This window comes from Microbaculum marinisediminis (genome assembly GCF_025397915.1).
In the GTDB taxonomy this organism is placed as follows: Bacteria; Pseudomonadota; Alphaproteobacteria; order Rhizobiales; family Tepidamorphaceae; genus Microbaculum; species Microbaculum marinisediminis.
The window spans coordinates 1-55,026 of sequence record NZ_JALIDZ010000007.1 but is presented as its reverse complement, the minus strand read 5'-3'; the positions used below and the strand labels follow the sequence as shown (position 1 = coordinate 55,026).

The following is a 55,026-nucleotide window of genomic DNA, read 5'->3' as shown; positions in this document are numbered from 1 at the left end:
CCCCTCGGCCGCCAGCGCCTTCAGGATCAGACGCGCCGTCTCGCGGTCACCGGAGATGACGGGATCGTCCGGCGGCTTCATCGGCGCGTAGAAGGCGATGTTCATGCCGCCTTCCTGGCAAGCTCGGCCTTCAGCATCGCGGTGATCCGATCCAGGCCCGGCTCGCTGGCGAACGTGCTTCGGACACGCTCCTCTCCGGCCCTGGCGAGGCGCGCCCGCTTTTCGGGGTCTTGCGCGAGATCCAGAATCGCCTGCGCCAGCGCCTTCGGATCGCGCGGCGGCACCAGCAGGCCGGTACGGCCATCCTCGATCAGCTCCGGGATCGCCGAGACGGGCGTCGCGATGCACGCGGTACCAAGCGCCTGAGCCTCCATCAGCACATTGGGTAGGCCATCGCGGTCGCCTGACTTGGCGATGCGGCTCGGCAGAACGAACAGGTCGGCATCGAGCATCGCCTGTATCACATCGTCATGGGCGCGGGCGCCGCGAAAGCGGATCCGGTCGGCGATGCCAAGCCTTTCCGCCTGCGCCTTGAGCTTGTCCAGATCGGCACCGCCGCCGATGTGCTCGAAGCGCCAGTCGACGGTGCCGCCGATGCGGCCGAGCGCACGGATCAGGTCGTCGAAGCCCTTCTTCTCGACCGCGCGGCCGACACTCAGGATCGATACGGGCCCGGCGTCGCCGCCATCGTGAACGGCCGGCGCGGCGGCATCGGGAAACCGCGAGAAGTCGAGGCCGTGATAGACGAGACCGACCTTGTCGTCACGGTCGGCCAGACCGCCGAGGTAGTCGCGATTGAAGCCGGTGCAGGTGACGCCCCAGGCGGCATCGGCGAGCTTCTCGCGCAACTCCCATTCCGGCGTCGTCCAGATGTCCTTGGCGTGCGCCGAGAACGACCAGCCGCGACCGGTCAGCAGCGCGGCATAACGGGCGACCGAGGCCGGCGTGTGCAGGTAGTGGACATAGAGCCAACCGACATCGGCCGGCAGTTCGCGGGCGAGCACCTGGGCCTGGCCCCAGCGCCGCCAGCGGTTGACGGTGTTGTCGCGGGCAAGATCGCGCCGAAAGGCCTCTTCGGCCGCCGCATAGTCCGCCAGCCCTTCCGCGTAGCGCCGGCCGGCGCGGACCCGCGCGGGATCGTCCTTGAGGTATTCCGGCAGATAGAGCACCTCGGCGCGAATCTTTCGGTGCATGTCGTGGATCGCCGGATCGGTCGGCCGGCGCAACGAGACGATGAGCACCTCGATACCGCGTTCCTCGAGCCCGAGGATCTCCTGGGCGATGAACGTCTCCGAGAGGCGCGGATAGCCTTTGACGATGACGGCGACGCGGGACATCGATGGCCGGATCAGCGCGCCGCGGCGGTGCGGAGAGTCTTCGTCGCCGCCCGGGATTCGAGTATTTCGGCGACGCGGGCGTTGATCCTGTCGAGGCCGTCCAGCAGCCCGGGAGCGCCGGTTTCCAGCGGCGCCTTCTGGCGCGGCAGCCGCGCCAGAGCACCGATCATCAGGTCGACATCGGGATATTTGTCGATCGGCAGGACGCTCAGGAGACCGGCTTCCTCCGCCTTCAGCGCGCGGATCATCTGCTCCTGGCGCGGCACGATCCGAGGCACCAGCAGCGCCGGGCGGTTGAAAGACAGGATCTCGCAAAAGGTGTTGTAGCCGCCCATGCCGACAACGCCGACGGCCGCCTCCAGGAGCGGCTCCATATGGGCGGTGAAACGCTTGACCTTGACGTCGCGCACCTGATCGGCGCGCTCCATGAACATGGACTGCGAGTTCGAATCCATGAACGGGCCGAGCACGATTAGTGCCGGGAACAGCGGCCGCGTTCGCGCCTCATAGGCGCGGATTACCCAGTCGACCAGCTCCACACCGTCGCCACCGCCGCCGGGGGTGACGAGAATGTAGGGATCCTCGCCGAAAGGCAGCGTATCCGGCGAGCGTGCAAGCTTCGGCTGCTGACTGCGCAGATAGCCGGTGTAGATCGTCTTGTCGTAGACCGAGGGCGACACGCCGACGCCTTCGAGCGGATCGAAGATTTCCCGCAGCCCGAAGATCCAGATGTCGTCGTAGAGATCCTCGAGCGCGGGTTGGGCGCGCTTGCGCTCCCATTCCTCGCGCAGGACGTCGGGATCGTCCATCACGTCGCGCAGGCCCAGGACCAGATGGACGCCACGGCGCTTCAACGTCTCCAGCGTCTGCCGGACCTCGCCGCGCAGGCCCAGGGGCTCCTTGTCGACGATGAAGATGTCGGGATCGAAGACTTCCGCCGTGTGCTCGATGATCGAGGCGCGGATGGCCATGGTGTGCTCGATGTCGATCGGCAGGCTCAGCGAGGTATAGGCGCCGTTGCGCAGCTTGGTGACGCCGGGGACGCGAACGAAATCGACGCGTGTCTTGAATTCGAACGAGCCGATGATCGGCGACCCCGACAGGATCAGGACCGAGGCGTCCGGCATCGAATCGACCAGCGAATGGGCGATCGCCCGGCAGCGGCGCAGATGTCCGAGGCCGAAGGAATCGTGGCTATATATCAGGATCTTCGGCTTCGAGCTGTACATGGTGGCCGAGAGATGACTTGTTTCGTCGGGGAAGCTTATCCAAACATCGTCGCAGACCCTACGCCTCACGCCGCTTCGGGGCAATGCGCTTGTCGTCAATCCACCATTCCCGTATGACACCCGCATTCAGTGTCCGGACCAGGTAAAGCGATGAGCCGACTCGACAGCATGATCAACCGGCTGGTCGCCCAGCGGATGATCCTGAACCATGCCGCCGACCTCGTGGCGCCTCTTCCCGGCCCCGTCCTGGAGCTCGGGCTGGGCAACGGACGCACCTTCGACCACCTGCGCGAAATCATGCCCGACCGCGAGATTTTCGTGTTCGAACGCAAGATTACGGCCTCGCCGCGATCGATACCCGACGCGGAGCATGTTATCCTTGGCGAAATCCGCGACACTCTGCCATTCTGCGCGCCGCGCATCGGCGGGCCGGCGGCGCTGATCCATTCCGATCTGTCCAACGGCGACCCGACCGACGACCTCGCCCGCAAGGCCTGGCTTTCGCCGATGATCGCGGAGCACGCCGGCTCCGGAACCGTCGTCATCAGCGGCCATGAACTGGACCTTGCGGACTTCGAGCGGCTGCCCTTGCCCGAAGGCATCCGCGAGGGACGGTACTACCTCTACCGGAAGCGCTAGGACGCGCCGCGTCCAACCCTGGCGCCGGTCTACTTCCTGACGACGAGTTTCCGCGACGCCCTGGAGCCCACCCAGTTCTTGTCGCCCTTGTACAGGACCGTGATCTTGCGCTTTCCGGCCTTCAGGCCGCGCGTGCGCAGGCCCGCCCTCCCCTTCTTCACCGTGACCGTGCCGAGCTTCTTCCTGCCATCCTTGACGATCGCGGTACCGACGGGCTTCGCCGTTGCCGACGGGACCGCCTTCACCTGTATCGGGAAGCGAACCAGGTCGCCGACCCTGGGCTTCCGCGGCTTCGCGTTCACCGACGTCTTCGTCTTCGCCTTGCTGACGACATGCACCACTGTCGCGGAGGTGCTGGGCGCGTTGCCGCCATCGCCGCTGTAGCGCGCGCTGATCGGATAATTGCCGGCGTCGAGTGTCGATGTGGTGAAAGACGCGCCGCTGGCGATCATCACGGTACCGGATCCGAACCCGGTCACCGGGACCGGCGTCAGGCTCTCGTCTATCGTGCCGTCGCCGAACTGGCCGTAGTCGTTGTTGCCCCAGCACAGGAGACCCGCGGCAGCGGTCAGCGCGCAGGTGCTTTCATATCCGCCCTCGATCTGGATGAGGCCGGCGGCGATGACGGTCTGCGGCACGGGCACCGCGAAATTTGCGTTGGTGGTGCCGTTGCCGAGCTGGCCGCTGCCGTTGATGCCCCAGCACTGCGCCGCGCCGGAAGCGGCGATCGCGCAGGAATTGTAGCGGAACGCCGCGATCTCCACCGGGACGGCAGACAGGCCGACGACCGGCGCGGGGGTTTCCTCGCCGCTAGAGCCTGAGCCCGCCCCCCGGCCGAGCTGCCCGGCCGAATTGTGACCCCAGCACTTCATGATACCGGCCTTCGACAGCGCGCACGCATGGGCTTCGCCGGTCGAGATCGCGGTGACGCCCGTGGAAAGACCGACGACCTGGGTCGGCGTATATCGGGTGACCCGCGTGCCATCGCCGACCTGACCGGCGTTGTTGTGTCCCCAGCACAGGACGCCATCGTCCGCGGTCAGCGCGCAGGTATGGGCGCCGCCCGCGGCGATCGCGGCGATGCCCGACGTCAGCCCGACGACCTGGGCCGGTGTCGTGCGCGTGGCCCATGTCCCGTCGCCGAGGGTGCCGGCGCCGTTGTAGCCCCAGCACTTGACGCCGCCGGTCGCGGTCAACGCACAGGTATGGATCGCACCCGCGCTGATCGCCACCACGCCTGACGACAGGCCTGCGACCGGCACCGGCGCGGTTCGATAGGTCATGGAGCCGTCGCCCAGCTGGCCCCAACTGTTGTCGCCCCAGCATTTGACGGCGCCGGTGGCCGTGAGGGCGCAAGCGTGCCCGTCGCCCGCAGCGACCGCCACGACACCGGAGGCGAGCCCCGTCACGGCGCCCGCGGCCCGACGATCGTCCGTGGTGCCGTCGCCGAGCTGTCCGAGACTGTTCAGGCCCCAGCATTGGACACCGCCGGCGACCGTCACCGCGCAGGTATGGCCGTCGCCGGTGGCGAGGGAGTCCTGCGAGCGGAGCCGGCTGACGGTACGCGTCGCCAGCGGCGTGTCGCCGTCGCGAAACGTCACCGTGCCGGACGGCGTCGCGCCGGTGACCCGCGCCGAGAAAGTCACCGGCTCGCTGTAAACCGTGCGCGCCTTCGGATCGGACAGCACGGTGGCTGTCGGCCCGGCCAGCGCGGCGCCGGCCAGCGGCAGCGCCAGGCAGGCGGTCGAAACGCAGGCGCCGAGCGTCCGGATCGCACCGGACCAACTACGAACATGCATTGATCCAATTCCTTGAAGTATCGAACGTCTGACGGGGTGATCGCGAGGGGATTATCGGTGGGGGGAAACGTCTATCCGATTACTAGCCAGTTTCCGGAGGGGAAACAACGCGGTTCTGCGCGCTGCAGAACGCCGGGCCGAGGTGACCAAAGTCAAGGCGCATCGCACGGCGCGGTTCCTACACTTCCGTATCAACCTCGACGGAGGCCGCGGGATGACGCGCGCGCGCAACGCTGTGAGTTCAAGACCCTGGTGGGCGTGGCTCGCCGGCGGGATCGCGGTGGCCTTCGGTATCGCGACGATCCTGTCCGGCGGTCGCGTACTGTTCGGCGGCGAGGCTGCGCGCGCGTCGGCCGGCGCCTATGTGTCCTTCGTTCTTTGGTTCAATTTCGCGGCGGGCTTCGCTTATGTCGTTGCCGGCGCCGGCCTCTTGCTGTGGCGCCCCTGGGCGGCACGCCTGTCTATGGCGATCGCGGTGGCGACGGTCGCCGTCGCCATCGCGTTCGCGATTCATGTGCTGGGCGGCGGCGCTTTCGAGATGCGCACCGTGGGGGCGATGGCGCTTCGCGGCGCCGTCTGGATCATAATCGCCGGACTCGCCTGCTGGACGCTCGGCTGCCTGCGGCCCAGCGGTCGGCCATCCGTCTGATCGGTCCGCGCGCGCCAGACCGCGCCGGCATCGTTGCATTGCCCCTCCGGTCGGATAAGGCTTTCTTGCGATTCTCGTGGCATAGCCGTTTGCCGGTTCGCACGAACCGGCTAAGATTCGGGCGTTGTTGCGCGATCCGGCTCGTCGACCGGGCCGGCGCGCAGCTGGGGGAGGCACATGGAATCGTCGCTCTTCCGGTATATCTGGAAGCACAGCAAGCGCCAGCAGATCGTCATCCTGCTGGTGACGTTCTGCTCGTTCCCGCTGATCTACTATTCGCTCGACCTGCCGAAGCAGATCATCAATCAGGCGCTGCAGGGCACCGATTGGCCGCAACCGGTGCCGATCGTCGGCGTCGAGCTCGACCAGATCCCCTACCTTCTGACGCTGTGCTTCCTGTTCCTGGCGCTGGTCATCATCAACAACGGCATCAAGTTCTGGCTCAACACGGCCAAGAACCTGCTCGGCGAGCGCATGTTGAGGCGCCTGCGCTACGATCTCTATCTGCGCATCCTGCGTTTCCGGTTGCCGCGCTTCCGGCAGGTGAGCCAGGGCGAGATCATTCCGATGATCACCTCGGAGGTGGATCCGCTCGGCAACTATATCGGCGACGCCATCGCGCTGCCCGTGTTCCAGGGCGGCACGCTGATCGTCTATCTCTATTTCATCTTCGCCCAGGACGTCTTGCTGGGGGCGGCGGCGATCGCGCTCTATCCCCTGCAGATGTGGATCATCCCGTGGCTGCAGGCGAAGGTGAACAAGCTCGCCCGCGATCGCGTCCTCAATATCCGCCGGATGGCCGACCGGATCGGCGAGACCATCTCGGGCGTCCGCGAAATCCACGCCAACGACACCAGCGCCTGGCATCTGGCCGACATCTCGGACCGGCTTCACACGAATTTCGAGATCCGCTACGTCGGCTTCCAGCTGCGGTTCCTGATCAAGTTCATCAACAACTTCATCAACCAGCTCACGCCGTTCTTCTTCTATTCGATCGGCGGCTATCTGGTGATCAAGGGCCAGCTCTCCTTCGGCGCCCTGGTAGCCGTTCTCGCCGCCTACAAGGATCTCGCCGGCCCTTGGAAGGAACTGCTCGACTTCTACCAGGCGCGCGCCGACGTCGAGATCAAGTATCAGACGGTCATCGAGAACTTCGACATCCCGGACCTGAGACCGGCCGAGGTGCTCACCGACGACGCCGAAGGAACCGAGGAGCTGAAGGGCGACATCGCGCTCGACAAGGTGAGCTATACCGGTGCCGGCCATCCGATCGCGGACATCAATGCACAGATCCCGGAGGGCACGACCGTCGCGGTCGTCGGCGAGGATACGGACGGTCGCGGCGACCTGCTCGAGCTGGTCGCCGGACTGGTGGTGCCGGCGAGCGGAAAGGTGACGATCGGCGGGCGAAATCTAGACAAGCTCCCGGAATCCGTTCTCGGCCGTTCGATCGCCTATGTCGGCCCGAATCCCTACGTTTTCAGCGAGACGATCCGCGGCAACCTCACCTACGGGCTGCGCCACCGTCCCGCCCTTCCGGACGGCTGGCCGGCTTCGGCGGACGCCAAACGCAGGTACGACGAGGCGATGAATACCGCGAACACGTACTTCCCGTTGACGGCGCCGTGGGACGACCTGGCCGAGGCGCAGGTCTCCTCCCCCGAGGAACTCGACGAGCGCAGCCTGGCGCTGCTCGACAAGGTGGGGTTGGGCGACGACGCGTTCCGGCTCGGCCTCAGTGCCCGCATCGATCCGAAGGCGCCGGGCGCGCCGGTCAAGGACCTGATCACCGCGCGCAAGAAGGCCACCGAACGGATCCTGGCCGAACCACAGGCCGCCGATCTCGTTGAGCTGTGGGACGCGGCCGCGCTCAATCGAAGCGCGACGCTGGCAGAGAACGTCCTGTTCGCACTGCCGTCCGATCCGACGATCGCGATGGGAGATCTGGCGTCCGACCCGCTTGTCATAAAATTTTTGGACAGCGCTGGTATCGCCGACGAGTTCCTGCAGATGGGCGTCGAGATCGCCCGCACCATGGTGGAACTGTTCGCGCAACTATCCGGCGAAGGATCCTTGCTGGCGGAATTCAGCTTCATCACGCCCGACGAGCTGCCCAACTACGATCGCCTGATCAAGCGCATCGACAAGCAGGGCGTCGGCAAGCTGTCGAAATCGGAGCGCAGCGACCTTATTGGCCTCGCGTTCGAACTGGTGCCGGCGAGGCATCGTCTCGACGTGCTGACCGACGAGCGGACGAAGATGATCGTCGAGGCGCGCCCCGCGTTCCGCGCCATGATCGATGAGGAAAGCGACGGGCGGTTTGTCCCCTTCGACCCGGAGCTGCTGATCGCGCCGCTGTCCATCGAAGACAACGTGCTGTTCGGCAAGCCGCGGGTCGACCGGCGCGGTAGCCGCGAACGCGTCGACCGGATCATCCGCGACGTGATCGTCGAACTGGGCCTGCAGGGCCAGATCCAGCGGGCCGGTCTCGACTACAATGTCGGCGTGGCCGGATCGCGCCTGTCGCCCGGCCAGCGCCAGCGGATCGCCGTCGTGCGGGCCCTGCTGAAACGGCCGAACGTGGCGATCTTCGACGGTGTGTTCACCTCCGCCAACGATCCCCTTCTGAAAATCGTGCGCGAGGAACTGGGAGAGGCTACGCTGGTCGTCGGGATCGAAACGCTGGAAGGCGCGCGCGGGATCGAGACAATACTGTCGATGCGGAACGGACGGCTGGCATCCGTTGGCAACTACGATGAGGTGAGTACGGCGGCCGGCAGCTGACCGGTTGGGGGTCCTGGAACACGGAAATGGTCAGATGAGCATCAACTCCGAAGTCGAAACACTGCGTACTATCCCGATTTTCCGCACGATAGAGCCGGGCAAGCTGAGACTTCTCGCGTTCATCAGCGAGCGCATCACCTTCCGGCCGGGCGAGACGATCTGCACGCAGGGAGAGCCGGGCGATTCCGCCTTCATCATCCTGTCGGGGAACGGCGAGGTCCTGGTCGACATCGGCGGCGAGATGCGCAGGGTCGCCGAGATCAAGCAGAACGACGTCGTCGGCGAGATGGCGCTTCTGACCGACATGCCGCGTACGGCGACCGTCGTTGCCGACAGCGAGATTGCCGCCTTGCGCATCTCCAAGGAGAACTTCTTCCGCATCCTCCAGGAATTCCCGGAAGTCTCCATGGAGATGATGCGCGTGCTGGCGCGGCGTCTCGAACGGACCACCCACGATCTCGCCGTCGTGCGCGGCCAGCTCGCGGAGGCCGGAGCGGGCTGATGCATGCTGCCTCGGATCCGGGATTGGTGCTCAGGCTGTGGGGCACCCGCGGCTCGACTCCGGCGCCGGGCTGCGAGACCGTGCGATACGGTGGCGAAACCACCGCGATGGAAGTCGTCATCGGTGGCCGATCGGTCCTGATCGACTGCGGATCGGGAGCGCGGGCGCTGGGGGACCGGATGTGCGCCGACGGCATCGACGACATCGACATGCTGTTCACGCACTTCCACCTCGACCACATCTGCGGCCTGCCGTTCTTCAGGCCGGCCTACAATCCGGAAACGAAAATCCGCATTCACGCCGGCCACCTCCAGCCCGACGAGGATCCTCGCGCGGTGCTGTGCCGGATCATGTCGCCACCGATCTTTCCCGTCGCCTTCGATCATCTGGCCGCCTGCGAATGCATACGGTTCACGGCGTCGGACCACCTCGTGCTGGCGGGCGGCATCGGGGTCGACACGATCGCGCTCAACCATCCCAACGGCTCCGTCGGCTACCGCTTCCGCTCAGGCGGCAAGACCCTCGTGACGGTCACCGATCACGAGCACGGCGATGCCGAATACGACGCGGCCGTGGCCGACTTCGTGCGCGGCGCCGACGTGATGATCTACGACGGCATGTTCGACGATTCCGAATACGGCGCCCATGTCGGCTGGGGACACTCGACCTGGCAGGAAGGCCTGCGGCTCGCCGCGAAGACGGATGTCCGGATGCCGGTGATCTTCCATCACCATCCTGACCGCACCGACGCTCAGCTTGACGCCTATGCCGAGGCGGCCAAGCAGCTGCACCCCAACGCCGTCTTCGCCCGTCAGGGCCTCGAAATCGCGCTTTGAGCCAGTTCCAGGGGCCGCGCGGCCAACGCCGACGCGGGCGCCGGGTGATACACGCGCTGCGGCCGGCGAACGCCCTTGAGGCTGTAGGTTCCCACTTCGGTGAACCCGTGGTCGGCGTATTCGATGAAATCCTCGCTCGCCAGGATCGGATGCCCGAGATCGCGGGTCAGCCCGTTGAGGCGGCTGCCGACATTCACGGCCTCGCCGATCACGGTAAAGTCGAGCCGGTCACGGCCGCCGACATTGCCGTAGAAGACCGCACCCACGTGCAGCGAAATCCCGACGGACAGGTCGCCGGCGCAGCAGGACATCTCGGTCTCGTTGATCTGCTCCAGCGCCTCGAGCGCGCCAAGGGCGGCCTCCACCGCGCTGTTGGCGGCCTCGCGCGCCTCGTGCTCGTTGGCGTAGGTGAAGATCGCCAGCACCGCGTCGCCGATGAACTTGAGGATCTCACCGCCGCGCGCCTCGACCGCCTCGGTCATGGCCTCGAAGTAGAAGTCGAGCACGTCGACCAGTTCGCGGGGGCCGAAACGGCCAGACAGGTCGGTGAAGCCGCGCAGGTCGGAAAACCAGATCACCGCTTCGATCTGCTGACCGTCGCCGCGCCTGATCTCGCCGGCGAGCACCCGCGGCGCGGTTCTCCGGCCGATATAGGTGCTCAGGAGCGTCGTCGCGGACCGGCGGTGGGCGTGGATCTCGAACACCATGGCCACCGGGCTCAGGATCGAGTCGAATTGCGCGATATGGCCGTCCGAGAAGCCGTCCGGGTGCCGGGTCGCAAGCGTCATCGACTTGTAGGAACCGTCCGAAAAGATGAGCGGAAAGGCGATGTAGTCCGTCGCGCCCTCTGCCCGCAGGTCGGCCAAGATGCCGTACTCGCCCGGCTCCGGCGTCGGGCTCACGGCCATGCGCACGGTCTCGCCCCGCGTATAGACGTTGTACAGGGGGCTGTTGGTGAACATCGAGTCCTCGGCCAACGCCTGCGGAAACTGGCGCATCGACACGCCCTCGCCTTCGACCCACAGCGTGCTTTCGGCGCGGATCAGGGGGTGCAGGATCGGAATGCCGCTGGAAATGCGGTAGACCGGAATCCCGGTTGCGTTGAGCTTCTCGCCAAGCGCGGCGATGAAGTCGCCGAGATCGGTGTTCCTGTGGCCATGGTCGAGAATCCAGTCGCGCAGGCCGTGATCAACGATTTGAGCAGTCATTGGTGCATTCCTTCCTCGACCGACCGTTTGACCGGTAAGGGCCGATCAGGCTAGCACCGCACCATCAGAAACAACGGCGCGGGTCACTCCAATCTATGCCCAATCTCGTCCTCGTCCACTGGCCGGAGCGGCAGGCTCTCGAAGATTTCAACGAGATCGCGCGGCGGATCGAAGAGCGTGCCCCGGAGATAGGTGTGCTCATCGCCGAGAGCAAGAACGACGACCCCGAGCTGGCCGAAAAAGCGGCACAGAAGCCCACTGTCGTCGTCTCGATGATGGAGATCCGGCGTTTTCGCGTGCAGCACGGGACGATCTTCGAGGGCAAAGACCTGCCGAAAAGCGTTCAGTACACGCGGTATCGCGCCGCCGGCATCCCGGTTCCCGACTGGGAAGTGATCACACCCGACACAAGGCTCGACCCGAAGGACTGGGGCCCGTACGTCATCGTCAAGCCGGATCTCGCGCGAAAGGCGGCCGGCATCGTCATCAAGAAGACCGGTCGGGTGCGGTTCGCGACTCCGGAAACCTATCCGGAGGAGCATCCGGGCCGGACTTCGCCGATGATCGCGCAGAAATTCGTCTACACCGGCCGTTGGGCGAATCACTATCGCGTCACCACGCTGTTCGGCCGCACGCTGTTCGCGGTGCGCTGCGAGGCCGACCACGGCTTCCGGCCGCTGGAATCGCGCGACGGGTTCGCAGGTGCTGCCGGGGTCGGCGGCGCGCCGGTCGTCTCCAACAAGAAGACGTCGCACTACACGCTCGCCTATGACGAGGACATCATCGCGCTCGGCGAAAGGGCGCATTCGGCTTTTCCCGAACTCCCGCTGCTCGGCCACGATATCGTCCGCGACGCAGACACCGGCGAGCTGTTCGTCCTCGAAAGCAACACGCGCGGCGATGTCTGGCTTCTGTCGTCGGGCACCGGTCGCAGCCTGCAGCGGGCCAACGGTTTCGACCTCTACAGCCAGTTCGACGCACTGGAGGTCGCCACCGAAGCGCTGATCGACAAGGTGCGCGCGGTCTGCGGCGCCGAATCCTGAAGCCGAACCGGGACGGGGCCTCCCGCGAGACCGCCCGCGCCCCGCCCCGCGTCCTCTATTTCGCCTTTTGCATTCTCCATTCTAACCTCGACCGTGCGATCCGCCGCGATTCGGTTTCCGGCGGAGGGAGATGACTGATGAAATACCTGACGACGGCCGCGATCCTCGCCGGCCTTATGACAGCCGGGCTGACAGCCGGGGCGGCCCGCGCCCAGGACGATCCGCAGGCCGGTCATGCGCTGGTCGAGGAGAACTGCGCGCGGTGCCATGCCGTCGAGAAAACGGGAGATAGCCCGAACCCGGACGCACCGCCGTTCCGCACCTTCGCGGAAAAATGGCCGCTGGAGAACCTCGAGGAAGCCCTCGCAGAAGGCATCGTCGTCGGCCATGAGGGCGTCGAAATGCCCGAGTTCGTGTTCGAGCCCGACCAGATTTCCGATATCATCGCCTATCTCGGCACGCTGAACGAAACCTAGAGCTGCGATGATCGGACCGAGCGCAGAGGACCTGCTGAGCGACGGCCGCCAGTCGGAAACCGCGCTTTCTGTGCAGCGCGGCACCGGGCGGCTGTTGCGCACGCTCGGCTTCTCGATCGTCACCGAAATGCCGCTCGCCTCGGGCCGCCGGGCCGATATCGTCGCGCTGTCGCAGGCCGGCGACGTCTGGATCGTCGAAATCAAGTCGAGCCTCGCCGACCTGCGGGCCGACGGCAAATGGCCCGACTACCGCTGGCATTGCGACCGACTCTATTTCGCGGCGCCGCCCGAACTCGGTCGCGACATCTTCCCGCGGGACGCGGGCTTCATCGCGGCGGATTCCTACGGCGCGGAGATCCTCGACGAAGCGCCCGAGCACCGGCTGGCCGGCCCCACACGCAAGGCGATGACCCTTCGCTTCGCCCGGCTGGCGGCCCTCAGGCTGCACAGCCTCGCCGACCCGGCCGCCCGCTTCGACGAGGGCAGCCTTTAGAAGAAACGAGTGGAGAGGATCCCATGCCCAAGACCATCCTGATCACCGGCGGCAGCCGAGGAATCGGCGCTGCGTGCGCGCGGCTCGCCGGCGCGCGCGGTTGGTCGGTCGCCATCAACTATGCCGGCAATGACGCGGCGGCCGCCGAGACGGTGCGCGCGGTGGAGACGGCCGGCGGCAGGGCGATCGCCATCAAGGGCAACGTCGCGGCGGAGACCGATGTCGTCCGGATGTTCGACGAAACCGAGACGGCGTTCGGCCGGCCTGATGGCGTGGTCAACAATGCCGGCATCGTCCGCACCAGCGCGAAGATCGTCGACATGGATACGGAGAGCACCAGAAAGCTGTTCGATATCAACGTGTTCGGCGCGTTCCTCGTGGCCCGAGAGGCGGCGCGGCGGATGGCGACATCGCGCGGCGGCAGGGGCGGATCGCTGGTCAACATGTCGTCGGCGGCGGCGCGGCTGGGCGGTGCCGGCGAGATGACCGACTACGCCGCCTCGAAGGGCGCGATCGACACGCTGACGCTCGGCCTGTCGAAGGAGCTCGGCCCCGACGGCATCCGCGTCAACGCCGTCCGCCCAGGCCTGATCGAGACCGAAATCCATAACGATTCCGGGGATATGGACCGGCTGAACCGGCTCGCCCCCGGCGTGCCGATGGGCCGCGCCGGCTCGGCGGAGGAGGTTGCCGAGACCGTGATCTGGCTCCTCGACGACGCCTCGTCCTATGTGAACGGGGCGCTCATCGACGTCACCGGCGGGCGCTAGGGCGCGGCCGGCCGAAGGGGATAAGCACGATGCCCAATCTCGTCCGGAGGATCGTCCGACGCGCCAGCCCGAAGGTCGTCACGGCCGTCGTCCTGGCCGTCGCCTTGACCGTCATCTCGGTCGCCGCGGGGTCGGGTCCGGCGTTGGCTCAGTCGGATGCCGGATTTCGCGACTGGCTGACGGCGCGGGTGTGGCCCGACGCGCGCGCCCAGGGTGTCTCGCAGGCGACCTTCGCGGCGGCGACCGCCGGACTTTCGCCCGACTGGAAGCTGCCCGATCTCGGCAAGCCCGGCCAGCCGCCGAAGATCAACTGGCAGTCCGAGTTCTCCGCGCCGGGCCGCTACCTGTCGGAGGACAAGATCGCGCCGCTGGTCTCGATCGGGCGGGCGCAGATGAAACAATGGGCCTCCGTGCTCGCCGCGATCGAAAAGCGCTACGGCGTACCGAAGGAGATCGTGGTGGCGATCTGGGGCCGGGAATCCGCCTTCGGCCGCGCCGCGATCCCGAAATCGGCGATCCGCACGCTGGCCACCCAGGCCTATGCCGGCACGCGCCGCGACCTGTTCTATCCCGAGCTGATCGCCGCGCTGAAGATCCTCGAGGGCGACCACATCCCGCTTGCCGAGATGAAGAGCTCGATCGCCGGCGCGCTCGGCCAGCCGCAGTTCCTGCCGTCGAAATACCTCGCCTACGCCGTGGACTTCGACGGCGACGGCCGGCGCGACATCTGGCAGTCGGTGCCGGACACACTCGCCTCCATCGCCAACTACCTGAAGCAGCACGGCTGGCAGAGCGGCAGGCACTGGGGCCACGAGGCGCGGGTGCCGGACACGGTCAACTGCGCCGTCGAGGGCCCCGAGCAGCCGTATCCGCTGACCGACTGGACCAAGGCCGGCGTCACCCGCGCCGACGGCGCGGCGCTGCCCGGCAGCGGCGGCGACAAGCGCCACCTGATGATGCCGGCGGGGCGGCTCGGCCCGGCCTTCATCGTGTCGTGGAACTTCTACGTCCTGAAGGAATACAACGAGTCCGACCTCTACGCCCTGTTCGTCGGCCACGTCTCCGACCGGCTCAGCGGCGCCCCGCCGATCGCCGGCAAGTGGAACACCGTGGCCGGCTTCCGGCGCGGCGACGTGCGCGCGATGCAGGAGCGGCTCGTCGCCAAGGGCTACGACGTCGGCGGCGCCGACGGCCTGGTGGGCTTCAAGACCCGCACCGCGATCGGCCTGTGGCAACGCCAGAACGGCCTCGCCCCCACCTGCTTTCCCGATGCCGGGCTGATCGGCGCGATCCGATAGGGCGCGCCAGGCGGGCGGGTATCAGGCCAGCGCCGCCGCGATCGCCTCCAGGACGGCGAGGGCGTCGCGGGCGCCACCGGCATAGCCCTTCTCGAAATCGTCGCCGGCCTGCCCCATGGTGTTGGTGACATGGGCGAGGCAGAGGACGCGCGCGCCCTTCGCCCGCGCGAAGGCATAGAGCGCGGCGGCTTCCATCTCGACGGCGAGAATGCCCCGGTCGCGGGCCGCCTCGACGGCCTCGGCGGTCTCGCGGAACGGCGCGTCCGTCGTCCAGCTCGCCCCGGTCACGGCGGGCAGGCCGGCCCCGCCCAGCGCCCGCGCGGCGGCCTCGACAAGGTCCCGGTCAGCGTCGGCGAACTCGGCCGGCGCGGCATAGTGATAGCTCGTTCCCTCGTCGCGCAGCGCCCGGTCGATGATCACGAAATAGGGCGGCGGCCCGACCGATACGATCTGGCCGGCCGACGTCACGCTGAGCAATAGCCGGCAGCCGCTGGCGAAAAGCTGCTCGGCCACCAGCACCGCGTAGGAGGCGCCGACCGCCCGCCCGACGATGCCGGCCGTGCGCCCGGCGAGCGGAAACAGCGCGAGCCGCGAGTGATAGCAGGGCCAGTCGTCGAACGCCGCAGCCTGCCCGGTCGCGGCGAGCCGGTCGAGGATATCGCCGTCGGGGTCGAGGATGCAGACCGGGGGCACGTCCACCGACGCCAGCCGTTTCTGCCGCCGCGCCTCCCGCAAAAGCGCGTCCGGCGCGAATACCGACGGGGCGGCGGGATGCTTGTTGCGCAGGATCGGCGGCAGGGCCATGGTCTTCCGCTCCCGGTTCGGCGTGGGCCGGATCGTCAAGACTAGCGCGAAGCGGGAAAAGTCTTAAGGCATTCCGCGGCGCTTACCGTTTCGTTGGTAGGCTCTACTATCGACACTAGCGGCGATGCCGCTGGGATGGGCCGCATGGGTCCCGGATCACGTCCGGGACACGCAGCTTGTGTTTGTCGCTTCGGCCGTGCCCCTCGAACAGCGGCGTGCCCTGGACTTGATCCAGGGCCCATTGGGCGGTTGCCAATTGTTCCCTTCTGTCATGCCCGGACGTGTTCCGGGCATCCATGGCCATCGGCGTTGGTATCAGAACACGGGCGTCGGTGGTCATGGATTGCCGGGTCAGGCCCGGCAATGACGTAATGAGGACAGGTGGAGGGCGCCGGCCATCCCCGCTTTCGCGGCGACCGCCGCTGATCTTGTGTCGGCTCCGGTTATGCGTGCCCTGTCATGGGGCTATGATCGGAGCGCGCCTGCCCGACCGGCCGGCCCAGACGCGGACCCGATCGCATGACCGACATACCCGATCCGACCTTCGGCTCACTCATCCGGCACTTCCGGCAGACCGAGGACGCGAGCCGCAGTCCGGAGGCTGACCGCTACGTGCGCGAGGCGCTGGAGCGCAACAAGCGCGAGGGCCTCGTCCTCGCGGTCAAGACACGCTGGATCGCGCTCGCCGCTGTCGGCGCCCTGACCGCCGTGCTCAACTGGGGCTGGGACCAGATCTACTACGAAGCGCTGCTCTTGGGCTTCGCGCTTATCGGCTGGGCGCAGCTGCGGCTCGGTCGCGCCGGCCGCTCGCCCGCCGAACTGTTCCTGATGTTCTGCGACCTGTCGCTGTTGACCTTCATGCTGCTGGTTCCCAACCCGTTCAGCGACGAGACGCGCCCACTGGCGATGCAGTACCGCTTCGACGGCTTCATCTATTTCTTCGTGCTGCTCGCCGGCGGCACGATCAGCTATTCCTGGCGCACCATCGTCGCCATGGGCACCTGGACCACCGGCGTGTGGATGACGGCCCTGGTCATCATGCTGCTGCAGCCGGTCCGGTTTCCGGAGCTCAGTACCGCGGCGGCCCAGGCCTTCGCCGGATTTCCGGAACTGATCCGTCGTCTCGACCCCAACGCAATGGAGATTTCCAACCGCATTCAGGAGGTGGTCGTCTTCCTGATCGTCGCCTCGGTCCTGGCGCTCGGCGTGCGCCGGGCCAACCACCTGGTGCTGCATCACGTTGCCGTCGAGCGCGAACGCGCGAACCTCGCCCGCTATTTCTCGCCGAACGTGGTCGAGGACCTGGCCCGCAACGACCAGTCGCTGAAGCAGGTGCGTTCCCAGAAGATCGCCGTGCTGTTCGTCGATATCGTCGGCTTCACCAGCTTCGCCGAGGGGCGCGATCCGGTCGACATCATCCGAACCCTGCGCGATTTCCACGGGTTCATGGAAACCGAGGTCTTCCGCCACGAGGGAACGCTCGACAAGTATCTGGGCGACGGGCTGATGGCGACCTTCGGCACGCCCATCGCCGGCGGGAGCGACGCCAGCAACGCCCTGCGCTGCGCCCGCGCCATGCTGCGCGCCGGGGCCGAGTGGAACCGCGCCCGCGCCGGGCGCGGCGAGCCGCAGATCGCCATCGGCGTCGGCCTGCACTACGGCGACGCGGTCCTCGGCGACATCGGCACCACCCGGCTCGAGTTCGCGGTGATCGGCTCTACCGTCAACGTGGCGAGCCGGCTCGAAGGCATGACCCGCTCCTTCGGCGTTCCGCTCGTCGTCAGCGACGACCTGCTGGCCCGCGTCCATGACGAGGCTCGCTGTGGCGGAGACGACATCGCAGGCTTCGAGAAGCGCCCGGCACAGATGGTGCGCGGGCTCGCCCACCCGCTAGACCTGTGGACGCTGGACGCGGGCGTGGCTGCGGGGGCCGCCTGACGCGGAACGGCGCTAGTCGTCGCCGCGCATGCGGCCTCGAAGCGTGTCGGCGTCGTGGTTCTCGCCGATCGACATGGCGCAGATGCGCGAGATCTGGAGGAGCGGGCGGCCGCTTTCCTTGGCCCAGGCATTGAACTGGTCCTGGATCTTGCGCAGGTCCTTCTTCGAGGTCGCGGCCTCGGCGACGTCGAGGCCGGCGTCGCGCAGGCAGGCGACGACGTCCCTGGAGGTGACGAAACCGTCCTTGCCGAGGAAGCGGATCAGGTACTGGCCGGTGTGGCCGCCGAGGCGCTTGCCGCGCTTGGCCAGCAGGTCCAGCAGGCCGATCTCATCGTCCGCGGGCCACTGGCTGAGGAACCGGCCGAAGCTGCCGTGCGCGGCGGCGATATCTGCAACAAACTGTGCGTTGTCGCGCACCGCCATGATCTTCTGGCCGTTGCGCACGATGCGGGTGTCGCCGGTGAGGTCGTGCCAGTATTCGTCGGGCTGGAACAGCAGGCGCTTGGGCTCGAAGCCGAGGAAGGCCTCCTCGAAGCCGTCCCATTTGCTCTCGATCACGCTCCAGACGAAGCCCGCCGAAAAGATGCGCCTGGTCATCTCGGCGAGCACGCGGTCATCGGGAATGGCGGCGAGCTGCTTGTTCGACAACGGCGCGGAAAGGAGACTTTCGAGCGCCTCGGGCCCGCCCTTGCGCCGTGCGGCGCGGGCCTCGATCTTGGCGAAGGACAACATGCGCGCCCCCTGTTCTGACGCGGAACCGGAATGGCGCCAGCTTAGTGCAAGTCGCGGTCCGGCGAAATCGACCGCGCGGACCGCCGAGACGTGGCAGCCGCGTGTCCCCTCCATTTCCGCGTCCCACGCGGTTTGACCGGGGCATCTCGTGCCACTCGTGCCACACGCCCGAGATTGCGGGCTCAGGCCCGGCAATGATGTAGAGAGGATACGCGGAAGGCGTCGGCGGGGCTCGCTTTCGACAACGGTCGCAATGCCGCGCGGATGGGCGGCATGGGTCCCGGATCACGTCCGGGACACGCGGCTGATCGGATGGCACGTCCGTGCCCCATACACGTGTGCTCTCTATTCACGACGTCATGCCCGGGCGTGACCCGGGCATCTCGTGCCACACGCCCGAGATTGCCGGGTCAGGCCCGGCAATGACGTGGAGGGGGCAGCTTGAAAGGCGCCGGCCGTGTGCTCGCCATTTCCCGTGCGGAGGCGCGGACACGCGTCGGCGATGACGGCAATGACTTGGAGGAGCGGCGGCGCGGCCGCCTTATTGCGGCACGGTTTCCTGGATCTTCAGGACATGGCCGGCGAGGTAGAGCGAGCCGCAGATCAGGATGCGGGCGGCCTCGCCGCGCGGCAGGCTTTGAAGCGCGTCCTCGACGCTTGACGCGATCCGTGCCGTCAGGCCGGCGCGGGCGGCGTCCGCGGCGAGATCGGAGGGATCGAACGACGCCTCCACGTCGGGGATCGGCACGGTGATCACTTCGCGCGCCAGCCCCTCGAAGGGATGGAAGAAGCCGGACGCGTCCTTCGACGTCAGCATGCCGGCGATCAGGTAGAGCGGTCGCGGATTGCGGTCTTCCAGCTCGGCGAGCGCGGCGCCCAGCACCTCGCCGGCCGCCGGATTGTGGCCGCCGTCCAGCCAGATCTCGGCGCCGGGCGGAGCCGCCTCTACGATCGGCCCGCTCGTGAGCGGCTGCAGCCGCGCCGGCCATTCGACGGTCTGCATCCCGGTGGCGATGGCCTTTTCGTCGACCGTGGTCGGCAGGTAGCGCAGCGTGGCGATCGCCGTGCCGGCGTTCTCGAACTGGTGGCGGCCGACCAGCCGCGGCAGCGGCAGGTCCATCAGCCCGCTCTCGTCCTGATAGACGAGCCGGCCGCGCTCCTCGCCGACGTGCCAGTCCTGGCCGGAGATCGACAGCGGCGCGCGCAGCCGGGCGGCGGCGCGCGCGATCACCGCCTCGACCGCGCGCGGCTGGGCGGAGACGACGCAGGGCACACCCTGCTTGATGATGCCGGCCTTCTCCGCGGCGATCAGCTCGATCGTGTCGCCGAGATAGGCGGCGTGGTCCATCGAGATCGGCGTGATGACGGTCGCGACCGGATTGTCGACCACGTTGGTGGCGTCGAGCCGGCCACCGAGCCCCACTTCCAGGAGCAGGATGTCGGCGGGGTGGCGCGAGAAGATCAGGAACGCCGCCGCCGTGGTGATCTCGAAGATGGTGATCGGCTCGCCGCCGTTCGCCGTCTCGCATTCCTCCAGCGCGGCGGCCAGTTCGGCTTCCGGCACATAGGTGCTGCCGCCGGCCGGATCGGCGAGGCGCACGCGCTCGTGGAAGCGGACCAGATGCGGCGAGGTGTAGACGTGGACGCCGTGGCCGGCCGCCTCGTGCATGGCGCGCAGATAGGCCGCCGTCGAGCCTTTGCCGTTGGTGCCGGCGATATGGACGACCGGCGGCAGCTTCAGCTGCGGATTCCCGAGACGCTCCAGGATCCGGTACATCCTGTCGAGAGACAGGTCGATCTTGCGCGGATGCAGCTCGGCGAGCCGCTCGAGGATTGCGTCGGACTTGAACATCTCGAACTCTTCAAGATCCCGGCCCCGGGACCGGGGGGACTGGGGGCTGGCGCGATGCGGGCCTATATAGGGTCGTTTCCGGGCACCGTCAGCGGGGCCAGTCGGCGGACTCAGTCGGCGGCTTCGGCCATCGGCGGCGGCAGCGCGGCCGCCTCGGCATCCGGCACGCCGGTGACCGGCGCCGCCTCGCCCAGCGACGGCGCCTTCATGAGGATCCGGCAGACGCGGCTCAGCGTCGCCCGCAGGTCGTGGCGATGCACCACCATGTCGACCATGCCGTGCTTCAGCAGGTATTCGCTGCGCTGGAACCCGGCCGGCAGCTTCTCGCGGATCGTCTGCTCGATGACGCGCGGCCCGGCGAAGCCGATCAGCGCGCCCGGCTCGGCGATGTGGATGTCGCCGATCATGGCATAGGACGCGGTGACGCCGCCCGTGGTCGGATGGGTGAGCACGACGATATAGGGCAGGCCCGCCTCGCGCAGCTTCTCGGCCGCGACCGTGGTGCGGGGCATCTGCATCAGCGACAGGATGCCTTCCTGCATGCGCGCGCCGCCGGAGGCTGCGAACAGGATGAACGGCGTCTGCCGCTCCGCCGCCGTCTCGAAGCCGGTGATGACCGCCTCGCCGGCCGCCATGCCCAGCGAGCCGCCCATGAACTCGAAGTCCTGCACCCCGGCGGTCACCGGAAGCGCGTCCAGCGTGCCGTAGGCGATCCGCACCGCGTCGCGCTCGCCGGTCTTGGCGCGGGCATCCCGGATGCGGTCGGAATAACGCCGTTCGTCGCGGAACTTCAGCGGATCGGGCGCGACATCCGGCGTGTCGATGCGCACGTACTCGCCGTTGTCGAACAGGTGCTTGAGACGCTGTTCGGCCGGCATGCGCATGTGATGGCCGGAGCCGGGAATGACATAGAGATTGGATTCCAGGTCGCGGTGGAACACCATCTCGCCCGTTTCCGGGCACTGCACCCACAGGTTATCCGGCGTTTCCTTCTTCTCGAGGAAACTGCGGATCTTGGGGCGAACGAAATTGTTGATCCAGTTCACGGGAGCCTCTCTCGCGGCAGCTTCAAGCCTGGCCGCTAAACCCGTTTAACACATGCTGTTTCGGCGGTGATTTCACCCGGATGGCGAAATCACCCGGCGAAACCACTCTGCGAAGTCACTCCGCGGCGACGGGGCGGCCCGCACGCACGCCCTCGGCGAGCCGGGAAACCAGCTCCGCGACCGCCGGTACGGTCGCATTGGTAGCATGGCCGTCGGCGTTGAGCGAGCCTTTGACCGCCTCGATCAGGGCCGACCCGACCACCACCGCGTCGGCGCCCGCCGCGATCGCGGCGGCCTGTTCCGGCGTCTTGACCCCGAAGCCGACCGCGACCGGCAGGTCGGTGTGGCGCTTGATGCGGCCGACCGCGGACGACACCGCGGCCGCATCCGGCGCCCGGGTGCCGGTGATGCCGGTGATCGAGACGTAGTAGACGAAGCCCGAGGTGTTGCTGAGCACCTTCGGCAGGCGCTTGTCGTCGGTCGTCGGCGTGGCCAGCCGGACGAAGTTGATGCCGTGCTCGATCGCAGGGAGGCACAGCTCGTCGTCGGCTTCCGGCGGAAGATCGACGATGATCAGCCCGTCGACGCCGGCCTGCCTGGCGTCGTCCAGGAAGGTCTCGTTGCCGTACGAATAGATCGGGTTGTAGTAGCCCATCAGCACGATCGGCGTGTCGGCGTCGGTCTGGCGGAAGGCGCTGACCATGGCGAGCGTCTTCTTCAGCGTCTGGCCGCCGTCGAGCGCGCGGCGTCCGGCGGCCTGGATCGCGGGGCCGTCGGCCATCGGATCGGAGAACGGCATGCCGATCTCGATCACGTCGGCGCCGGCGGCCGGCAGCGCCTTCACGATCTCCAGCGAGGTTACGTAGTCGGGATCGCCGGCCATCACGAAGGTGACGAACCCGGCGCGGCCCTCGGCGTGCAGGGCGGCGAAACGGCGGTCGATGCGGGATGTGGTCATTGTGCGCGTCACTTCGAATCCAGTTTCGGGTGGCCGAACCAGTTGTCGTCGAGCTTCGGCCGCTGGTTCCCGTGTGTGGGAAAGCCGCCGCTCGCTTTCAGCAGTCCGGCAAGGTGCATCAGGTTCCACGTCATGATGATGGTGTTGCGACGGGTGAAGGCGTTGTCGAAGCCGGCGCCGTCGTCGCCATAGGAGGGGCCCGGTCCGGCTTCGCCGATCCAGCCGCAGTCCGCCTGGGGCGGGATCGAGAAGCCGATGTGCTGCAGCGCGTAGAGCACCGTCATCGACACGTGCTTGATGCCGTCTTCGTTGCCGGTGACGATGGCGCCGCCGGTCTTGCCGTAGAAGATGCTCTGGCCGGCGTCGTTGAGCTGGCCGGAATGGGCATAGAGCCGCTCGATCACCGTGCGGCACAACGACGATTCCTCACCGAGCCAGATCGGCGTTCCCAGGACCACGATGTCGGCCGCGGCGACCTTTGGCCAGAAGGTCCCCGGCCATGCGTCCTGGTCCGCGCCGTGCTCGCGCATGTCCGGATAGATCCCGAACGCAACGTCGTGATCGGCAACCCTGAGGACATCCACCGCGACGCCGGCGGACTCCATGATCGCCACCGCGTTGCGCATCAGCCGCTCGGTGTGTGAGGGTTCGGGCGACCGCTTCAGCGTGCAGTTGATGAACACCGCGCGCAGGCCGGTATAGTCCGAACGTGACGAGGGCGCGGTCGTCATCGCGGCTCCGGCAGGTCCGATCGGGTAGGCCGGCTGCTCAAAGCTCGTACCCCATGATCTTGCCGACGGTGAAGACGTCCTTGTCGCCGCGGCCGCACATGTTCATGCAGATGATCTTGTCCTGCGCCAGCGTCGGCGCGATCTTCAACACCTGCGCCAGCGCGTGCGAGGGCTCCAGCGCCGGGATGATGCCTTCGAGCCGGGTGCAGGTCTGGAAGGCGTCGAGCGCCTCCGTGTCGGTGATCGGCACGTAGGTGACGCGGCCGGAATCGTGCAGCCAGGAATGCTCCGGGCCGACGCCGGGATAGTCGAGGCCGGCGGAGATCGAGTGGCCCTCCAGGATCTGGCCGTCGTCGTCCTGCAGCAGGTAGGTGCGGTTGCCGTGCAGGACGCCCGGGCGCCCGGCGTTCAGCGAAGCGCAGTGCTCCTCGCCCTCCAGGCCGTGGCCGCCCGCCTCGACGCCGTAGATCTCGACGTCGGTGTCGTCGAGGAAGGGATGGAACAGGCCGATGGCGTTGGAGCCGCCGCCGACGGCGGCCACCAGCACATCGGGCAGCCGGCCCTCGGCCGCCATCATCTGCTCGCGCACCTCCTTGCCGATCACCGACTGGAAGTCGCGCACCAGCTCGGGATAGGGGTGCGGGCCGGCGGCGGTGCCGATGATGTAGTAGGTGCTCTCGACGTTGGTCACCCAGTCGCGCAGCGCCTCGTTCATGGCGTCCTTGAGCGTGCCCGCGCCGGAGGTCACCGGGTGCACCTCGGCGCCCAGCAGCTTCATGCGGAACACGTTCGGCTTCTGCCGCTCGACGTCGGTGGCGCCCATGTAGACGTGGCAGGGAAAGCCGAACCGGGCGGCGACGGTGGCCGCCGCCACGCCGTGCTGGCCGGCGCCGGTCTCGGCGATGATGCGGGTCTTGCCCATGCGGCGGGCGAGCAAGATCTGGCCGAGGCAGTTGTTGATCTTGTGGCTGCCGGTGTGGTTCAGCTCGTCGCGCTTGAAGTAGATCTTGGCGCCGCCCTTGCCACCCGCGGCGGCGGCGGCCTCGCGGCAGTGCTCGGTCAGCCGCTCGGCGAAATACAGCGCGCTCGGCCGGCCGGTGTAGTGGGCGTTCAGATGGGTGAGCTCGGCCTGGAACGCCGGATCCGTCTTGGCCTCGTTCCAGGCGATCTCCAGATCGAGGATCAGCGGCATCAGCGTCTCGGCGACGAAGCGTCCGCCGAACAGGCCGAAATGGCCGCGCTCGTCCGGTCCGGCACGATAGGTGTTGGGCGGGGCGACGGTCACGACGGTATCCTTTCCATTGAGCGATCGCGTGCGGCTTCGGCGGCGCGCACGGCCTTGACGAAACGGGCGATCGCGGACGGGTCCTTGACGCCGGGAGCGGTCTCGACGCCCGACGAGACGTCGACGGCGTTCGGCCGGGCAATGCGGATCGCCTCGCCGACGACATCCGGATCCAGCCCTCCCGACAGCATGAACGGGACGGGCAGGTCAAGGCCGGCGAGCAGCCGCCAGTCGAAGCTGAGGCCGAGGCCGCCGGGCCGCGTCGCGTCCGCCGGCGCCTTGGCATCGAACAGGATGCGGTCGGCGACCGCGAGATAGGCCTCCACCGCGCCGAGGTCGCGGGCCTCACGGACCGGGATCATCTTCATCACCGGCACGGTGTAGCGGCGCTTCAGCGCCGCGATCCGCTCCGGGCTCTCCTGGCCGTGCAGCTGCAGCATGTCCGGCCCGAACGTGTCGAAGATGTCGTCGAAGGCCTGGTCGTCGGCGTCCACGGTGAGCGCGACCACGGTGGCTTGGCCGCGCAAGGGCGCGGCCAGCGCGGCGGCGCGCGCGGCGCTCAGATGCCGCGGGCTCGGCGGAAAGAAGACGAAACCGGCGTACTCGGCGCCCGCGTCGCGCACCGCCGCGACGGCCGTTTCATCCGTCAGTCCGCAAATTTTGACGTCCACATGCACGTGCCGAAAACCCTGTCTGTCCGTGGCGGCGATAGGTGCCATGAAATTGCGGCGAAAGTCCATGTCGCTTGCGACCGGACCTGTTGCGATTGTCTTGTCGGTAAAGCCCCGAGGGGGAATGCCCCCTTGGGGGCGATGCTTCTTCCGGGGGCTGGGTCAGGCGCTGCGCTTCAGCGCGGGCAGGCGCGGCGCTCCCGACGCGTCGGCCTCCTTGCGGGCGGCCTCGTCGGCGCGGTTGCGCCATCGCGCCGCCTCCTCGCGCGACAGGCGCGCGCGCTGGCGCCACTTGCCCTGGCTCAGCCAGGCTGCCACGCCACCGACGACGACGCCGATGAACAGGGTGCCAAGAACGATCAGGAACAGGGGCAGCGACAGCGACAACGCCGGCTCGGCGCCGTTGAAGGGATCCAGCGATATCGTCACCGCATGGCGGTTGGCGACGGAGAAGACGACGATCACGACCGCCAGCGGCACAATGACGAGGACCTGGATGATGCGGCGGAGCATGGGGCGTTCGCTACTGGTGGAGTGCCGTTACGATTTTTCGGTGTTGAGCCGCTCGCGCATTTCCTTGCCGGTCTTGAAGAACGGCACGAACTTCTGCTCGACGGCGACCTTGGCGCCGGTGCGGGGGTTGCGGCCGGTGCGCGCGGGCCGGTTCTTGACCGAGAAGGCGCCGAAGCCACGCAGCTCGACCCGGTCGCCGCGCGCGAGCGCCTGAGTGATCTCTTCGAGGATCGTGTTCACGATCAATTCGACATGGCGCTGATAGAGGTGCGGATTGGCCTGGGCAATCCGTTGCACCAGTTCCGACTTGATCATGGTAGCCCCCTGAACTCTTTATTTTTCAAGGTCTTGAGGTTGCCAGAGCGATACCAGCCCGTCAAGGCTGGCGCCGCTCGCCCGGGCGCCCCGATCGATCAGCATGGCGAGCGTGTCCCAGCCCGCCGCCCGCGCCAGCGCGGAGGCCGCACCGGCGAAGCCGACTCCGCTGAGACCGTCGTCGGTCGTCCAGTTGCGGATCTTCAGTCTACGGCTGACATTGTGTTCCGAGGCGAGCCAGTCGCGGGCGGTTTCCTCGCCGCCGATCGCGTCGATCAGATTGAGCTTCAGCGCCTGGCCGCCCGAATAGATGCGTCCGTCGGATATGCGCCGCGCCTCGGCGGGATCGAGGTCCCGGCGTTCGGCGACGAGGCCGACGAACCAGTCGTAGGAATCCATCACCAGCGACCGCACGGCCGCCCTGGCCTCCTCGCTGGTCGGCTCGAACGGATTCGGCTCGGCCTTCAGCGCGCCGCTCTTGACGGTGTCGACGCTGACGCCGATGTCGCCGAGCAGCTTGGAGACGTCCGCCCACTGGAACAGGACGCCGATCGAGCCGGTGATCGAGGTGCGGCGGGCGACGATATGGTCGGCGGCGATCGCGGCGGCATAGCCGCCCGAGGCGGCCACGGTGCCGATCTGCGCGACGACGGGTTTCTTCTCGGCGACCTTGCGGATCGCGTCGAACAGCGCCTCCGAGCCGGCGGTGGTGCCGCCGGGGCTGTCGATCGACAGGATCAGGGCCTTGACCGAATTCGTCCTGGCAATCTTGTCCAGGAGCTCCTGGCGATCGCGGTCTTCGACGATGATGCCGGTAAGCGCCAGCCGGGCGACATGGGCCTGGCGCGGCGCGAACGGGCTTTCGGGCATGAGCGCCGCGGCGGCGCCCATGATAGCGATCGTGGCAAGGAGAAAGGCGGCGACGCGCCAGAAGGACAGCTTGCGCCGCAACCGGCGGCGGTCGACGATCTGATCGGCATCAAGCGACATCGCGTCGAAGCCTCCTGTGGCCGACCGCGGCGCTCACGCCGCGGTCGCGCCTGACCGGTCTTACTTCTCTTCGTCGTCGGCAGCCGGCCCGGCAGCCGGCTCCTCGGCCTCGCCGGCCTGGGCACGGCTCAGCGCCGCACCGAGGATGTCGCCGAGCGAGGCACCCGAGTCGGTCGAACCGTACTGGGCGACCGCCTCCTTCTCCTCGGCGATCTCCAGCGCCTTGATCGACACCGAGACCTTGCGGGTCTTGCGGTCGAACTGGGTGACGCGGGCGTCCACCTTCTCGCCGACGGCGAAGCGCTCGGGCCGCTGCTCGGAGCGGTCGCGGGCCAGGTCCGACCGGCGGATAAAGGCCGTCAGGTCGGTGCCCGCGATCTTCACTTCCAGGCCGTTCTCCTTGACGTCGGTGATCTCGCAGGTGACGACACCGCCCTTGCGCAGTTCGGACGCCTCGGCGGTCGCGAACGGATCGCCCTCGAGCTGCTTGATGCCGAGCGAGATGCGCTCCTTGTCGACGTCGATGTCGAGAACCTGCGCCTTGACCATGTCACCGCGATTGAACTCTTCGATGACCTGCTCGCCGGGCCGGTTCCAGTCGAGGTCGGAGAGGTGGACCATGCCGTCCACGTCGCCGTCCAGGCCGATGAACAGACCGAACTCGGTCTTGTTCTTGACCTCGCCCTCGATGACGGAGCCGATCGGGAAGCGCTCCGCGAAGCTCTCCCACGGATTGTCCATGCACTGCTTGAGGCCCAGCGAGATGCGCCGCTTGACCGGATCGACCTCGAGCACCTGCACCTCGACCTCCTGGGAGGTGGAGACGATCTTGCCCGGATGGACGTTCTTCTTGGTCCAGCTCATCTCGGAGACGTGGATGAGGCCCTCGACCCCCGGCTCCAGCTCCACGAAGGCGCCGTAGTCGGTGATGTTGGTGACGCGGCCCTTGAAGCGCACGTCGACCGGGTACTTGGCCTCCACGCCTTCCCACGGATCGGCCTCGAGCTGCTTCATGCCGAGGCTGATGCGCTGGGTCTCGTGGTTGATCTTGATGATCCGCACCTTGACGGTCTGGCCCACGGCCAGGACCTCGGTGGGATGGTTGATGCGCCGCCAGGCGATGTCGGTGACGTGCAGCAGGCCGTCGATACCGCCGAGGTCCACGAACGCACCGTAGTCGGTGATGTTCTTGACCACGCCCTCGATGACCTGGCCTTCCTCGAGGCTCTGCACCAGCTCCGAACGCTGCTCGGCCCGGGTCTCTTCCAGCACGGTGCGCCGCGAGACGACGATGTTGCCGCGGCGGCGGTCCATCTTGAGGATCTGGAACGGCTGCGGGGTGTTCATCAGCGGGCCGACGTCGCGCACCGGGCGGATGTCGACCTGGCTGCGCGGCAGGAAGGCAACGGCTCCGTCGAGGTCGACGGTGAAGCCGCCCTTGACCGAGTTGAAGATCATGCCCTCGACCTTCTCGTTCGCCGCGAACGCCTTCTCGAGCTTCTCCCAGCTCTCCTCGCGACGCGCCTTGTCGCGGCTGATCACGGCCTCGCCGAGGGCGTTCTCGACGCGCTCGAGATAGACCTCGACCTCGTCGCCGACCCCGATGGTCGGCTCGCGGCCCTGCAGGCCGAACTCGCGCAGCGCGACGCGGCCTTCGGTCTTCAGGCCGACGTCGATGACGGCCATGTCCTTCTCGATGGCGACGACGGTTCCCTTGACGACGGAACCTTCCTCGAGGGTGTTCTGGGTGAAGCTCTCTTCAAGGAGAGCGGCGAAATCTTCGCGTGTGGGGGTGTTTTGCATGCTGGCTGTGGCCACGGTGTTTTTCCTGTTCCTATTCGCGCTCCCACCGACCGTACCGGTTGAAGCGCGACTAATGTTTCGGGCGCCCCGCCGATCCGCCCGCTGCGCCTTTGGCGCGTCGGACCGGATCCACGGCAGAGCGATGAACCTGTCTTCCGGGGGTGCGGGCGAACCGAATATCCGGTTCAGCCGTAAACGAAGGGCTGCGCCGGAAACGCGTTTAGAGGGCGCGTTCGCTCACGCACCCTCATATTGCCGCTCACGAACCGCTTATCAAGTCCACAGCCGCCCGGAACGCGGCTTCTATATCCAACTCGGTGGTATCGAGCAAGTGCGCGTCGGCGGCGGGGCGCAGCGGCGCCACCGCGCGGGAGGTGTCGCGATCGTCCCGACGGCGGATGTCGTCGAGCACCTGTTCGTAGGAAATCGCCACGCCGTTGCCGACCAGTTCCCGCCAGCGGCGCTCGGCGCGCGCCTCTGGCGCGGCGGTGACGAAGATCTTCGCGTCGGCGCCGGGACAGACGACCGAGCCGATGTCGCGGCCGTCGAGCACGGCGCCGGGCGGTTGGTCCGCGAAGCCGCGCTGAAACGCCAGGATCTCGGCGCGCACCGCCGGATCGGCGGCGACGATGGAGGCCGCCTCGCCCATGCCGGGCTCGCGCAGGGACGCGGCATCCTTGAGGTGGGTGACATCGAGCGCCCGGGCCGCGGCAAGCCGCGCGGCGGGGTCGGCAACGTCCGCGCCGGCGTCGATGACGGCGCGCGCCACCGCCCGGTAGAGCATGCCGGTATCGAGATGGCGCAGGCCGTAACGGACCGCGAGCCGCCGGGCGAGCGTACCCTTGCCCGAGGCGGCGGGGCCGTCGATGGCGATGATCACGCGCCCGGCTCCCCGGCAGGGGCTGTATCGGGCCAATCCGAAACAGGGCCCAGATCGGCGCCCAGGCCCCGCATCAGCGGCACGAAATCGGGAAAGCTGGTGGCGATCATCGCGCCGTCGTCGACCAGCACCGGCGTCTCGCTGGCCAGCCCCATGACGAGGAACGCCATGGCGATGCGATGGTCCATGTGGGTCTCGACGGTGCCGCCGCCCGCGACCCTGCCGGCCCCGCCCGCGACTATCAGGTCGTCACCGTCGACGCGCACGTCGACGCCATTGACGGCCAGTCCGGCGGCGACGGCGGCGAGACGGTCGGATTCCTTGACCTTGAGCTCCGACAGGCCGCGCATGACGGTGGTGCCTCGCGCGTAGGCGGCCGCGACGGCAAGCGCCGGATATTCGTCGATCATCGAGGGCGCGCGCTCCGCCGGCACCTCGACGCCGGTGAGCGGGCCCGCCTCGACCGTCACGTCGGCGACCGGCTCGCCGCCGTCCTCGCGTTCGTTGGCGAGCGTCAGTTTCGCGCCCATCTCCTGAAGCGTGGTGATCAGGCCGGCGCGCGAGGGATTGACCATCACGCCGCGGATGGTGACGCGCGAGCCCGGCACGATCAGGCCGGCGACCAGCGGAAAGGCGGCGGAGGAGGGATCGCCCGGCACCGTGACCGCCTGGCCCGTGAGCCGCGGCCGGCCGTGCAACGCGATGCGGCGCGCTCCGTCGGGGTCCCGGCTGATATCCAGCCTGGCGCCGAAATGGACGAGCATGCGCTCGGTGTGGTCGCGGGTCGGTTCCGGCTCGATCACCGTGGTGAGGCCCGGCGAATTGAGGCCGGCAAGCAGCACCGCGGACTTCACCTGGGCGGAGGGGACCGGCAGCCGGTATTCGATCGGGATCGGGTCGCGCGTGCCCTTAAGCGTCAGCGGCAGGCGGTCATCGGCCGAATCACAGACGCGCGCCCCCATCAGTTCGAGCGGCGCGAGCACCCGTCCCATCGGACGCTTCCTGAGCGAGGCGTCGCCGTCGAATCGCACCGCGATGCCGTGGCCGGCGACCATGCCGAGCAGCAGCCGCGCGCCGGTGCCGGAATTGCCGAAATCGAGCAGCGCCGCGGGTTCGATCAGCGCGCCGACGCCGACGCCGTCGACCGTCCAGACGGCCTCGCCCGCATCATCCACGTGGCGCTCCACCCGGGCGCCGAACGCGCGCATGGCGTCCGCCGTGGCGATCACGTCGTGTCCTTCGAGCAGGCCCCGTATCGTGGTGCGGCCTTCCGCCAGGGCCCCGAAAATCAGGGCGCGATGGGAGATCGACTTGTCGCCGGGCAGCCTGACGGTCCCGGTCAACGGCCCCGAAGCGCGGGCGCCGAGACGCGGGTCGGCGGTGTTTGCGGAGGAAGGGTCGGCGGTCATCTTCACGAACTTTTCAACGGACTTTTGCGGGGCTGCCGCGGTGATTTCGCAGTGTTCTCGCAGCGGCGGCTGCGGCGGGGCGACCGCCGGCTCGCCGGCCTCCTAGCACAGGGCCGCAGCGTCGTCATCCCGGGGGTCATTCCGCCGGGCATTTCGGGGGTCATTCCGGCGGGCCCGAATTGGGGGGTGGACAAGAGCCCGGATTTGCCTTTGACAGGGTTCCGGCTTTCCGTCTATGGGAGGCGCCGTTTCAGCGGTCGGGGCGGACCGGCCCGATACGAGACCAACAGGCTTCAAAACAGGTTTTTAGAGCGATGGCCAAACCCGAGCTCGGCATCAAACGAATCTGCGGCGAATGCGGCACGCGCTTCTACGATCTCGGCCGCGACCCGATCCTCTGCCCCAAATGCGGAACCCAGTTCCTCATCGAGGCCGTCGCTGCGCCGGTGAAGGCGAAGCCGGCCGCGGCCAAGCCCGCCAAGGAGGCTAAGCCCGCGGAGACCGAAGAGGACGAAGAGGCCGACGAATCGCTCGTCGCGCTCGAGGACGTCGATGCCGAGGAGGAAGACACCGGCCGCGTCGGCACCGACGACGAGGATGACGACGACATTCCGGACGTCGAGGACGACGAGGATATCGCCGACGACGAGGACGAATTCCTCGATGACGACGAGGACGAAGGCGGCGATGTCAGCGGACTTATCGACAGCGATATCGAGGACGAGGAAGAAACCTGACAGGTCGCTCCTAACTCCATTGACAATCACGCAGACGGTAAATAACTGTCTGGCCACGTGCCCAGGTGGCGGAATTGGTAGACGCGCTAGCTTCAGGTGCTAGTGCCCGAAAGGGCGTGGAAGTTCGAGTCTTCTCCTGGGCACCATCCGCACCCCCGAAGCGCCGACGGCGCACATCCTGACAAGATACGGGGGCCAGACATGACGATTACCCTGCACCAAGGCGATCTGCCTGCAGACCTCTCGCTCGGCAACGCGGTTGCCGTCGACACAGAAACGCTCGGCCTCAACCTGAACCGCGATCGTCTGTGCCTGGTCCAGCTTTCGGCCGGAGACGGCAACGCCCATCTCGTCCAGCTCGACCGCAATTCCTACGACTGCCCGAACCTGAAGCGGCTCCTCGCCGACACCTCGGTCACCAAGATCTTCCACTACGCCCGATTCGACATCGGCATGATCGCCCGCAATCTCGGCGTGCTCACCGAGCCGGTGTTCTGCACCAAGATCGCCTCGCGGCTGACGCGCACCTATACCGACCGGCACGGGCTGAAGGATCTGTGCCGCGAGCTGATCGGCGTCGACCTGTCGAAGCAGCAGCAGAGCTCGGACTGGGGCGCGGCCGAACTCAGCGACGCCCAGCTCGAATACGCCGCCTCCGACGTGCTCTACCTGCACCTCCTGAAGCAGCGGCTGGAGGCCCTGCTCGCCCGCGAGAACCGGACGCATCTGGCCGATGCCTGCTTCCGCTTCCTGCCCGCCCGCTCGCTGCTGGACATCGCCGGCTGGGCCGAGGACGATATTTTCGCACATTCCTGACGCCGGCCCCGGCCACGGGACGGGCCTGAATCGGTCCGCCCCCCGGGGAACGGACCGCGCGACACCCGCCATGGATCGGGCCGCAGATGGCCATGCGCCGCTATTTGACCGCAATGTTCGATCATGACCCGGGGGCAATACATCCCGGAAAACGGGGACGGACTGTTGCGAAGCGGATGGCTATGGACGTGAAATCGCTGGGCGCCCGCGCACTGAACATCGGGGCCCCGAATATAGGCGCCCTGAATATGGGCGCCGGTGGCTGGACCGAGGCGCCGGCCGCGGCCGGCGCGGCTGACTGGCTGGCCGCGCGCCGGCACAGCCGGGCGGTCTCCGTGTTGCGGCTGGTGCTGCCGGCGGTGGCGCTCGTCGTCGTGGTCTGGATGTTCGTTTCCGCGCGCAGCCTGCCGACCGAGATCGGCGATATCGATCTTGGCGAGGTCGGCCTCGAAGGCACGACGCTGACCATGCAGAACCCGTCGCTTTCGGGCTTCAACGACAACGGGACCTCCTATCAGGTGACGGCCGCCAAGGCGATGCAGGACGTCACCAACCCGCGCGTCGTGACGCTCGAATCGATCGACGGCACGATGACCAAGCCGGATGGCGACAAGGTTCGGGTCACCGCCGACCACGGCGTGCTCGACAGCGATTCGCAGGTTCTCGACCTGACGAGCAACATCGTGGTGAAGACCGACAAGGACGACTACGCCTATCTCAACGCCGCCAAGGTCGACATGGCGGCCGGCTCGATCGTCACCTCGGAGCCGGTGCGCGCGGTGTCCAAGAGCGGAAAAATCCGCGCCAAGTCGATGGAAATCACCGACCGCGGTGCCCATCTGCTGTTTCGCGGCAATGTTGTCGTGGATTTGCGCCTCGATGGCGGCCGTGTTGACGATGCCGGGGATGCCGGGAACGATGATAGTCTGGGCGCCGATAGCCTGGGCGAGGATAGCTTGGGCGACGGCGCACCGGGCGTGGATGGGACGACCGACGAAATGCCTGCACATGCCGAGTAGACGACACACCGCCCTGGCGACTGGCCTGCTGCTTCTGGCGGCCGTTTTCGCGACCGGCGCCCGCGCCCAGGCCGTGACCGACGCCTTTTCCGGCCTTTCGGTCGAATCCGACAAGCCGGTCAAGATCGAGGCCGACCAGCTCGAGGTCTTCGACAAGGACAAGATGGCCGTGTTCTCGGGCAACGTGAAGGTCAAGCAGGGCACGACGACCATGCAGACCGCCGAACTCAAGGTCTTCTATGCCGGCGAGGGCGGCGCCACGGAAGGCAATCAGCGCGTTTCCAAGCTGGAGGCGACGGGCAAGGTGGTGGTCAAGGCCGACGGCCAGACGGCCACCGGCGACTGGGCGATTTTCGAGATGGCGAGCCAGCAGGTGACGCTCGGCGGCGCCGTCGTGCTGTCGCAGGGCAAGAACGTTCTGCGCGGAACGCAACTGATCGTTAACCTGGAAACCGGTCAATCGAAACTGGTTTCCGAGGCACCCACAGGCAGCAGTGGACGTGTCCAGGGGCTTTTCATTCCCGGCGCGATGGGGCAGAAGCAAGAAAAGCGCCAGAATCGGGAAGAGAGCCAGGATCAGTCGAACTGACGCCGGACCGCCGCCCGCTCCAGCCGGGTTCCCCGGAATCGGTAACCGACGAAACGCTTCGATGGGAGCATCACGCGCCTTGGGCCGTCTTTTGACTTTGCCACGCCGGCTGCGCCGGTCCCTCGCTGGTGACACCGCGCGCGACGCCGCCGCGCCGAGCGCACGCGATGCCGGCGATACCAGCCTGGCGGATCCCGGCCTGGCTGACCCTGCCTGGGCCGATCCCAGCCGGGCCGATCCCGTCTTCGACGCACCGTTCGCGCCCGCAGGCCTGCCCGGCGCGCCGCCCGCAAGACAGACTGGGCGGGAATTTCCCCGGGGGCCGGGCGCCGATGGTGCTGGGCCTGACGGGGTTGGGCCTGACGGGGATGCGCGCAACGGAACCGCGCTCGATGGCAGCGCGCTCGATGGCGGCGGGTTCGATTGGCGGACCTTCGAGACCGTGGTCTCGGGCGCACCGGATCCGGCCAGCACCGCCGTCGATACCCGTGAGCCGCCCGCGGTGGAGGCCGTACGGGGCGCGGGCTGGCTCGAAGTCCACGACATCAAGAAGAGCTTCAAGAGCCGGCTCGTCGTCAAGGGCGTCAGCCTGGGCGTCAGCCGCGGCGAGGTGGTCGGCCTGCTGGGCCCCAACGGCGCCGGCAAGACGACCGTGTTCTACATGATCACCGGCCTGATCACCGCCGATTCCGGCGCGATCACCTTCGACGGCCGCGACATCACGCGCCTGCCGATGTATCGCCGCGCCCGCCTCGGCATCGGCTACCTGCCGCAGGAGCCGTCGATCTTCCGCGGCCTGACCGTCGAGCAGAACATCATGGCCGTGCTCGAGGTGACCGAGCCGAACCGCAAGAAGCGCCGGGAAGAACTCGATTCGCTGCTCGAGGAATTCGCCATCACCCGGCTGCGCAAGTCGCCCGCCATCGCCCTGTCCGGCGGCGAGCGCCGCCGCGTCGAGATCGCCCGCGCGCTCGCCTCGCGGCCTTCCTTCATGCTGCTCGACGAGCCCTTCGCCGGCATCGACCCGATCGCCGTCGGCGATATCCGCGCCCTGGTGCGGCATCTGTCGGCGCGCGGCATCGGCGTCCTCATCACCGACCACAACGTGCGCGAAACCCTGGGTCTCATCGACCGCGCCTACATCATCCACGATGGCCAGGTGCTGATGCAGGGCTCGCCCGAGGAGGTCGTCGCCAACGAGGACGTGCGCCGGTTCTATCTCGGCGACGAGTTCCGCATGTAGGCGCGGAAGCGATGGCACTCTTCCCGAAGCTGGAGCTGCGGCAGAGCCAGTCCCTGGTGATGACCCCGCAGCTCATGCAGGCGATCAAGCTCCTGCAGATGTCGAATGTCGACCTCACAGCCTATGTGGAAGCCGAGCTGGAGCGCAATCCGCTGCTCGAGCGGACCGGAGATACGGGCGAGGATCGGGGCGGCGAGGACGGCGGCCAGGAGGACCGGGGCGGCGATTTCGATCCGGCGGGCGATTCGGAGGCGGTGCCGGGCGATCTAGTCGAGGTCACCCGCGGCGAGGACGTCGCGGCGATCTCCGACAGCCTCGATACCGACTTCGACAACGTCTACGACGCCGAGACGCCGACCACGGGCCCCGCCGCCAGCCGCGACGCGGGCGGAGATGCCAGCGGCGAGTCCGGTGGGAACACTGGCGGCGATATCGGCGGCGCCCCTGGCGGCTGGAGCACGGTGCGCGGCGACCGCCGCTCGGGCGACGGCGAAGGCGACTTCCTTGAGCAGACGGTGGCCGGCGAGGCCAGCCTGCACGACCATCTGGCCGACCAGCTCGCCATGGCGGTGTCCGACCCGACCCGGCGGCTGATCGGCCGCCATCTGATCGACCTTGTCGACGAGAACGGCTATCTGAGCGAGCCCCCGGCGGAGACCGCCGAACGGCTCGGCGTGCCGCTTGCCGATATCGAGGCGGTGCTGGCGACCCTTCAGACCTTCGATCCGCCCGGCGTCTGCGCCCGCGACCTCGCCGATTGCCTGGCGATCCAGTTGCGCGAGCGCGACCGCTACGACCCGGCCATGCAGGCCCTCGTCGAGAATCTCGAGCTCCTCGCCCGGCGCGATCTCGCCGCGCTGAGGAAGGTCTGCGGCGTCGACGACGAAGACCTGATCGACATGATCGCCGAGATCCGCCGCCTCGATCCGAAGCCCGGACAGGCGTTCGGCTCCGAGCCGGTCCAGCCCGTGGTCCCGGACGTGTTCGTGCGGCCGCGCCCCGACGGCACCTGGCACGTGGAGCTCAATTCCGACACGCTGCCGCGCGTGCTGCTGGATCAGTCGTACTACGCCACCGTCTCGGGCGGGGCCCGCTCCGACACGGACCGCGCCTACCTGTCCGACTGTCTGCAGCAGGCCAACTGGCTCATTCGCAGCCTCGACCAGCGCGCCCGCACCATCCTCAAGGTGGCGACCGAGATCATCCGCCAGCAGGACGCCTTCCTGGCCAAGGGCGTGCGCTACCTGCGGCCGCTCAACCTGCGCACCGTCGCCGACGCGATCCAGATGCACGAATCGACGGTGAGCCGCGTCACCGCGAACAAGTTCATGGCGACGCCGCGCGGCATCTTCGAGCTCAAGTACTTCTTCACCGCCGCGATCGCGGCGACGGAAGGCGGCGAGGCCCATTCCGCCGAGGCGGTGCGCCACCGCATCAAGGATCTGATCGACGCGGAAGCCGCCGATGCCATCCTTTCCGACGACGCGATCGTGGGAATCCTGCGCGGCCAGGGGATCGATATCGCCCGGCGCACGGTCGCCAAGTATCGGGAATGGTTGAAGATTCCGTCTTCCGTTCAGCGCCGGCGGGAAAAACGGGCCGGTTTGTGAAAAGTCAAGTCGAACCTCCGATTGACTTGGCAGGGCAGCGTCCTTAGGTTCCGACCGCCGCGAGGGGGCAGGACTTCGAGACGACCCACGCGGCACCGCGGCGTCGCAATCGGCGGCGCGAGGGCCTGGGGTTAGCGCAATAGAAGCCCGGAAGGCGAAATCCGACAGGGCCGTCCGAACGACACGAGATCATGCAACTTCGGGTCACCGGAAAGAACATCGACATTGGCGACGCGCTGCGAGAGCAAGTCTCTGAGCGGCTTGGCGTTGCCATGGGCAAATATTTCAACGGCGGCTGGTCCGGCCAGGTGACCGTCGAGCGCGAGGGCGTCGGATTCCGCACGGAATGCCGTATCCATCTCGACTCGGGGATCGACCTGCACAGCCGTGGCGTCGGCGGCGACGCCTATGTGAGCTTCGACCAGGCCGCCGAGCGCATCGAGAAGCAGCTGCGGCGGTACAAGCGCCGGCTCAAGGATCATCACGCCGAGCAAGGCAGTGGTGAGCCGCAGGCGGCGACCAGCTACGTCATCGCCGCGCCGGACGAAGACGAGACCGGGGAAGCGGGGATCGTCGACGACAATCCGATCGTCATCGCCGAGAGCCAGACAGCACTGCGCAAGATGACCGTGGGCATGGCGGTCATGGCGATGGATCTGGGAGAGGCGCCGGTCGTTCTGTTCCGGAACGTGGCCAACGGCCGCATGAACGTCGTTTATCGCCGCCATGACGGCAACATTGGCTGGATCGATCCGGCCGAGTCCGATGAAAAGGAGGCACGCGGCTAGCGCCGAATTCGGGCCGCGCGTGTCGCGCCCGCTGGTGCTTGCCCCGTGACGGTGCAACATGGATCTCAGCGATCTCATTCGCCAGGACGGGATCATTCCCTCGCTCAAGGCGAATTCGAAGAAGCAGGTAATCCAGGAGATGGCGGAACGGGCGGCGACCCTGCTCGACCTGCCTGCGCGCGATATTTTCGATCACCTGCTGCAGCGCGAACGGCTAGGCTCGACCGGCATCGGCCAGGGCGTGGCCATCCCGCACGCCAAGCTGGCCAAGATCGATTCGCTGTTCGGCATGTTCGCCAGGCTCGACAAGCCCATCGATTTCGACGCCATCGACGACGAGCCGGTCGATCTGGTGTTCCTGCTGCTGGCACCCGAAAGCGCCGGCGCTGACCATCTCAAGGCGCTCGCCCGCATCGCCCGCCTGATGCGCGAGCCGGGCATGGCCCAGAAGCTAAGGGCCTCGCGCGACGCCGCGGCGATCTACGCCGTGCTCAGCCTGGCCTCAGAGCCGACCGCGGTCTAGCCCGCGCGCACGCCTCCCAGTTCCGTTCCCTGAAACGCAAATCGCCGGACCGCGAGCGGCCCGGCGATGCGGGAATTTCCGTGCTGTCGGGCCGGTCAGTGCACGCTGACGGTCTCCAGTTCGTGCTCCTTGGCGCCGGCGACCGCCGATTCCTGGCTGTCGGTCAGCATGATCGGCGTGCCGTCGGCGGCGTTCAGCATGAACAGGCGGATGCCCGGCGCCATGTCGGGCGCGTCGGGGAACAGCTGCTTGAGGACGTCCGACATGATCGGCTTCACGTAGGCGATCTCGCCGCCGCCCATATTGGCCAGCATTTCCTCGGTGATGACGATCTTCTCGTCGTGCCGGTTCGCGTTCCGTTCCATGATACTCATACCTCTTACCTTTCTCGAGACCCGGCGCCCTCAGGCGATGTCCGTGATCTCGATCGTACGGACGACCCGTTCGGGTTCGGGCCGCACCAGATCGATCACGAGCAGGCCGTTCTCCAGGCCCGCCCCGCCGACCTCCATGCCGTCGGCCAGCACGAAGGTGCGCTGGAACTGACGGGCGGCGATGCCGCGGTGGAGGTATTCTCGGTCGGGCTCCTCGGTCTGCTTGCCCTTGATGGTGAGCTGGTTGTCCTCCAGCGTCACGTCGAGCTGGTCCTTGGTGAACCCGGCGACCGCGAGCGTGATCCTCAGCGTCGTCGCCTGCTCCCCGTTCCTGGGCAGCCGTTCGATGTTGTAGGGCGGGTATCCGTCGCCCGAACTCCGCGATACGCGGTCGATCAGGCGCTCGATTCCGTCGAAACCGAGCAGATAAGGGCTGTTTAGCGTAGACATACGCGGCATCCGGCAAAGTCCTCGTCACCAAGCGACCTTGAACTGGGCCCTTTCGGCGCCCGCTCCGTGAACCGGCGACATTCGCGTCCGCCGGTCGAGATTGGATATGGGGTTGCCGGATTGGCGGTTCAAGCCGCCCTAGGCGATCCGGGCGCCGCTGTCCCGGTCGAAGAAATGCAGGGATTTCAGGCCCGTATGCGCCGTCAGGCGATGCCCGGGTGCGAAATCCGCGTATCCGGGGGCACGCACCGTGATCTCGTGGCCGGCTCCGGTGCGGCCATGCACCAGCGATTCCGCACCGATCGGCTCCACCCCGGTCACAGCGAAAGCGACCGGCACGGTGTCGGAATCGCCCTCCTCGCCGCCCTCGCCGATCACGAGGTCTTCGGGCCGGATCCCGACGACCACCGGGCCGCCGGCGCCCTTGGGCGGCGGGATCCGGTGCCCCGTCCCGTCGAGATCAAGGCCCTCGCCGTCCGGCTCGGCCGGGATCAGGTTCATCGGCGGCGAGCCGATGAAGCCGGCGACGAAGGTGGTGGCCGGCTTCTCGTAGACCGCCATCGCCGTGCCGATCTGCTCGATGCGGCCCTCGTTCATCACCACCAGCAGGTCGGCGAGCGTCATCGCCTCGAGCTGGTCGTGGGTGACGTAGATCGAGGTGGTTCCCAGGCTGCGCTGCAGCCGCTTCAGCTCGATGCGCATCTGCACGCGCAGCTTGGCGTCGAGATTGGACAGCGGCTCGTCGAACAGGAACACCTTCGGCTCGCGCACGATCGCCCGGCCCATGGCGACGCGCTGGCGCTGGCCGCCGGACAGCTGCCGCGGCTTGCGGGCGAGCATCGGCTCGATGGCGAGCAGCCCTGCCGCCGCGCGGACGCGCCGCTCGATCTCCGGCTTCGGCGTGCGCCGGTTGCGCAGGCCGTAGGCCATGTTGTCGTAGACCGACATGTGCGGATACAGCGCGTAGTTCTGGAACACCATGGCGATGTCGCGCGCGGCCGGCTCGCGGTCGTTGACCGGTTCGCCGCCGATCGCCACCGCCCCCTCGCTCACCGTTTCCAGCCCGGCGATCATCCTGAGCAGCGTCGACTTTCCGCAGCCCGACGGGCCGACCAGCACGCACAGCGTCCCGTCGGCGATGCGAAGGTCGACGGCCTTCACCGCCTCCACCGCGCCGGGATAGACCTTGCGCACGCCACTGAGGATCACGTCAGCCATCGAAAGCTCCTACTTTTCCTGCTCGATCAGGCCCTGCACGAACAGCCGCTGCATCAGCACGATCACCACGACCGGCGGCAGCATGGCGAGGATCGCGGTGGCCATGATCAGGTGCCAGAGCGGCTCGGAATCCGGCACCGCGACCATGCGCTGGATGCCCATGACGGCGGTGTAGTAGCCGGTATCCGTCGTCACCAGCAGCGGCCACAGGTACTGGTTCCAGCCGTAGATGAAGAGGATGACGAACAGCGCCGCGATGTTGGTGCGCGACAGCGGCAGGAGGATGTCGCGGAAGAACTTCATCGGCCCCGCCCCGTCGATGCGGGCGGCCTCGGTCAGTTCGTCGGGGATGGTCAGGAACACCTGGCGGAACAGGAACGTCGCCGTGGCGCTGGCGATCAGCGGCAGCGAGAGGCCGGCATAGCTGTTGAGCAGCCCGAGGCCCGCCACCACCTCGTAGGTCGGCAGGATGCGCACCTCCACGGGCAGCATCAGCGTCAGGAAGATGATCCAGAAGGCCGTCCTCTTCAGCGGAAACCGGAAATAGACGATGGCGAAGGCCGACAGGAGCGAGATCGCGATCTTGCCGACCGCGATCGACAGCGCCATCACCGTCGAGTTGAACAGCATCAGGCCGATCGGTGGCGTGCCCGCGGCCGCCTCGCCCGTGCCGAGCACCTTCCAGTAGTTCTCGACCAGCTGGTCCCCCGGCCACAGCGGCATCACGCCGGACAGGAAGTCGCTGGCGGCATGCGTCGAGGCGACGAAGGCGATCCATACCGGCAGCACGATGAAGGCTGCGCCGAGGATCAGCGTCAGGTGGGTTACGAGCGTCAGGAGCGGGCGGCGTTCGACCATGGCTGTCCTCACACACCCATCTGACCGGAAGACAGCGGAACGGCCGGCTTCCTTGCGCTCATTCCCGCGAAAGCGGGATTCCGGGGCGGAACGAGGGGCATCGCTATGTGGCCCTTGATTCCCGCTTGCGCGGGAATGAGCGGGGAGTTTTGTTGAGGGCGGAGCGTGGCCATCGCGTCCTCAGTAGTGCACGCGCCGCTCGACGAAGCGGAACTGGATGACGATCAGCACGATGACGATCGCCATCAGGATGACCGACTGGGCCGCCGAGCCGCCGAGGTCGAGGCCGATGAAGCCGTCGCGGTACACCTTGTAGACGAGGATGGTGGTCGCCTGGCCCGGGCCGCCGCCGGTCGTCGCGTGGACGATGCCGAAGGTGTCGAAGAAGGCGTAGACGAGGTTGACGACGGCGAGGAAGAAGGTGGTCGGCGACAACAGCGGCAGCGTCACCGTGAAGAAGCGCTTGACCGGACCGGCGCCGTCGATCGCGGCGGCCTCGATCAGCGAGCGCGGGATCGACTGCAGGCCGGCGAGGAAGAACACGAAATTGTAGGAGATCTGCTTCCAGGCCGCGGCGATGATGATCAGGATCATCGCCTGGTCGCCGTCGAGCACGTGGTTCCACGACAGGCCGAGGCCGCGCAACGCGTAGGCGACGATGCCGATCGTGGGATTGAACATCAGCCACCACAGCACGCCGGCGAGCACGGGGGCGACGGCGTAGGGCCAGATCATCAGCGTCTTGTAGGCGGTCGCCCCGCGCAGCACCCGGTCCGCGGCGACCGCGAACAGAAGCGCGAACCCCATCGACAGGATAGCGGTAGCGGCGCTGAACACGACGGTGACGTGAACGGAGGCGAGGTAGCCCGGGTCCTCGAACAGACGGACGAAGTTGTCGAGGCCGACGAACTTGACCGAAAGCCCGAAGGCATCCTGGCGCAGGACCGACTGGTAGACTGCCTGGCTCGCGGGCCACAGGAAGAAGACCGCGGTGATCGCAAGCTGCGGGGCGAGCAGGGCCGCCGGCAGCCAGACGCCTGAAAAGCTGACGCGTTTGTCGTTCATCGCGGAAAGAGGTGCATGGCAAGGACAAGGTGCGGCGGGCCGCCGATGGCCGCCCGCCGCTTTTTGGGGTTGCTCTAGGAGTTCTGGTCCTGGAACTCGCGCAGCAGCTTGTTGCCGCGCTCCACGGCCGCGTCGAGCGCCTCCTCGGCGCTCTTCTTGCCGGCCCAGACCTCTTCCAGTTCCTCGTTGATGACGTCGCGGATCTGGACGAAGTTGCCCAGGCGCAGGCCGCGCGAATTCTCGGTCGGCGGATTGAGGTTCATCTGCAGAACCGAGATGTCGGCGCCGGGGTTCTTCTCGTAGTAGCCCTGCGCCTTCGACAGTTCGTAGGCGGCGGTGGTGATCGGCAGATAGCCGGTCTCCTGGTGCCACCAGGCCTGCACCTCCGGCGAGGACAGGTAGGTGAAGAACTTCGCCGCACCCTTGTAGGTCTCGTCGGAATGGCCGGTCAGGGGCCACAGCGTCGCGCCGCCGATGATCGAGTTCTGCGGCGCGCCGGCCGCGTCGTCGTAGTAGGGCAGCATGCCGACACCGACCTCGAAGTCCTTGGCGTTGGCGCGCACGCCGGCGAGCGAGGCCGAGGAGTTCATGTAGATCGCGCATTCGCCGGAATAGAACTTCGGCGCGGGATCCGAGCGGCGTCCGCCGTAGTCGAAGATCTTCGACGTCTGCCACTCACCCATGTTGGCGACGTGTCGCTTCTGCAGGTCGCCGTTGAATTCGAGCACGACGTCGGTGCCGCCGAAGCCGTTGGCCTTCGAGGCGAACGGCACGTTGTGCAGCGCCGAGAAGTTCTCCAGCTGCACCCAGGACTGCCAGCCCGTGGTGAAGCCGCAGGAGGCCGCACCCGACTCGATGATCTTCCTGGAGAACGCCTCGATGTCGCCCCAGGTCTTCGGCGGGGTGTTCGGGTCGAGGCCGGCTTTCTCGAATGCCGTCTTGTTGTAGTAGAGGATCGGCGTCGAGGAGTTGAACGGCATCGACAGCATGTTGCCGTCGGTGTCGGTGTAGTAGCCGACGACGGCCTGCAGGTAGGCCTTCGGATCGAACGGCTCGCCCGCCTTCTCCATCAGCTCGTAGACCGGATAGACGGCGCCCTTGGCGGCCATCATCGTGCCGGTGCCGACCTCGAACACCTGCACGATCGCCGGGTGCTCCTTGGCGCGGAAGGCGGCGATCGCCGCCGTCATCGTCTCGGTGTAGTTGCCCTTGTAGACGGGCGTGACCTTGTAGTCCGACTGCATGGCGTTGAAGTCGCCGGCGATCTTCTCGACCTTCTGGCCGAGCTCGCCGCCCATGGCGTGCCACCAGACGACTTCGGTGGCGGCGTTCGCCGAGCCGGCTGCGAGCGTCGCGCCGGCAACGGCAAGCCCCGCGAGCGCGGACGTTCCGGCGGTCCGGAATAGGGTCATGGAGAGCCTCCTTATGGATCCGACGCCGGGAACGGCGCCCTGAGGAGGCTGGCGGTATCACCGCCATCTGACAGTCGGATTACGGTTCCATGTCGGCGCCGTGACACCCCTTGGCGGCGCCAGGATCTTCGGCTCGGCCCTGGCTCGGGCCCTGACGCAGCGTGTGACGCGGCGTCGGTTTGCCGGTCAGCCTGCCGCCGGCGCCGGGAAGCGCAACGCCGCCCGCAGCCCGCCCGACGCGGCCGTGCCCAGCGTCAGGTCGCCGCCATAGGCCTGCGCGATCTCGGCGACGATGGCCAGGCCAAGGCCGCTGCCCGAGCGGCCCTGCCCCGGCCCGGAGACGTCGAGCCGCTCCCAGCGCCGCAGCACCGTCTCGCGGTCGGCCTCGGGAATGCCGGGGCCGTCGTCCTCGACGACGATCGCCGTGCCGTCCGCGTCCGGCGCGACGGTGACGGCGATGCGCCCGCGCGCCCACGTCACCGCGTTGTCGGCGAGGTTGCCGAGCGCCTCGTAGAGGTCTTCCGGGTCGACGGCGAGGCGCGTGCCGGGGGGAACCGCGATGTCCCACTGGATGCGCTCGCCCGCCGGTGTGCGGGCCAGCGCGCCGGCGACGCGGCGCACCACCGGCTCGACGTCGATCAGCGCCGACGGCCGGTGGCTCAGCCGCGCCACGGCGATCGCCCGCTCGACATGGCGGCGCATGGTGCCGGCGATCTCCGCGAGTTCGTCGGCGGCCTGGTCGTCGCCGCCCGCGCGCACCCGCTCGGCATGGCTCGACAGGACCGTAAGCGGCGTCTTCAGCCCGTGCGCCAGGTCGGCGGCGCGGGTCCGCGCGCGCTCGATGGTGGCGTCCTGGGCGTCGAGCAGGTCGTTGACCTCGTGGGCCAGGGGCACCACCTCGGCGGGAAAATCCGACGGCAGCCGCGCCGTCTCGCCGGAGCGCACCGCGCCGATGGCGCGGCGCACCGTCTCCAGCGGCTTCAGCCCGAACTGGATCTGCGCCCAGGCCGCCGCCAGCAGCACCCCGCCGAGCAGCGCCAACGACAGCGCGAGTTCGCCGGCGAAGGCGCGGGTGGCCCGCGTCACCTCGGCACGGTCGACGGCGACCGCGATGCGCAGGTCGCGCAGGCCCGCTCCGGTATTGCTAGCGCCGGGTTCGTAGGAGACCTGCCGCTCGCGGACGATCAGCGTCGCGTCGCCCGGCCCCGGCCGGACATGGCGGTGCACCGCGCCGTTGCCCAGCGCGTCGGCCGGCAGGTCGAGGGTCTCGTCCCACAGCGAGCGCGAGCGCAGCAGCGTGTCGCCGTTTTCGTCGCGGATTTCCCAGTAAAGGCCGGACAGCGGCGTGGTGAAGCGCGGATCGGCGGGCGGACGGGCCAGCGTGACGGCGCCGTCGGCGGCGATGGCGACGTTGCCAGCAAGCTGGTTCAGGTAGGTCTCCAGCTCGGCGTCGACGCGGCGCGAGACGTGGCGCTCGAACAGCAGCGCCAGCCCGAGCCCGGCGATGATCAGCGCCACGGCGACCCAGATCGCCGCGCCGGCGAACAGCCTGAGCCTGAGCGAGCGGCCGCTCACCCGGCCGCCTCCGGCACCATGTAGCCGAAGCCGCGCCGCGTCTCGATCAGGTCGACGCCGAGCTTCCGCCGCACGCGCCCGACCAGCACCTCGATGGCGTTGGAGTCGCGTTCGAAGTCCTGGGCGTAGAGATGCTCCGTCAGCTCCAGTTGCGAGACCACGCGGCCGGCGTGGTGCATCAGATAGGACAACAGCCGGTACTCCTGCGGCGACAGCGCCAGGGGCACGCCGTTCACGCTGACCTTCATCTGCCGCGTGTCGAGGCTGACCGGCCCGTTGGTGAGGATCGGGCTCGCCTGCCCCGCCGAGCGCCTGAGCACGGCGCGCAGCCGCGCCACCAGTTCCTCCATCCGGAAAGGCTTGGGCAGATAGTCGTCGGCGCCGGCGTCGATGCCCTCGACGCGCTCGTGCCAGCTGCCGCGCGCCGTCAGCACCAGGACGGGAAAGCGCTGGCCGGCCTCGCGCCAGCGCTTCAGCACCGACAGGCCGTCCATGCCGGGCAGCCCGAGATCGAGCACCACGGCGTCGAACGCCTCGGTGTCGCCGCGGAACCAGGCCTCCTCGCCGTCGGCCTCGCGGCTCACCGCGTAGCCGGCGGCGCTCAGCGCGGCGTCGACGTCCCGGGCGATCCGGTCGTCGTCCTCGACCAGCAGGATGCGCATCAGTCGTCCCGGTCCGGCAGGATCCTGGCCGTGGCCGCGTCGACATAGATCTCGTGCAGCCGGCCGTTGCCGTCGATGACCTTGAACTCGTAGAGCCAGCGGCCATCCTCGCGATCGAACTCGATCTCGAGGATTTCCCCGGGCAACTGGCCGGCGACCGTGGCGATCACCTCGGCAAGCGGCAGCGCCTCGCCGCGCTTGACCGCCGCCCACGCCGCATCGTGGTCGTCGTCTTCATGGTCCCTGTCCCTGCCCCGGTCGCTGTCGGCGAACGCGCCGAATGGCATCGCCGGCGCGGCCGCGAGGACCGCGGACAGGAACAGGACTGAAAGGCTGTGTCTGATCATCGCCCGAACCTGCCGTGATCAAGCTGACAAAACGCTGACAAGGCCGATCAGCGGTCGGTCAGCGAGGCTCCGGTATCTCCTGTCGACAACGGCGATGACGCCGCTGGAACCGAAGTCGAAACCACGATTGGAGATAAGCATGAAGCGCAATGTCCTGAAAGCCCTGGCCCTGTCCGCGATCCTCGGCGCCGCCGCCGCGCCGGCCTATGCCAGCGATGACGCGGATTGCGGCAACACGCCGCGCGACCAGTGGATGAGCATGGACGCGGCGAAGGCCAAGGGCGTCGAGATGGGCTACGAGGTCCGCAAGGTCGAGGCGGACGACGGCTGCTACGAGCTCAAGGTCATCGACAAGAACGGCGCCCGGGCCGAGCTCTACCTGCACCCGGTCACCGGTGCGGTCGTCCAGCCCAAGGACGACGACTGATGTCCGACGCCACGGCAGTGGGCACCGAGGTCGGCCGCGAAACGCGGCCGGCCGACGTGCGTGTCTGGGACCCGCTGGTCAGGATCTTCCACTGGACCCTCGTCGGCGGCGTCCTCGTCGCCTATGTCAGCGGCGACGAGTGGGACCGGCTGCACATCAATGTCGGCTACGGCATCGCCGCGCTGATCGCCTTCCGGCTGGTCTGGGGCGTGGTCGGGTCGCGCCATGCCCGCTTCAGCGATTTCGTCTACCGGCCCTCGCGGGTGCTCGGCTATCTGCGCGACACCATGGCGTTCCGCGCCAGGCGCTACATCGGCCACAATCCGGCCGGCGGCGCGATGGTGGTGGCGCTGCTGACCATGATCGCCATCATCTGCAGCACCGGCTTCATGATGACGACCAATGCCTACTGGGGCGTGAAATGGGTCGAGGAAGTGCACGAGATCGCCGTCAACGCGACGCTGGTGCTGATTGTCGCCCATATCGCCGGCGTGCTGATCGCCAGCTGGGAGCATGGCGAGAATCTGGTTCGCGCCATGGTGACGGGCCGCAAGCGGGCCGAATAAGCAGGTGGGCCGAATGAGCGGGCGACCCGGTCGAGCCAGTCCCAGGTACCGGGTCAGCTCTTGAGCAGATGAGCGGGCGCACGCGCGCCACCCGGCGCGCGAGCCCCGCGGTCCGCTGCTCTTACGGCTTGTCGACGAACTTGAGGCCGCCGACGGGGCGCACGGCGCTCGCCTGCGGGCCCTTCTCGCCCTCCCCGGAATGAACCACAAGCTCGACCGTATCGCCGAGCGACAGCGTATCGAAGCCGTTGCCGACGACGCTGTTGCGATGGAAATAGACCAGCCGGCCGTCGGTCATGGCGATCTGGCCGAAGTCGCGGTCGGGATGAAGCTCCTCGATCCGGCCGGCCAGCGGCGCGTCGTGCACCTTCACGTCGGCGTTGGCCTTCTGCTTCCACTTCTTGAGCTGGCGCTCCATCGCGTCGAAGGCGTCGCGGATCGCCACATAGATGTCCTCGTGCGCATGCACGTTGCCGGGCTTGTTGTTGACGGTGAGCTCGGTGCCGGGCACCCGCACCTCGATGCGGATCTCGTAGAGGTTGCCCTTGGTGTGGTGCTTGTGCGGCGCCTCGATCTGCACGTGGCAACTGGTGATGCGGTCGTAGAACTGCTCCAGTCTGCCAACCCGCTCACGCACGCGCTTTTCGACGAATTCCGAGGGGTCCATGTTGCGGAAAGCGATTTCGACGGGAGTTTCCATTGCGACGCCTCACTTCGATTCGTTGATACACCGGACTATCGTCGCAGCGGCCGTTTCGCCGCTGCATTGACCTAGATTAAGCACGGACTGCGGCGGCGCAAAGGTGGTGCGACATTCGGCGTTTGCCCGGCCGCCGCGCGGGTTGCTATCCTTCGCCGCAAGCGGTTGCCGCCCCGCCCCCGGGACGTCCGGGAAAGTCCGGGGGACGCCCGCGGGGAGTTCTGGGAAGCCCATGACGCAGATCCTGACTTCGGCCGATGCGCTGGTCCGGCTCGTCCCGGACGGGGCCAAGATCGCCGTCTTCAAGGATAGCGGCATCCCGATGGAGATCGCCCGCGCGCTCGTTCGTCGCGACGCCCGGGGCCTGCATCTCGTCACCGTGCCTACGTCGGGCGAGTTCGCCGACATGCTGATCGGCGCCGGGTGCGTCTCGGTAATCGAGACAGCCGGGGTGTCGCTCGGCGAGTTCGGCCCGGCGCACGCGTTCGTCCGCGCGGTGAAGGCCGGCGCGATCGAAATCCGCGATTCCACCTGTCCCGCCGTCTATACCGGCCTGCAGGCGGCCGAGAAGGGCATTCCGTTCATGCCGATCCGCGGCCTGATCGGCTCCGACCTGCTGGGCGTCCGGCCCGACTACAAGGTGATCGGCAATCCCTTCGCCGACGACGACCCGATCGTGGCGATCCCCGCCATCCGGCCGGACGTGGCGGTGATGCACGTGCCGCTCGCCGACCGCTTCGGCAATCTGTGGATCTCGCGCGCGCACGAGCTGAAGATCCTGGCGCACGCCTCCGTCCTGACGCTGGCAACCGCCGAGGAGATCGTCGACGACAACCTCGCGCTGGACGAGACGCGCGCGCCCGCGCTCATTCCCGGGCATTCCGTCGCCGCCCTGGCGCCGGCGCCCAACGGCGCCTGGCCGATGGACCTGCCGGGCCGCTACGCCGCCGACACCGGCCACCGGCGCGCCTATGCCGACCGCACCCGCACGCCCGAGGGCATGGCCACCTACCTGCGCGAGGTCGTGTTCGGCGAAACCGTGGCGGCCGAATAGCCGTGGCGGCGCAATTGGGCGATATCCTGATCGAGGAGATCATGATCGCGGCGATCGCCCGCAAGCTTCAGGGCTGCGGCCACATCGCCGTCGGCGTCTTGTCGCCGATCCCCGGCTCGGCGGCGCTTCTGACCCGCGCGAGAGCCGGCGCCCGCGTCTCGATCATCGGCTCCACCCACCCCGATTTCCGCACCGACGGCGGCGTCGACCTGTTCGACAGTGCCGGCCAGGGCCGAATCGACGCGTTTTTCCTGAGCGGCGGCCAGATCGACGGGCAGGCCAACGTCAACCTGACCGGCATCGGCGCCTATCCCGAACTCGACGTGCGCTGGTCCGGCGCCTTCGGCTCGGCCTATCTCTATTTCATGGTACCGCGCGTCATCCTGTTCCGCGCCGAGCACAGCCGCCGGGTGTTCGTGCCCAAGGTCGATTTCATCAGCGCGCCGGGGGTCAGCCCCGCCAACGTGCACCGTCCCGGCGGCCCCCACGCGCTGGTGACGAACCTGTGCGTCATGCGCTTCGACCGCGCGGCGGGCCGGTTCACGCTGGAAAGCGTCCATCCCGGCCATACGCTGGAAGAGGTCCGCGACAACACCGGCTTCGATTTCGACGCGGCCGCCGACCTGGCGCAAACCCCGCTGCCCCACAGGGAAACGCTGGCGCTTATCCGCGGCACCGTCGCCCGCGACATCGCCGGGCCCTATCCCGAGTTCGCCCGCGCCGTGCTCGGCCACGCCGCCTGAGGCGCGTCACCCGTGACGGGGCGCGTTACCGGAAGAAGGCGAAGGAAAAGAAAGGGCGCGGCGGAAGGGGGGCATCCAACAATCTGAGGGGTTGGATGGTGGAGCCAGGGGGAGTCGAACCCCCGACCTCTTGAATGCCATTCAAGCGCTCTCCCAACTGAGCTATGGCCCCAAAGGGTTCGCGCCGCGCCGAGGTCGTTTAAGACAATCCCCACCCGAACGCAATAGCCGCGCGCCGTCGTGGCGAAATTACCGCGTCCCGTAGCGAAACAGGGTCGCCCCGTGGGCCTTCAGCCAGGCCTCCGCCTTGGGCGTTTCCGGCGCGATGCGTTCCAGCGTTCGCCAGAATCGCGGCGAATGGTTCATTTCGACGAGATGGGTGACCTCGTGCGCCGCCAGATAGTCAAGCACCAGCGGCGGCGCAAGGATCAGCCGCCAGGAAAACGACAGCGTGCCGTTGGCCGAGCACGAGCCCCAGCGCGAGCTCTGGTCGCGGATGGCGATGCGCTTGGGCTTCACCCGCAGCCGCGCGGCATGGGCAAACACCGCCGGCTCCAGGTCGGCGCGCGCCTCCTTCTTCAGCCAGTCGGTGACGCGGCGGGGGAAATGCGCGATCTCGCCGGGCACCCGAATCGCCGTCAGCCCCGTCTCCGCGTCGCGCCCCTGCGCCTGCACGAGGCCACGCAAGGCCCCGGTATGACGCAAAACGTGCGGTTTTCCGCGAAAGGGGATCTCCGCTCCATCCTCGAAGAGAACAAGGCCGGGCATGCGTTTCAGCCGCTCTCGCAACCAATCGGTCTGGGACCGGGCGAAGTCCAGGCCTCTCTGCAGGCTTCCGCGCGGCGGAATCACCAGAAGCGGCTCGCCGGTGGCGTGCGACAGCCTCAGCGTGTAGCGCCGCGCCCGCGTCGAGCGACGAATCGCGATGCGGACCGCCTGCCCGTCGATGACGATGTCGAAACTCTCTACGGGATCGATGATACGAGGACGTTGAGGCATGACCGACGCCGATGACCACCCATTTCATATAGCGTCCGGTCCGGCGGAAGTCCCGATGAAATCGACGCCGGCTGAGCGCCAATTCGGTACGCCGGAGGTATCGCCGTGAAAACAGGGAGTTCCGGTCACCTATTGAAAGGATTTGTTAAGACTTAAGGCGGCCGCGCCGCCCGTGTCCGATCCGCCGATCCACCGGTGATTCGCCCCTGATTCGCGGCGACGACCACCGCGGGGGCCGCCGCGCGCGAGCGGCTGCCGGGTTAGGCGGGTCGTCGTTTCGGTGCAAGAAAGCAACAAGGCCGGCGCCCCGTCAGGGCCGCCGGCCTCCGGTGGAAGATCCCGGTCGTCGGCCGGGCCGTCGGACGGGATGTTTCGCTCAGGCCATCGCGCCGGCGGCGTCGGGAGCCGAGTCGGACCGCTTGCCCTTCTTGGGCGCGCCGCTCTTGGCCGCGCCGCGGCGTTCGGCCATGAACCGGTCGAATTCCTCGCGGTCGCGCGCCTTGCGAAGGTCGCGCATGAATTCCTGGAAGTCCACGGCTTCCTTCTCGATGCGCTGGCGTTCGGCCTCGAGCCGGTCCAGCTCGGCGCGGCGATACTCCTCGAAGGCCTCGTTGCCGGTCGAGCCGCGCACCGTCATGCGGTGCTGGCTTTCGTCCCACCAGGCGATCATCCGGTCGCCCCAGATGATCCAGGCGAGCATGGCGAGCCCGAGGGGCCACCAGACGATGAAACCGATGACCATCAGCGCAATGGTGAGCGGCGACCAGGCCGGTCGGATCGGAAAGTTTTTCACGTGACCCTCCAGAGGCGTTGGAATTCAGTATCCCAAGTGCCTTTTCGACGTGGGAAGGTCGGCGGTCCGATTCAAGATCGGACCGCCTGAAAAACCGGCAAACAATTGATATTACTTGGCTTATTTTTGTCTGTTACGACCGGAGCCCGGCCGTGGAACCGCTATTGGGCGGTTCGGGCCTTGCCGTTGCCGTTGCCGCGGGATTTCGCCGTCGCGATCTTCTTCGGCGCGGGCGCCCGCTTGACGACGATGCCGTTGTTGGAGCGGATGAAGTCGGCGATGCGCGGCGCGATCTCGGCGCGGAACCGCGAGCCGTTGAAGACGCCGTAATGGCCGACCTTCGGCTGCACGTAGTGCACGCGCTTCTCGTCCGGGATTGACGGGCACAGCCTGTGTGCGGCCTCGGTCTGGCCGAGGCCGGAAATGTCGTCCTTCTCGCCCTCGACCGTCATCAGCGCGGTATTCCGGATCGCGGTGGTGTCGACCGGATTACCGCGATGGACCATCTCGCCCTTCGGCAGCGAGTGCTCGATGAACACGGTATCGACGGTCTGCAGGTAGAATTCCGCGGTCAGATCCATCACCGCCAGGTATTCGTCGTAGAAATCGCGGTGTTTTTCAGCCGAATCGCCGTCGCCCTCGATCAGGTGGGTGAACAGCTCGTGATGGGCGGCGACGTGGCGGTCGAGATTCATGCTCATGAAGCCGCCGAGCTGCAGGAAGCCGGGATAGACGTCGCGCATCACGCCGGGATGCGGGAACGGCACCTTCATGATGACGTTGCGCCGGAACCACTCGAGGTCGCGTTCCTCGGCGAGCCGGTTCACCGCGGTCGGATTGACGCGGGTATCGATCGGGCCGCCCATCAGCGTCATGGTCAGCGGCGCGTAGGGGTCGTTGCGCGTCTCCATCAGCGCCACCGCCGCCAGCACCGGCACCGACGGCTGGCACACGGCCATCACGTGGGTGTCGCCGCCAAGCACGTGCAGCATGTTCTGGACGTAGTCGATGTAGTCGTCGAGATCGAAGGTGCCCTGGGCCATCGGCACCATGCGCGCGTCGATCCAGTCGGTGATGTAGACGTCATGGTCGGGCAGCATCGCCTCGACCGTGCCGCGCAACAGCGTCGCGTAGTGGCCGGACATCGGCGCGACCATCAGAAGCTTCGGCCCGGGGTCCTTGCCACTCGGCAGTGCCTTGGTGAAGCGGATCAGCCGGCAAAACGGCCGTTCCCAGACGATATCCTCGCGCACGGGCACGCGCATGCCGCCCATCAGCGTCGTTCCGATGCCGAATTCGGGCTTGCCGTAGCGGCGGGTGACGCGCTCGAACATCTCCATCATGGCGGCGACGCCGCGACCCATGCTGGTGTGGGTCAGGGGATTGAGCGGATTCTTGTAGTAGAGCCGGGTGGCGTCTGCTACGGCGCGTGCCGGCGACAGCGCGGCGTGCGTCAGTTCATACCATTGGTAATACGACATACCTGTTCGGATCTCCCGATCATAGATCCGCGTTTCGCCCCGTTTCGCACCCGCATTATTTTGATGCCATTTCTTAGGTGCAGTGCGAAACGCTAGACCTTGATGGTGCGAATAGCAAGTATGCCATTGGTGGTGTTTACGATCAGTTAACCCTAACGAAACGTTAACGCCGCTCCGGCGCGGCCCGCGCGGAAGCGCCCGCGGCCGGGTCTTGCCGGTGCGTCCTCACTCCCCGGGCTCACTCGCCGAGCTGCAGGATCGAGCCCGCGCGTCTTCCCGCATCGAACAGGCGCAGGAACGCGAAGAAGCCGAGCCCGAAATAAAGCAGATTGAGCGCCAGCGCCTTGACCATCATCCCGGCATGGAAGGTGTGGTCGATCATCAGCGCCCGCATGCCCTCGAACACATAGGTCGGCGCGAGCGCTAGCGATATCCATTGCAGCCATTCCGGCAGCACGCTGACCGGATAGTAGACGGCGGTGAGCGGCAGGAGCAGGAAGGTCGCCGACCAGGCGAGCCCCTCCGCGCCCAGGCCGTAGCGCAGGATCAGGCCCGATACCGCAAGCCCAATGGCCCAGCTCGTCAGGAACAGGTTGACGAAGAACGCCACCAGGGCGAGCCCGAGTCCCCACAGATTGAAGCCGAAGAAGGCGACCGCCATGATCGACACCGGGACGAGGCCGATCGCCAGCCGGATCACGCTCATGGCCATCAGCGCGGCGGCGAACTCGGACGGCCTCAGCGGCGTCACCATCAGATGGCCCATGTTGCGCGACCACATCTCCTCCATGAACGAGATGGAGAAGCCGAGTTGGCTTCGGAACAGGATGTCCCAGAGCAGGATGGCGCCGATGAAGGTGCCGCCGATCTGGGCGAAATAGCCCGACTTGTCAGACAGATAGAGCTGCAGGAAGCCCCACATCAGCATCTGCACGGTCGGCCAGTAGACCAGGTCGACGACCCGCGGCCACGAGCCTTTCAGCAGGTAGAGGTAGCGCAGCACCATGGCACCGGTGCGCGCCGGCGAGACGGACCGGTAGGGCGGGGCGGCGAAATCCGGGCGGGTGGACGCGTCCATGATGTCTTCTCTACCGTTTGGCCGTGCCCGGGACGTTCCGGTTCCAGGTCATTGTGCCGCCAGCCCGGTGCCGCGGGCGACGTCGAGGAAGACATCCTCCAGCGTCGCGCGGCCGTAGCGGGCGACCAGCGCGTCGGGGGCGCCGTCGTCGACGATGCGGCCGGCCTTCATCATCAGCACCCGGCCGCACATGCGCTCGACCTCCGGCATGTTGTGCGAGGCCAGCAGAATGGTGGCGCCGCGGCGCTTGCGGTAGCCCTCCAGATGGCCGCGCACCCAGTCGGCGGTATCGGGATCGAGCGAAGCCGTCGGCTCGTCGAGGAGCAGTAGTTCCGGCTTGTTTATCAGCGCCTTGGCGAGGCTGACCCGCGTCTTCTGGCCCGCCGACAGGCGCCCGCACGGCCGGTCCAGCAGGTGCGAAAGATCCAGGTCCTCGGCGAGCGCGGCGATCCGGTCGCGCAGGCGATCGAGCCCGTAGAGCCGGCCGAACACGGTCAGGTTCTGGCGCACCGTCAGCCGCATCGGCATGTCGACATATGGGCTCTGGAAATTGATCCTGTGCAGCACCCGGTGGCGGGCACGCAGCATGTCGACGCCGAGCACCCGCACCGTGCCGGAGGTCGGCAGCACCAGGCCCATCAGCATGGCGATGGTGGTGGTCTTGCCGGCGCCGTTGCCGCCGAGCAGGCCGGTCACCGAGCCGGGCGCGATGGTCAGCGAGATGCCGTCGACGGCGGTGACCTCGCCATAGCGCTTGGTGAGCCGGTCGACCGCGATGGCGGCGTCGCCCGCCGGCGCGGACCCGCGCGTGCCACTCGTCCCGGTCGATCTGGTGTCCATGGCGCGTGTCCGGTCGGTGCCGTTGCGGTCGCGAATGCGTTCCCACGTCGATTCGCGACCGCACCTTGG

At 67.6% G+C, this 55,026-nt stretch carries 57 protein-coding genes and 2 tRNA genes (1 of these 59 only partly in view); 24 read left to right on the top strand and 35 right to left on the bottom strand.

Going from position 1 to position 55,026, the window contains the following annotated elements; translation table 11 throughout:
• The 3 genes in view from MUB46_RS24285 to MUB46_RS15735 are tightly spaced (at most 11 nt apart) and all read right to left on the bottom strand, a layout consistent with a single transcriptional unit that may run on beyond the window.
• On the bottom strand, positions 1–105 hold the start of the coding sequence (locus tag MUB46_RS24285; RefSeq protein ID WP_315902750.1) for a glycosyltransferase family 4 protein. The gene continues 1,020 nt to the left of window position 1, outside the view; the window shows 105 of its 1,125 coding nt (coding positions 1–105); the start codon lies at positions 103–105; the stop codon falls past the left edge of the window.
• Entirely contained in the window at positions 102–1,337 is a 1,236-nt protein-coding gene (locus tag MUB46_RS15740) for a glycosyltransferase family 4 protein (protein ID WP_261616889.1), read from the bottom strand. The genes MUB46_RS24285 and MUB46_RS15740 overlap by 4 nt, the downstream gene beginning before the upstream one ends.
• A gap of 11 nt (positions 1,338–1,348) precedes the next feature.
• The gene (locus MUB46_RS15735) at positions 1,349–2,566 is read right to left on the bottom strand and encodes a glycosyltransferase family protein (protein ID WP_261616888.1); all 1,218 of its coding nucleotides are present in this window, start codon (positions 2,564–2,566) and stop codon (positions 1,349–1,351) included.
• Between the two features lie 150 nt (positions 2,567–2,716).
• On the opposite strand from MUB46_RS15735, the gene MUB46_RS15730 reads away from it, so the two are divergent.
• On the top strand, positions 2,717–3,205 hold the full coding sequence (locus MUB46_RS15730) for a class I SAM-dependent methyltransferase (RefSeq protein WP_261616887.1): 489 nt from the start codon (positions 2,717–2,719) through the stop codon (positions 3,203–3,205).
• Positions 3,206–3,234: 29 nt separating this feature from the next.
• Here MUB46_RS15730 and MUB46_RS15725 read toward each other — a convergent pair whose 3' ends face one another.
• Positions 3,235–5,004: an RCC1 domain-containing protein gene (locus MUB46_RS15725; RefSeq protein ID WP_261616886.1), complete on the bottom strand. Its 1,770-nt coding sequence runs from the start codon at positions 5,002–5,004 to the stop codon at positions 3,235–3,237.
• A 214-nt stretch (positions 5,005–5,218) separates the two neighbouring features.
• Here MUB46_RS15725 and MUB46_RS15720 point away from each other — a divergent pair, with 214 nt between their 5' ends.
• The 4 genes from MUB46_RS15720 (at position 5,219) to MUB46_RS15700 (ending at position 9,775) form a co-directional block, all read left to right on the top strand.
• Positions 5,219–5,653, top strand: a complete 435-nt coding sequence (locus MUB46_RS15720; protein WP_261616885.1) for a hypothetical protein — start codon at positions 5,219–5,221, stop codon at positions 5,651–5,653.
• Between the two features lie 177 nt (positions 5,654–5,830).
• Positions 5,831–8,437 carry an ABC transporter transmembrane domain-containing protein gene (locus tag MUB46_RS24280; protein ID WP_315902749.1) on the top strand — a complete coding sequence of 869 codons (2,607 nt, stop codon included), beginning with the start codon at positions 5,831–5,833 and terminating at the stop codon, positions 8,435–8,437.
• A 34-nt stretch (positions 8,438–8,471) separates the two neighbouring features.
• Positions 8,472–8,939, top strand: coding sequence for a cyclic nucleotide-binding domain-containing protein (locus MUB46_RS15705; RefSeq protein WP_261616884.1), 468 nt, complete (start codon positions 8,472–8,474; stop codon positions 8,937–8,939).
• Complete coding sequence (locus MUB46_RS15700) at positions 8,939–9,775, top strand: MBL fold metallo-hydrolase (protein ID WP_261616883.1); 837 nt, start codon at positions 8,939–8,941, stop codon at positions 9,773–9,775. The genes MUB46_RS15705 and MUB46_RS15700 overlap by 1 nt, the downstream gene beginning before the upstream one ends.
• Here MUB46_RS15700 and MUB46_RS15695 read toward each other — a convergent pair.
• Positions 9,751–10,983, bottom strand: a complete 1,233-nt coding sequence (locus MUB46_RS15695) for an adenylate/guanylate cyclase domain-containing protein (RefSeq protein WP_261616882.1) — start codon at positions 10,981–10,983, stop codon at positions 9,751–9,753. The two genes, MUB46_RS15700 and MUB46_RS15695, sit on opposite strands and share 25 nt — an antisense overlap.
• Positions 10,984–11,078: 95 nt before the next feature.
• On the opposite strand from MUB46_RS15695, the gene MUB46_RS15690 reads away from it, so the two are divergent.
• The 5 genes from MUB46_RS15690 to MUB46_RS15670 all read left to right on the top strand — a co-directional run bounded on the left by MUB46_RS15690 (position 11,079) and on the right by MUB46_RS15670 (position 15,063).
• A complete protein-coding gene (locus MUB46_RS15690) occupies positions 11,079–12,026 on the top strand; it encodes an ATP-grasp domain-containing protein (protein WP_261616881.1) in 948 nt (315 codons plus the stop codon).
• Positions 12,027–12,163: 137 nt separating this feature from the next.
• On the top strand, positions 12,164–12,502 hold the full coding sequence (locus MUB46_RS15685; protein ID WP_261616880.1) for a c-type cytochrome: 339 nt from the start codon (positions 12,164–12,166) through the stop codon (positions 12,500–12,502).
• Between the two features lie 7 nt (positions 12,503–12,509).
• A complete protein-coding gene (locus tag MUB46_RS15680) occupies positions 12,510–12,995 on the top strand; it encodes an MmcB family DNA repair protein (protein WP_261616879.1) in 486 nt (161 codons plus the stop codon).
• A gap of 23 nt (positions 12,996–13,018) precedes the next feature.
• On the top strand, positions 13,019–13,765 hold the full coding sequence (locus MUB46_RS15675; protein ID WP_261616878.1) for an SDR family oxidoreductase: 747 nt from the start codon (positions 13,019–13,021) through the stop codon (positions 13,763–13,765).
• Positions 13,766–13,794: 29 nt separating this feature from the next.
• Positions 13,795–15,063: a lytic murein transglycosylase gene (locus MUB46_RS15670; RefSeq protein ID WP_261616877.1), complete on the top strand. Its 1,269-nt coding sequence runs from the start codon at positions 13,795–13,797 to the stop codon at positions 15,061–15,063.
• Between the two features lie 21 nt (positions 15,064–15,084).
• Here MUB46_RS15670 and MUB46_RS15665 read toward each other — a convergent pair whose 3' ends face one another.
• Positions 15,085–15,867: a nucleoside phosphorylase gene (locus tag MUB46_RS15665; RefSeq protein WP_261616876.1), complete on the bottom strand. Its 783-nt coding sequence runs from the start codon at positions 15,865–15,867 to the stop codon at positions 15,085–15,087.
• A 519-nt stretch (positions 15,868–16,386) separates the two neighbouring features.
• Between MUB46_RS15665 and MUB46_RS15660 the strand changes: the two genes are divergently transcribed.
• Positions 16,387–17,805: an adenylate/guanylate cyclase domain-containing protein gene (locus MUB46_RS15660; RefSeq protein WP_261616875.1), complete on the top strand. Its 1,419-nt coding sequence runs from the start codon at positions 16,387–16,389 to the stop codon at positions 17,803–17,805.
• A gap of 12 nt (positions 17,806–17,817) precedes the next feature.
• Here the strand turns inward: MUB46_RS15660 and MUB46_RS15655 are convergent, their stop codons facing one another.
• The 13 genes from MUB46_RS15655 to aroA form a co-directional block, all read right to left on the bottom strand.
• Complete coding sequence (locus MUB46_RS15655; RefSeq protein WP_261617117.1) at positions 17,818–18,537, bottom strand: DNA-3-methyladenine glycosylase I; 720 nt, start codon at positions 18,535–18,537, stop codon at positions 17,818–17,820.
• A gap of 541 nt (positions 18,538–19,078) precedes the next feature.
• Positions 19,079–20,389, bottom strand: coding sequence for a bifunctional folylpolyglutamate synthase/dihydrofolate synthase (locus MUB46_RS15650; RefSeq protein WP_261616874.1), 1,311 nt, complete (start codon positions 20,387–20,389; stop codon positions 19,079–19,081).
• Positions 20,390–20,499: 110 nt separating this feature from the next.
• Positions 20,500–21,435 carry an acetyl-CoA carboxylase, carboxyltransferase subunit beta gene (gene accD, locus MUB46_RS15645; protein WP_261616873.1) on the bottom strand — a complete coding sequence of 312 codons (936 nt, stop codon included), beginning with the start codon at positions 21,433–21,435 and terminating at the stop codon, positions 20,500–20,502.
• Positions 21,436–21,550: 115 nt separating this feature from the next.
• Positions 21,551–22,393 carry a tryptophan synthase subunit alpha gene (gene trpA, locus MUB46_RS15640; RefSeq protein WP_261616872.1) on the bottom strand — a complete coding sequence of 281 codons (843 nt, stop codon included), beginning with the start codon at positions 22,391–22,393 and terminating at the stop codon, positions 21,551–21,553.
• Between the two features lie 8 nt (positions 22,394–22,401).
• Positions 22,402–23,124: a flavodoxin family protein gene (locus MUB46_RS15635; protein ID WP_261616871.1), complete on the bottom strand. Its 723-nt coding sequence runs from the start codon at positions 23,122–23,124 to the stop codon at positions 22,402–22,404.
• A 37-nt stretch (positions 23,125–23,161) separates the two neighbouring features.
• A complete protein-coding gene (gene trpB, locus MUB46_RS15630) occupies positions 23,162–24,409 on the bottom strand; it encodes a tryptophan synthase subunit beta (protein ID WP_261616870.1) in 1,248 nt (415 codons plus the stop codon).
• Entirely contained in the window at positions 24,406–25,128 is a 723-nt protein-coding gene (locus MUB46_RS15625) for a phosphoribosylanthranilate isomerase (RefSeq protein ID WP_425256275.1), read from the bottom strand. The genes trpB and MUB46_RS15625 overlap by 4 nt, the downstream gene beginning before the upstream one ends.
• 114 nt (positions 25,129–25,242) lie before the next feature.
• On the bottom strand, positions 25,243–25,593 hold the full coding sequence (locus tag MUB46_RS15620) for a lipopolysaccharide assembly protein LapA domain-containing protein (RefSeq protein ID WP_261616868.1): 351 nt from the start codon (positions 25,591–25,593) through the stop codon (positions 25,243–25,245).
• Between the two features lie 27 nt (positions 25,594–25,620).
• Positions 25,621–25,908 (bottom strand): integration host factor subunit beta, encoded by a 288-nt coding sequence (ihfB, locus tag MUB46_RS15615; protein ID WP_261616867.1) that lies wholly within the window; start codon positions 25,906–25,908, stop codon positions 25,621–25,623.
• An 18-nt stretch (positions 25,909–25,926) separates the two neighbouring features.
• A complete protein-coding gene (gene sppA, locus MUB46_RS15610) occupies positions 25,927–26,898 on the bottom strand; it encodes a signal peptide peptidase SppA (RefSeq protein ID WP_261616866.1) in 972 nt (323 codons plus the stop codon).
• Between the two features lie 60 nt (positions 26,899–26,958).
• Complete coding sequence (rpsA, locus tag MUB46_RS15605) at positions 26,959–28,776, bottom strand: 30S ribosomal protein S1 (RefSeq protein ID WP_261617116.1); 1,818 nt, start codon at positions 28,774–28,776, stop codon at positions 26,959–26,961.
• Positions 28,777–28,960: 184 nt separating this feature from the next.
• Positions 28,961–29,581 carry a (d)CMP kinase gene (cmk, locus tag MUB46_RS15600; protein WP_261616865.1) on the bottom strand — a complete coding sequence of 207 codons (621 nt, stop codon included), beginning with the start codon at positions 29,579–29,581 and terminating at the stop codon, positions 28,961–28,963.
• A complete protein-coding gene (gene aroA, locus MUB46_RS15595; RefSeq protein WP_261617115.1) occupies positions 29,578–30,990 on the bottom strand; it encodes a 3-phosphoshikimate 1-carboxyvinyltransferase in 1,413 nt (470 codons plus the stop codon). The genes cmk and aroA overlap by 4 nt, the downstream gene beginning before the upstream one ends.
• A gap of 314 nt (positions 30,991–31,304) precedes the next feature.
• Here aroA and MUB46_RS15590 point away from each other — a divergent pair, with 314 nt between their 5' ends.
• From MUB46_RS15590 to ptsN, 9 genes are all read left to right on the top strand, one after another.
• Positions 31,305–31,727 (top strand): TIGR02300 family protein, encoded by a 423-nt coding sequence (locus MUB46_RS15590; RefSeq protein ID WP_261616864.1) that lies wholly within the window; start codon positions 31,305–31,307, stop codon positions 31,725–31,727.
• A 59-nt stretch (positions 31,728–31,786) separates the two neighbouring features.
• A tRNA-Leu gene (locus MUB46_RS15585) sits at positions 31,787–31,873 on the top strand.
• Between the two features lie 55 nt (positions 31,874–31,928).
• Positions 31,929–32,543 carry a ribonuclease D gene (locus tag MUB46_RS15580; protein WP_261616863.1) on the top strand — a complete coding sequence of 205 codons (615 nt, stop codon included), beginning with the start codon at positions 31,929–31,931 and terminating at the stop codon, positions 32,541–32,543.
• A gap of 182 nt (positions 32,544–32,725) precedes the next feature.
• Entirely contained in the window at positions 32,726–33,562 is an 837-nt protein-coding gene (lptC, locus tag MUB46_RS15575) for an LPS export ABC transporter periplasmic protein LptC (protein WP_261616862.1), read from the top strand.
• A complete protein-coding gene (locus MUB46_RS15570; RefSeq protein ID WP_261616861.1) occupies positions 33,552–34,151 on the top strand; it encodes an LptA/OstA family protein in 600 nt (199 codons plus the stop codon). The genes lptC and MUB46_RS15570 overlap by 11 nt, the downstream gene beginning before the upstream one ends.
• Positions 34,152–34,422: 271 nt before the next feature.
• Positions 34,423–35,394 carry an LPS export ABC transporter ATP-binding protein gene (lptB, locus tag MUB46_RS15565; RefSeq protein WP_425256279.1) on the top strand — a complete coding sequence of 324 codons (972 nt, stop codon included), beginning with the start codon at positions 34,423–34,425 and terminating at the stop codon, positions 35,392–35,394.
• 11 nt (positions 35,395–35,405) lie between these two features.
• Positions 35,406–37,004, top strand: a complete 1,599-nt coding sequence (gene rpoN, locus MUB46_RS15560) for an RNA polymerase factor sigma-54 (protein WP_261616860.1) — start codon at positions 35,406–35,408, stop codon at positions 37,002–37,004.
• Positions 37,005–37,195: 191 nt separating this feature from the next.
• A complete protein-coding gene (hpf, locus tag MUB46_RS15555; protein WP_261616859.1) occupies positions 37,196–37,792 on the top strand; it encodes a ribosome hibernation-promoting factor, HPF/YfiA family in 597 nt (198 codons plus the stop codon).
• 58 nt (positions 37,793–37,850) lie between these two features.
• Positions 37,851–38,315, top strand: a complete 465-nt coding sequence (gene ptsN, locus MUB46_RS15550) for a PTS IIA-like nitrogen regulatory protein PtsN (protein WP_261616858.1) — start codon at positions 37,851–37,853, stop codon at positions 38,313–38,315.
• Positions 38,316–38,410: 95 nt separating this feature from the next.
• On the opposite strand, the gene MUB46_RS15545 is transcribed toward ptsN, so the two are convergent.
• From MUB46_RS15545 to MUB46_RS15505, 9 genes are all read right to left on the bottom strand, one after another.
• Complete coding sequence (locus MUB46_RS15545) at positions 38,411–38,680, bottom strand: BQ00720 family protein (RefSeq protein WP_261616857.1); 270 nt, start codon at positions 38,678–38,680, stop codon at positions 38,411–38,413.
• A gap of 39 nt (positions 38,681–38,719) precedes the next feature.
• Positions 38,720–39,148, bottom strand: a complete 429-nt coding sequence (locus tag MUB46_RS15540) for an Hsp20 family protein (protein ID WP_261616856.1) — start codon at positions 39,146–39,148, stop codon at positions 38,720–38,722.
• 129 nt (positions 39,149–39,277) lie between these two features.
• On the bottom strand, positions 39,278–40,357 hold the full coding sequence (gene ugpC, locus MUB46_RS15535) for a sn-glycerol-3-phosphate ABC transporter ATP-binding protein UgpC (protein ID WP_261616855.1): 1,080 nt from the start codon (positions 40,355–40,357) through the stop codon (positions 39,278–39,280).
• 9 nt (positions 40,358–40,366) lie between these two features.
• Positions 40,367–41,215: a sn-glycerol-3-phosphate ABC transporter permease UgpE gene (gene ugpE / locus MUB46_RS15530; RefSeq protein ID WP_261616854.1), complete on the bottom strand. Its 849-nt coding sequence runs from the start codon at positions 41,213–41,215 to the stop codon at positions 40,367–40,369.
• 180 nt (positions 41,216–41,395) lie between these two features.
• Positions 41,396–42,280, bottom strand: coding sequence for a sn-glycerol-3-phosphate ABC transporter permease UgpA (gene ugpA / locus MUB46_RS15525; RefSeq protein ID WP_261616853.1), 885 nt, complete (start codon positions 42,278–42,280; stop codon positions 41,396–41,398).
• Between the two features lie 74 nt (positions 42,281–42,354).
• On the bottom strand, positions 42,355–43,692 hold the full coding sequence (ugpB, locus tag MUB46_RS15520; protein ID WP_261616852.1) for a sn-glycerol-3-phosphate ABC transporter substrate-binding protein UgpB: 1,338 nt from the start codon (positions 43,690–43,692) through the stop codon (positions 42,355–42,357).
• A gap of 186 nt (positions 43,693–43,878) precedes the next feature.
• Positions 43,879–45,267 carry a sensor histidine kinase gene (locus tag MUB46_RS15515; RefSeq protein WP_261616851.1) on the bottom strand — a complete coding sequence of 463 codons (1,389 nt, stop codon included), beginning with the start codon at positions 45,265–45,267 and terminating at the stop codon, positions 43,879–43,881.
• On the bottom strand, positions 45,264–45,929 hold the full coding sequence (locus MUB46_RS15510) for a response regulator transcription factor (protein WP_261616850.1): 666 nt from the start codon (positions 45,927–45,929) through the stop codon (positions 45,264–45,266). Before MUB46_RS15510 ends, MUB46_RS15515 begins: the two co-directional genes overlap by 4 nt.
• Positions 45,929–46,276: a PepSY domain-containing protein gene (locus tag MUB46_RS15505; RefSeq protein ID WP_261616849.1), complete on the bottom strand. Its 348-nt coding sequence runs from the start codon at positions 46,274–46,276 to the stop codon at positions 45,929–45,931. Before MUB46_RS15505 ends, MUB46_RS15510 begins: the two co-directional genes overlap by 1 nt.
• A 139-nt stretch (positions 46,277–46,415) precedes the next feature.
• On the opposite strand from MUB46_RS15505, the gene MUB46_RS15500 reads away from it, so the two are divergent.
• Positions 46,416–46,703 carry a PepSY domain-containing protein gene (locus MUB46_RS15500; protein WP_261616848.1) on the top strand — a complete coding sequence of 96 codons (288 nt, stop codon included), beginning with the start codon at positions 46,416–46,418 and terminating at the stop codon, positions 46,701–46,703.
• Entirely contained in the window at positions 46,703–47,269 is a 567-nt protein-coding gene (locus tag MUB46_RS15495; protein WP_261616847.1) for a cytochrome b/b6 domain-containing protein, read from the top strand. Before MUB46_RS15500 ends, MUB46_RS15495 begins: the two co-directional genes overlap by 1 nt.
• A 121-nt stretch (positions 47,270–47,390) precedes the next feature.
• On the opposite strand, the gene hpf (MUB46_RS15490) is transcribed toward MUB46_RS15495, so the two are convergent.
• The gene (gene hpf / locus MUB46_RS15490) at positions 47,391–47,969 is read right to left on the bottom strand and encodes a ribosome hibernation-promoting factor, HPF/YfiA family (RefSeq protein ID WP_261616846.1); all 579 of its coding nucleotides are present in this window, start codon (positions 47,967–47,969) and stop codon (positions 47,391–47,393) included.
• A gap of 232 nt (positions 47,970–48,201) precedes the next feature.
• Between hpf (MUB46_RS15490) and MUB46_RS15485 the strand changes: the two genes are divergently transcribed.
• Positions 48,202–49,023: a CoA transferase subunit A gene (locus MUB46_RS15485; RefSeq protein ID WP_261616845.1), complete on the top strand. Its 822-nt coding sequence runs from the start codon at positions 48,202–48,204 to the stop codon at positions 49,021–49,023.
• 2 nt (positions 49,024–49,025) lie between these two features.
• A complete protein-coding gene (locus MUB46_RS15480) occupies positions 49,026–49,766 on the top strand; it encodes a CoA-transferase (protein ID WP_315902747.1) in 741 nt (246 codons plus the stop codon).
• Positions 49,767–49,862: 96 nt separating this feature from the next.
• On the opposite strand, the gene MUB46_RS15475 is transcribed toward MUB46_RS15480, so the two are convergent.
• From MUB46_RS15475 to MUB46_RS15450, 6 genes are all read right to left on the bottom strand, one after another.
• Positions 49,863–49,938 (bottom strand) — tRNA-Ala (locus tag MUB46_RS15475).
• A 77-nt stretch (positions 49,939–50,015) separates the two neighbouring features.
• On the bottom strand, positions 50,016–50,765 hold the full coding sequence (locus MUB46_RS15470; protein ID WP_261616844.1) for a M48 family metallopeptidase: 750 nt from the start codon (positions 50,763–50,765) through the stop codon (positions 50,016–50,018).
• Between the two features lie 376 nt (positions 50,766–51,141).
• Entirely contained in the window at positions 51,142–51,558 is a 417-nt protein-coding gene (locus MUB46_RS15465; protein WP_261616843.1) for a DUF2852 domain-containing protein, read from the bottom strand.
• Positions 51,559–51,719: 161 nt separating this feature from the next.
• On the bottom strand, positions 51,720–53,039 hold the full coding sequence (locus MUB46_RS15460) for a polyhydroxyalkanoate depolymerase (RefSeq protein ID WP_261616842.1): 1,320 nt from the start codon (positions 53,037–53,039) through the stop codon (positions 51,720–51,722).
• A 238-nt stretch (positions 53,040–53,277) separates the two neighbouring features.
• On the bottom strand, positions 53,278–54,117 hold the full coding sequence (locus MUB46_RS15455; protein WP_261616841.1) for an ABC transporter permease: 840 nt from the start codon (positions 54,115–54,117) through the stop codon (positions 53,278–53,280).
• A gap of 48 nt (positions 54,118–54,165) precedes the next feature.
• Entirely contained in the window at positions 54,166–54,957 is a 792-nt protein-coding gene (locus MUB46_RS15450; protein WP_261616840.1) for an ABC transporter ATP-binding protein, read from the bottom strand.
• Between the last annotated feature and the right edge of the window lie 69 nt (positions 54,958–55,026).

Coding starts and splice junctions, on each gene's coding strand:
- MUB46_RS15740 (WP_261616889.1), bottom strand. CDS start 1,337: ATGTCCCGCGTCGCCGTCATCGTCAAAGGCTATCCGCGCCTCTCGGAG.
- MUB46_RS15735 (WP_261616888.1), bottom strand. CDS start 2,566: ATGTACAGCTCGAAGCCGAAGATCCTGATATATAGCCACGATTCCTTC.
- MUB46_RS15730 (WP_261616887.1), top strand. CDS start 2,717: ATGAGCCGACTCGACAGCATGATCAACCGGCTGGTCGCCCAGCGGATG.
- MUB46_RS15725 (WP_261616886.1), bottom strand. CDS start 5,004: ATGCATGTTCGTAGTTGGTCCGGTGCGATCCGGACGCTCGGCGCCTGC.
- MUB46_RS15720 (WP_261616885.1), top strand. CDS start 5,219: ATGACGCGCGCGCGCAACGCTGTGAGTTCAAGACCCTGGTGGGCGTGG.
- MUB46_RS24280 (WP_315902749.1), top strand. CDS start 5,831: ATGGAATCGTCGCTCTTCCGGTATATCTGGAAGCACAGCAAGCGCCAG.
- MUB46_RS15705 (WP_261616884.1), top strand. CDS start 8,472: ATGAGCATCAACTCCGAAGTCGAAACACTGCGTACTATCCCGATTTTC.
- MUB46_RS15700 (WP_261616883.1), top strand. CDS start 8,939: ATGCATGCTGCCTCGGATCCGGGATTGGTGCTCAGGCTGTGGGGCACC.
- MUB46_RS15695 (WP_261616882.1), bottom strand. CDS start 10,983: ATGACTGCTCAAATCGTTGATCACGGCCTGCGCGACTGGATTCTCGAC.
- MUB46_RS15690 (WP_261616881.1), top strand. CDS start 11,079: ATGCCCAATCTCGTCCTCGTCCACTGGCCGGAGCGGCAGGCTCTCGAA.
- MUB46_RS15685 (WP_261616880.1), top strand. CDS start 12,164: ATGAAATACCTGACGACGGCCGCGATCCTCGCCGGCCTTATGACAGCC.
- MUB46_RS15680 (WP_261616879.1), top strand. CDS start 12,510: ATGATCGGACCGAGCGCAGAGGACCTGCTGAGCGACGGCCGCCAGTCG.
- MUB46_RS15675 (WP_261616878.1), top strand. CDS start 13,019: ATGCCCAAGACCATCCTGATCACCGGCGGCAGCCGAGGAATCGGCGCT.
- MUB46_RS15670 (WP_261616877.1), top strand. CDS start 13,795: ATGCCCAATCTCGTCCGGAGGATCGTCCGACGCGCCAGCCCGAAGGTC.
- MUB46_RS15665 (WP_261616876.1), bottom strand. CDS start 15,867: ATGGCCCTGCCGCCGATCCTGCGCAACAAGCATCCCGCCGCCCCGTCG.
- MUB46_RS15660 (WP_261616875.1), top strand. CDS start 16,387: ATGACCGACATACCCGATCCGACCTTCGGCTCACTCATCCGGCACTTC.
- MUB46_RS15655 (WP_261617117.1), bottom strand. CDS start 18,537: ATGTTGTCCTTCGCCAAGATCGAGGCCCGCGCCGCACGGCGCAAGGGC.
- MUB46_RS15650 (WP_261616874.1), bottom strand. CDS start 20,389: ATGTTCAAGTCCGACGCAATCCTCGAGCGGCTCGCCGAGCTGCATCCG.
- trpA (WP_261616872.1), bottom strand. CDS start 22,393: ATGACCACATCCCGCATCGACCGCCGTTTCGCCGCCCTGCACGCCGAG.
- MUB46_RS15635 (WP_261616871.1), bottom strand. CDS start 23,124: ATGACGACCGCGCCCTCGTCACGTTCGGACTATACCGGCCTGCGCGCG.
- MUB46_RS15625 (WP_425256275.1), bottom strand. CDS start 25,128: ATGGCACCTATCGCCGCCACGGACAGACAGGGTTTTCGGCACGTGCAT.
- MUB46_RS15620 (WP_261616868.1), bottom strand. CDS start 25,593: ATGCTCCGCCGCATCATCCAGGTCCTCGTCATTGTGCCGCTGGCGGTC.
- ihfB (WP_261616867.1), bottom strand. CDS start 25,908: ATGATCAAGTCGGAACTGGTGCAACGGATTGCCCAGGCCAATCCGCAC.
- sppA (WP_261616866.1), bottom strand. CDS start 26,898: ATGTCGCTTGATGCCGATCAGATCGTCGACCGCCGCCGGTTGCGGCGC.
- aroA (WP_261617115.1), bottom strand. CDS start 30,990: ATGACCGCCGACCCTTCCTCCGCAAACACCGCCGACCCGCGTCTCGGC.
- MUB46_RS15590 (WP_261616864.1), top strand. CDS start 31,305: ATGGCCAAACCCGAGCTCGGCATCAAACGAATCTGCGGCGAATGCGGC.
- MUB46_RS15580 (WP_261616863.1), top strand. CDS start 31,929: ATGACGATTACCCTGCACCAAGGCGATCTGCCTGCAGACCTCTCGCTC.
- lptC (WP_261616862.1), top strand. CDS start 32,726: ATGGACGTGAAATCGCTGGGCGCCCGCGCACTGAACATCGGGGCCCCG.
- MUB46_RS15570 (WP_261616861.1), top strand. CDS start 33,552: ATGCCGAGTAGACGACACACCGCCCTGGCGACTGGCCTGCTGCTTCTG.
- rpoN (WP_261616860.1), top strand. CDS start 35,406: ATGGCACTCTTCCCGAAGCTGGAGCTGCGGCAGAGCCAGTCCCTGGTG.
- hpf (WP_261616859.1), top strand. CDS start 37,196: ATGCAACTTCGGGTCACCGGAAAGAACATCGACATTGGCGACGCGCTG.
- ptsN (WP_261616858.1), top strand. CDS start 37,851: ATGGATCTCAGCGATCTCATTCGCCAGGACGGGATCATTCCCTCGCTC.
- MUB46_RS15545 (WP_261616857.1), bottom strand. CDS start 38,680: ATGGAACGGAACGCGAACCGGCACGACGAGAAGATCGTCATCACCGAG.
- MUB46_RS15540 (WP_261616856.1), bottom strand. CDS start 39,148: ATGCCGCGTATGTCTACGCTAAACAGCCCTTATCTGCTCGGTTTCGAC.
- ugpC (WP_261616855.1), bottom strand. CDS start 40,357: ATGGCTGACGTGATCCTCAGTGGCGTGCGCAAGGTCTATCCCGGCGCG.
- ugpE (WP_261616854.1), bottom strand. CDS start 41,215: ATGGTCGAACGCCGCCCGCTCCTGACGCTCGTAACCCACCTGACGCTG.
- ugpA (WP_261616853.1), bottom strand. CDS start 42,280: ATGAACGACAAACGCGTCAGCTTTTCAGGCGTCTGGCTGCCGGCGGCC.
- ugpB (WP_261616852.1), bottom strand. CDS start 43,692: ATGACCCTATTCCGGACCGCCGGAACGTCCGCGCTCGCGGGGCTTGCC.
- MUB46_RS15510 (WP_261616850.1), bottom strand. CDS start 45,929: ATGCGCATCCTGCTGGTCGAGGACGACGACCGGATCGCCCGGGACGTC.
- MUB46_RS15505 (WP_261616849.1), bottom strand. CDS start 46,276: ATGATCAGACACAGCCTTTCAGTCCTGTTCCTGTCCGCGGTCCTCGCG.
- MUB46_RS15500 (WP_261616848.1), top strand. CDS start 46,416: ATGAAGCGCAATGTCCTGAAAGCCCTGGCCCTGTCCGCGATCCTCGGC.
- MUB46_RS15495 (WP_261616847.1), top strand. CDS start 46,703: ATGTCCGACGCCACGGCAGTGGGCACCGAGGTCGGCCGCGAAACGCGG.
- hpf (WP_261616846.1), bottom strand. CDS start 47,969: ATGGAAACTCCCGTCGAAATCGCTTTCCGCAACATGGACCCCTCGGAA.
- MUB46_RS15485 (WP_261616845.1), top strand. CDS start 48,202: ATGACGCAGATCCTGACTTCGGCCGATGCGCTGGTCCGGCTCGTCCCG.
- MUB46_RS15470 (WP_261616844.1), bottom strand. CDS start 50,765: ATGCCTCAACGTCCTCGTATCATCGATCCCGTAGAGAGTTTCGACATC.
- MUB46_RS15460 (WP_261616842.1), bottom strand. CDS start 53,039: ATGTCGTATTACCAATGGTATGAACTGACGCACGCCGCGCTGTCGCCG.
- MUB46_RS15455 (WP_261616841.1), bottom strand. CDS start 54,117: ATGGACGCGTCCACCCGCCCGGATTTCGCCGCCCCGCCCTACCGGTCC.
- MUB46_RS15450 (WP_261616840.1), bottom strand. CDS start 54,957: ATGGACACCAGATCGACCGGGACGAGTGGCACGCGCGGGTCCGCGCCG.